This window comes from uncultured Ruegeria sp., assembly GCF_947489545.1.
Classification (GTDB): domain Bacteria; phylum Pseudomonadota; class Alphaproteobacteria; order Rhodobacterales; family Rhodobacteraceae; genus Ruegeria.
Window position 1 is genome coordinate 1 of sequence record NZ_CANLDZ010000001.1, and the last position, 57011, is coordinate 57011.

Sequence of the window (57011 nt, forward strand, 5' to 3'; positions counted from 1 at the left end):
TAAAGTCCGCTTCCTGTGCATTGCCGCCGTCGCTGAGGCCCAGTGCTGCAAAGGCAGCGAAGGTCTGCTTTGTGGCCACTTTCCTGATCAAGACCCACACAGATGCTGAAAAAATGCCGGATTCATTGCTCACCCCTGAGGAAGCGGATTCACTGTTGAGTGCCCGCTCTTGAGCCGTTTTACAGCCATTGTACCCGACACAACCATCGCGCTAGTGTCCGCTCATGGGCATTTCATCAATCGACCAACTCAAAAGCATTTTCAGAGATGCGGGCGTGGACTGGGTTTACACCAAGGTTCTCGCGCGCAAACAAGACAACGATAAGAATCAGATCGTTCTCGCCAGCCAGCTTGAAGGTCTCGTCAACGCGTTTCCCGTCCGCGAAACCCGCCTGCGTGAGCCAAGCAGCAGTACTAGGAAACGCAACTCCGCTGCAGGCCGGCCGATCACCGAAGCGCGCCTTAACTTTTACTGGCTGGATGAGCACGGCAACCGGTTCCATGCCCCCGACACTAAGCTGATCGAGTATTTCCAGTACCCGGAAGCCCGGCTGTCGGGGTTCATAAAGGGATGCGAACGGGCGCCTGCCGCAATTCGCAGGACAAAGCAGGCTGACTTCGGAAAACGAGTCCTGGGCATCGGAGCCAATCGGGCGGGTGAAATCTTCGGATTACTTCTGACTGAACGCAATGACCCGGTTGTAGCGGATTTTCCCGAACTCGCACCCTCGGGCATTTCAGGTGTCCTTGGCATCCTGAATGTAACCGGTGATGCAACAGCGACACCCCAGGAACAGTTGACCCGCGAGCTTCGGGGGATTGTCGTTGCCGGGTGGCACCCGTCTGTCAGAAACAAAGGTGGCACCATCGTTCCCTTCAGAGGAAACCAGGGCGCCGGATACACGCTGGAGGCCCTGCTCGGTGTGGAGACCAACGCCCTAAAGGAACCCGATGCGTATGGCCATGAGATCAAATCCTTCAGAGGAGACAAAATCAGCCTGATGACACCAACAGCGGATATGGGCGCAGAAGGCGACCTTACCTTTCGCAATTTCATGATGACTTACGGCTGGGAGGGAAAAAAGGGCGACGGGTCTCGCCGATTCACAGGGGTACATCGCGCGGGAAAACGGAGCAACTCGACCGGATACCTTCTCGGAGTTTCAGGGTTTGATCCTGTGAGTGGTGAGTTTGACAACAACCCGGAAGAAATCTTCGTTGGAATTTCAGATCCGAACACCGCAAATCTGATAGGTGGGTGGTCTCTTGAAAAACTTGCTAATTCCTGGAACACGAAACACGCGCTGGCGGCTTATGTGCCTGCCGGGTTCCGGAAAGATCCTGATAGCGGGGGTGGGGGTGATCAATACCGCTTCAACGCGCCATGGTTCATGTGTGAAGGCACTGATGTATGGCGCTTGTTGCGCGCGATCGCATCTGGTCTGGTTTACTATGACCCCGCTCACACAATCTACGCAGACGGCAGCGCGAAGGTCCGGCCGCAATGGAGGATCGGGACATCACGCCTAGAAGCGGCGCTGCGGGAACTTTACGCGAGAGTATCGGTGGTTTCCTAACCCTGACCTTCGATCGAACAATCCACTGCATTCCCCTCGAGCCATTCGCTGAGGCGATCAAGGACATAGGCCGGCTGAAGGCGACGTTTTCCTTTCAGCGCGCATTCCCAAACATTGCCGACGCGCCAGCCTGCTGCTTTCAGTGCGGCCTGGTTCTTCTGATCACGCTCCACGTTCCCGCCGATTTTGTCCCGCCAGAATTCCATCCGGGTTTTTGGCCATTTGAACAGCGGGCAATCATGTCTGTGCCAGAAACAGCCGTTCACAAAGATCACGGCCCGATACCTGGGCAACACCAGGTCTGGCCGCCCGGGCAGTTTGCGATTGTGGAGGCGAAACCGAAACCCACGAGCATGGAGCCCCCGACGGATAATCAGTTCAGGTTTAGTGTCTGTGCCCCGGATCGCCGCCATGTTGCGGGAGCGGGTTTCCGGATCGTGGACGTCAGCCAACTTTGCGAGCCGGTTCGGCCTCCTGAGCCGTCACGATCGCCCGAATATGCGGTTCCATCACCTGTGCAACCTCAGCAAAGACCGGCACAGCCACCGAGTTCCCAAACTGCTTGTAGGCCTGGGTATCAGAGACCGGGATCCGGAAGTCTTCCGGGTATCCCATCAGACGGGCGCATTCCCGTGGTGTGAGCCTGCGGGGATTTTTGCCTTCGCCACGGCTCACAAGGATTTCCGATCCGTCTTTGTAGTACCGAGCGGACAGGGTTCTGGCGATGCAGTCGTCGTCTACAAGGCCAAAGCCAAACCCGTTGCCCTTAGCTTTGTGTTTGGCCGCGTAGTCCTGCAGGTATTTCCAAAGCTTGTCGGTCAGGGTGTATTTGTCACTGACAGTGGCATCATCGCCAAGTGTGAAATGCCCCTCAGGATCTTCCATGCCGTTCTCCGGGTGAAGTATATCCCGCATCCGGCGCTCCCGATGAGGTGGCAATACTACGTCATTAAAGCTGAACGGAACCTCTTCGCGAAAGCCAACTATGACAATCCGCTCCCGATGCTGGGGCACAAAGTGGGCCGCATCAATCACCCGGGGATCGGGTACGTAGTAGCCCAGTTCATCCCGCAATTTCCGTATGATGACTTCAAAGGTCCGGCCCTTGTCGTGACTGCGCAGATTTTTTACATTTTCCAGCATGAACGCAGCCGGACGGTGATGTTTCAGGATCCGCAGCACGTCGAAGAAAAGTGTGCCCTGGGTCTCGTCGTCAAAGCCGTGGGCACGGCCCAATGCATTCTTTTTTGACACCCCTGCAATCGAAAACGGCTGGCAGGGAAAGCCCGCAACCAGAACGTCATGCTCCGGAATGTCTTCGGCTTCGATTTTCGTGATGTCGCCTGCGATGGGGCGGTTGTCCGCGAAGTTGGCATCGTAGGTCTGCTGGGCGTATTTGTCCCATTCCGACGTAAACACGCAGTGCCCGCCCGCACTCTCCATTGCCATTCTCAGGCCGCCAATACCGGCAAACAAGTCAACGAACGAAAATGCGGCGCTGGAAGTATCCGGCTGACGCGCCTCGGCTTCCATCCTCAGGAGGTTTATGACCACTTCACGCGGGGTTTCCTCTCCGCGTTTCCAGCGATAGATCTGACTTTCTGAATAACCCAGAATTTCCGCGGCCTCAGAAACCGAATGACCGGTTTTCTGCAACAACAATTCAAATTCAGTCATTCTGCTTGCCCTCTTTTCCCACGTTTCAGATGTTCGCGGGGAATTTTTTTGTCACTATGGCGACCAGAATCCCCAGAGGCAAGAACATTCTGGAAACATAGAAGTGCATTTGGAGTTAACGCGGGGTAGAACCTGAACATAATGGGGTTGCTCAAAGCGTTTTTGCAAAGCTGACCGGTAGTCTGGAGGATGCAACGTCACTGGCGGTAAATGGCCAGAACCCTAAGTTAAGCTCTGAACTCACCCGATCCCTTCAGGCTTTGCTGATCCAAGCCGATGCCCGGCTACAAGTCCTGAAAGCGATTTCAAGCCATCACCGCTGACCCGGGAGCAGAAAAAGGAGAGAACACGCAAGCAGGCAAACGTATTGCATGGAGAGGATCCTGTCATTTTCACGCAATGCGTTGATCACCGATAAAAAGACCCGGCCCCATTATTCCAGGAATGTCACCCGGTATGTAAGGTCGGCGGCCAAAATTTGGCCGGGACCAGCCAAGCAGTTGCGTAAGTGCGTCAACCTGATCATCATGTTTCAGATTAGGAAAACCGAGGAGTTCGCGCTCAAACTCTGCAAGCCACGATGCCACTTCGGGCAACCACAATTCGCCAGCCTCGATGCGATGGCTCTGAGCAGAAAACCGGGTCTGCTTGTCTCCCTGAGGTTTGCGCGCAATCGGTCTCGGTAAACCCCGGGGAAGGTTTTCCCGAAGCACCTGAATAAGCTGCTGGCCGCTGGCGGCATCTTCGATCAGCAACGCGGTGATGTTCCAGCGCAATGCCAGCTCAATCACCTTGCGCCGAAGATCGGGAAACTTCAGTTTCTCACGATACACATCAAGTATGTACACATCCCGTTTACGCAACAAAGCTGTGACACAGACAGAATAATCACTGAACACCCCATCCTTGCTGGCCGTATCCCAGCTCTGAACAAACCGGTCTCCGGTCGTTTTTTCGGGCAATACGGAGTACCGTTTGATCCATGGCCTCTTGACATGCAGACCGTCTGCCGGCACCGGCAACTGCTGATACTGTGCAGAGAACCTTGCCGAACCCATTTCGTTTTTCTGCCTTTCCAGATCGGCAGTGCTTTCGCGCTCCGGATGTAGAGCTCCGCCCCGATGACGTTCGTGGCTACGGCCGTTGACTAAGGCAACCCTTTCGTCGTTTTCTGCAATAGCCTGAAGGCACAGATGCTCCCATTCTCCTGTTTCAAGGAGATAGCCTGCCAAATCTTCTTCATGCAGTCTTTGCATGACCAGCAGAATTGCCCCCTAGCCTTATCGTTCAGGCGAGAAATCAGTGTGTTTGCGTACCAGTTGAGGACGCGTTTTCGCGTGGCGTCCGACATTGCATCCTCAGGCTTGATGGGATCATCGATGATGATGATGTCGCCACCCCGACCCGTCAGCGTGCCGCCGACTGAAGTCGATAGCCGACCCCCGCCTTTCGTTGTTCGAAAGTCCATCTCTGAATTCCCACCCCGCTTTATGCGTGTGTTCGGAAAAACCCGCTGATACCACTCAGTTTGCATAATGGCGCGGCAGTCGCTGGCATGCTTTTGCGCAAGATCACCTGAGTAGCTGACACACACAAATTTGCAGGACGGATCCCGCCCCAGCATCCACGCAACCCAGGCCACCGATATGGCAATGGACTTGAGGTATCGCGGCGGCATTGTCACAATGAGCCGCTTGTTGTCTCCGTCGCTGACGCGGTTTAACTGGTTCCCTATTGCGTCAAGATGCCAGTTCTCCAAAAACTGATCACCACCGGAAGCCGTTGCGAAGGACTTTCTCATAAAGGACAGGAAGTCCTGTCGCAGCGCTGCATCGAGTGTTTTCTGTTGCTCACTCATGGTCGTCGCCCTTCGAATTTCGCCTGAGATAACTCTGAAGAATCGCGTCATCCTCTGTTGAAAGTGTGTTTACAGATTGTTGCGCTTCATCCTCCGGACCAAGCAAGGAGACCGCCAGATCGGCCAGCTTGCTGATTGCCCTCACATCGCCTTTGACCGCGCTTGCAGCCAGTTGCTTAACCAGGAGCCGCTGCTTGGTCAGAGTCCTCTGCCGACCATTTTCCGAGATCGTCACCCTTTCTGACAGCTCTGCTCTGAGATCCGTTTTAAATCCCCTCGCCCCCTTTAGACGTCCTTTGGGATTGCCGGATTTTCCCTTTTTGAACTGCGAGTGTTTGGGTGGTTTTCTATATCCAACCTCATAATCCGGATCGTCCGAAGCGCTCATGCGGTCGTACCCCGCGTCTCAGCGATTGTCTGAAAATCGTCGAAACTATCTGCGTGTACGACTGTCTCACCTGTTTCATCCTGCAAACGACGCACGATCAGATCGACATAGAGCGGGTCGAGTTCGATGCCCGCGCCGACCCGACCGCTTCTGGCCGCCGCAAGAAGTATTGTGCCGGATCCTGCAAACGCGTCAACGATCAAACCATCGCGTTTGGAACAGTCCATGATCGCATCCTTAACCATATCCATCGGTTTGACGGTTGGATGGGCTGCCAGATCTTCCATCCGGCCCTCCCGAAACGTATTTGCGCCAGCATAGCTCCAGAGGTTGGATAGATGTCTTCCGGTTTCACCCAGACGAAAGTTGTTGATATGAGCGCCAGTTCCGTTTCGAAACACAAAAACGAGTTCATGCTGGGAGCGGTAGAAAGAGCCCATACCGGCATTTGTCTTTGCCCAGACACAGAGATTTTTCATCTCCTGATAGACTCCATCCGCGGCCTCAAGCACTTCGCGCATATGCCGCCAGTCCATGCAGATGTAATGGATTGAACCGTCTTCGCTGTGATCCACCAGATTGCTAAATACAGTATTCAGAAACTTTGTGAATCCTGCCCGGGACATCTCCCCGGACGCCATCTCAAACTCACGATGCCTGACCCGCCCGAGCCCGGAGACGTGGCCATCGATTGGCACGTTGTACGGCGGATCGGTGAACACCATCTGTACCTTCTCCCGGCCGAGCAGGGTGTGCCAGGTCTCTGACTTGAGCGCGTCGCCGCAAATGACGCGGTGCTCTCCGATCAGCCACAGATCTCCCATCCGGGAAACTGGTTCGCGCGCCGGGTCCGGCAACGGTACCGGGTTCGCCGACTATCCCCGCTCGCTAATACAGGTTTCTCGGTAAAGAGTTTGACGAAGCATCAAATCTTGTGGGCGATCAGACTGAACTACCTCAATCCATTCAGGTGCTTTGCTCACGCAAGTCATGAATACTTCCCGATTAAGAATTTCCTTTCGCGGATCAAATGCGCAAACGAGGTGTGGGTACGCGCAACGAACCGAACCCTAGTTTGTCGATCTTGTTGTGATAGCCAAAATCTAGCGCTCTCATCGTCAACGATCTCAACCAAAACGCATCCCTATTGAAAAACCTCGACAGTCGATAGTTCGTTTACACTTGCTGCCTCATCCCACAAAAGGCGCAGCATTAATTTCAGGCTTTTGGCCTGCATTATCTTTGTAGATAGCTCCGTGTGAACCACAAGCACAAACACCGGGTGCTTGGAAAAGTGGTAGCGTTCATGTAGGCGGCCCATACCGGCTACTCGATAGCAATTTGGGTGCTGCAGTGCAGAGTCTCCAAACCGGCCGCTCACGCACGCTGATACAAAACCTGATTCTCGAATCCAGTCTGCGCTGTTGAAACTGATCTCAGAGTTCAAAAAATTTCGGTAGTGCTGGACCGGCATTGGTGATCTAGGTTACTTCGGAAATACAATGGTTTGGTGGGAGAGATCGTGGCACTCGATCACTACGTATCTCAGGTTCATCTCAAGCAATTCTTGCGACAAACTGACAAGAAGCTCTTAAACGCCGCGAGGAAATCCGACTTGTCGGTTTTTACGCCGAGGCCACGGGACGTGTGTAGAGTTGAAGATGGTAGCACCAACAAATACCTTACTGAAAATCGAGCAGTTGAAGACTATCTGAAGGAGATTGAGCCCGCCTACGAACCTTGTCTCGCACGCGTCTTTGCGGGTGAGCTCGACTGGAACTCACGACAAGTGTTCAGCGGGTTTTTGGCCTATATTCAGACGTACACACCAGCTGCCTTGCGCATGTTTGACCCAATGACCCGCGCAATGCTCGAGCGCACGGTAAGACTACTTGAGGAATCGGGCGAATTGGAACCGATTGACCTCCCACAACTTCCAGATTGGCACGGCAAAACTATGTCGCAGTTGACCAACGAGGGAAAGGTAAAGCTGAATATCGATCTAAGAATGCCGCAGGCAATGGCGACTACTCAGCTTCTGAAAGTTAGGCAATCTCTGGCATCAAGCGACGTTACCATTCTGAAACCAGCCGGGAGCAGCCGATTTCTAACTAGCGATTTCCCGTCAGTAATCTTGGCTCATCATCAGAACAAGTTTGCTCAGCGGTTCCTACCACTATCCCCGAAACTAGGGATTGTTTTCCACACCCATACGTCAATCGAAAATCGAGAGGAAGTTAACCACCGTTTTATCGAAATAGGCGCACGGAGAACACAAAACATCAACGACGAGATAATAAAAGCGGCGGAAGACCTAGTATTTAGCACTCACAAATACCCCTGGCTCTGTGACAAGGTGAAACTGTTCAGAAAGATCCGGGTTGAATCTGTAACTGAAACCGTTGGACCTCTGATCGTCAGCCAACAACGGTCTGTGGAAGCAACTTAGATAATGGGTGCGGCTCAAATGTATGTACCGGCTGCTGTTCGTAAGTGATTTCTGGCGAGTTCTCGGAAGTCGCTCATATGTATCCGGCCTGCTGATCGACACGCGGGTCGTGGCCCTGTTGGGGTTACGCTCGCATCGTGATCTCATTAGCGGACAGGTCGCTGATGACCTTTTGGGCCGTCAGATTCTGGGGGCGTAGTCTTTCCGTTCCATGCTTTCGATCTTTCGCGAACGCCTTTGGGTCGATCCGGCTTAGGCCATACCATTTCTGTGGTAGCAAGCCGAGTTTCTAAAATTCGCTTCGAGCGGAATGTAGGGCACCTTCGGTGTCAATTAACAATGTCAAAACAAGGTCATTCTTAGCGAAATGCATCGAATTGGGGTGTCGTTGCGCAAAGTTAGCGAATAGGTTGCAGCTATGATTTCAGATGCTAAGAATTCGGCAAAATTTCAGCCTATCGATGATCTTTTCGAACTTGACCGAGGTCAAACATTTGACGGTCTAATTCACCCTTTGCAACGGTGGGAGGCCATCTCGAAGACAGACGGCGAAACCTATCAACTTTGCCTATTCAAAAAAACTGCGTCGCAACTCGATAGCGATCTGCGTCGGTTGCTGCATGAACTCGTTCGACGAATCCGTGGTGTCCTGATCGACCGAACCGCGAGAGATGTGCTAGTTGAGCTACTGGATGTTGTAGAGGATGATGACGAAATCGGGCTCCGTTTCTTCGGTTCTCCGTGTCCTAGTTCCTAATGTGGTGCCGGTACCCAGTGCAAACGAATTGATTGAACAGATGGCGGACGACTTGAAGAGTTCGCCTCCTTTGATGTGGCGACCACCAAATAACCGAGCCATCCTTTTGTTCACAAACGGAGCCACTTATGAACTCAAGCCGGAAAGCGGAGATGATAGACTCGCCCGAGTGGTAAGTTGTCGCCCGCGGAAGGCCAAGGACCCGACACTCAACGCAGAAGAAATCGGAAGCGAGTTTCGGGTTTGCAAGAATCCTGCAGAGGCCAAGGACCGAATTCGTCGCTCGGGGGGAGGAGCACAGTCTTGGTCGACTTTGAACGCTGAAGATACTGAAGCGGTCACAGAAGAGAAGTTGCCTCAATGGTACGCGTTGAACCTAATTGAAATCTACTCACTGATGGCTAATCGCCTGCGTCACTATCCAGTTGAAATTCTGGAGACTTCTGCAGGAGGGACAGTCCAATTGGCCGCTCGTTTGGACGCCGATAGAGATGAGTGGCGTGCAAAGTTGGGGCGTCCATCTGCAGCCGACAGTTTGAGCCGAGAATTAGCCAATGACGACGGAAATACAGACTGGACGCTTGCGGCATCCGATGCTCTTTCAATTGGCGCGGCCTCATGGGATGCGTCGCTCCATCATTAGCGCGAATTTTGGTTAAGTCGAACCCGCCCTCGGCCAAGTTAAGTCCATCCACCCGCACCGAAAGTCCGAAATGATGGGCCGCGTCGCTGCAATTGCAGGCCAAGTGCAAGGTCGACTAACAAAATCACCATGCCGCATTGAATAGGTTCGGTAGCACTTCCCTGTTAGTTCCATCGAATTCACTGATATCGGAACGGAATTTCCCTGTTAACGAACTTAGGGAAATTGCGCCTAAGCCAATGTTTTCTCTATCACAATCAAGGCGATAGGCTCAAATACTGGCAAAACCGCAGTTTTTCCCTGTAAATTCCCTGATAATAGGGAATTGTGCTCGAGACTGCCCGCACAGCCATGATTTTCCCTTTTTGTGTCGTCCGGTATGAATCGGAACTTGTCCGACTTGAAACGCAAGTTTTGTTGGGTAAGAGCGCAACTTTTACCAAAACTGGCGGTTTTGCAGTTGGTTCTCAGCCCAGTTAGCTGGTTGCCTAGTTTCCAAGAACTGCCACGGACATGAGATCTGGAGGCTCTGGAATCAGCACCCAAGGGCGGTTTGGGCTGAAGCAATGGGTTGCGATATCGCATTCAAACTGGGAGGTAACGCCATAGCCGCCCCAGCAACAAAACCGCATAACAGCAAAACAACCAACCTCGTTGTTCTCATCCTGAACTTCGCCTGATCGCCGCCAATGGGATACATGGCTGCCCCGCTATGGCCGTGTCGCTTCGAGACAAGATCATCATCGCTAGTGAGGTAAGCTCATAAGCGCAGCAATGGAGCCTTCGAATGCCGACAGCAAAACGACCAAATGTGATACTGATCTTGGCCGATGATCTGGGCTTTGCTGATTTAGGTGCAACCGGATCTGAAATCCTAACTCCGAACATTGATGCTCTTGCGCGCGACGGCGTGCTGCTTTCGGCAATGTATAACTGCGCCCGTTGTTGTCCTACACGAGCATCTCTTTTGACCGGGTTGTACCCGCACAACGCTGGCGTGGGTCACATGGGAGCCAACCTGGGAACGCCTGCATACCAAGGTTTTTTGCGTAATGACAGCGCCACGATTGCAGAGCATCTGAGGGCAAATGGCTATAGGACCCTGATGTCCGGCAAATGGCATGTCGCGGGAGACTTCATGGCGCGCGAAGTTGACAGCTGGCGGGTTGGAGATGTTGAGCATCCTACGCCGCGACAGCGTGGTTTTGATCGCTTTTACGGCATTGTCGACGGCGTCACACACTTCTTCTCGCCGCATTACATGCTCGAAGACGACAGCCGTGTGATGACATTCCCGGATGATTTCTATTTCACAGATTCAATCACGGACAAAGCGATTGGAATGATCGAGGAAACCCCTGACGATCAGCCCTTTTTCCTCTATCTCGCTCATACTGCGCCGCATTGGCCCCTGCATGCCCATCCCGAGGACATCGCGCGCTATGACGGGGTATATACATCAGGCTGGGACGCCATCCGTACTGCGCGGCATGAGACCATGAATGGCATAAACCTATTCCAGACAAACTGGGATATTTCACCGCGAGATGCCGATGTTCAACCCTGGGAATCAGAGAAGAACACAGATTGGGAAGCGCGCAAGATGGCCACGTACGCTGCGATGGTGGACCGGATGGATCAATCGATTGGCAGGCTTATCTCTGAACTGAAGCGCATGGGACAGTTTGAAAACACGCTGATCATGTTTCTTTCTGACAATGGCGGATGCGCTGAATTCATGGCCGAAGACGGCTGGGCAAAGTTCTTTCCCGATACCACGAATGATGGTCGTCATATCAAAATGGGAAACTGCCCCGACGTGATGCCGGGCGATGCGCAGACTTATCAAAGCTACGACAAACCATGGGCAAATGTCTCAAACGCACCGTTTCGTTTGTTCAAACACTACGTCCATGAGGGTGGCATCTCGACACCGCTCATAGCGCATTGGCCCAATGGGTTTGCACCGGGCGCAAATGCGCACGTGGCTTGCCACGTCGTCGATATTCTACCGACTATTTTGGAGGCGACGGGAAGCCAGTACCAAGGCGAGGTTGGCGGGCACGAAATTCAACCTTTGCAAGGGCAGTCATTAATGGAGCTATTCCGTGGTAAAGTCTGGGCGCGAGAAAGACCTATCTTTTTCGAACATGAAGGAAACTCGGCAGTACGGCTGGGTCAATTCAAACTTGTCAGGCAGCATGGGCAAGATTGGGAACTCTATGACATCGAAGCAGATCGCACCGAATTGACTGATTTGAGAGGCCGCAACTTTAAATTGGAGGCAGACCTGATTGGTCAATACGATAACTGGGCAAGAGCAACTGGCGTCATGGATTGGGATGTGGCTCTTCCCAGGCTATTTGAGGCGTGGAAAATCGAAACCGCAGAGGGATAGCTAGCATTCCCCCCGGGGCTCAGAACCATCCATATCAGCACCCCAAGTAAATGACTGATCGCAGCCCGAAGCAGCCGTTGGCTTCGGGCTGGGCTAGAGCCGGTCAGCAAGACGTAACTGCCACCCAACTGGAATAGGTAAATGCCGGGTATCGCGCAATCACGGACATTGCCCTTGGCTCTTTAGGGAGGTCCTGCGGTTAGCGCGGAAGTGTGGTGGCCAGTCTCGGTCCGGCGGCCGGATCGGCATTCATGTGCGGGGGGCGCAGGTTGAGCCAGCGCTGGTCGTTTGACCGGTGGGCCACCAGGCTTTTCAATCCACAGATCAACCCTTCCTCCTGTGCTGCTTTGCGATGGGTTTCCAGTCCCGGTTGCAGCGTGTCTGCTCCGCTCTGGTCACCATCCCGCACAGCTTCATACATGGCCCTGATCGCAGTGATGTTCGAATTGCAGCTTGCCGAAATGCAGCCGCCTGCGCCGAGCGCCATTGCTCTGGCCAGCAGTGTTTCAGAAGCAGGAAAGACGGATAGGCCCGGCGCCGCCCGGATGACGGAGGCGGTATTGTCCCAGTCACCCGAGCTGTCCTTGTAGGCCACCACATGGTCGGGAAAGGCCTCGTTTAACCGGGCGGATAGGGCCGGCGATATCGGCACCCCCGTGTTCTGCGGGATGTTATAGAGGATGATCCGCGGGGCCTTGTCCCCCAGGGTTTCGATCAACTGGCCGTAGTAACGATACAGCCCCTCGTCGTCGGGCGGGTAGAAAAACGGCGGCAGGACCATCGCCGCAGCACAGCCCAGATCAGCCGCATGACGGGTAAGCGTGACGGTATCTTCGAGATTGCATAGCCCGGTGCCCGGCATAAGCTGTTCGGGCGGCACTGTGCCTGATGCAACAAGCTGTTCGAGCACGCCCATGCGTTCACTCATGGTGTTCGAGCTAGCCTCGCCGGTGGTCCCGAAAGGCGAGAGGTAATGTGCACCGCCCTCCAGACAAAACGCGGCATGGTCCAGATAAAGGCCCTCTGCGATGGAAAGGTCATCCTCATAGGGGGTGAGCAGCGGGGTCACGACCCCTGTCAAGCGGGCTTTCAAAGCGTTTCCTTCAATACCCACGGGCCGGGTCCACGATATTGACCAGCCCCTCGCCGCGCATCCAGCGGCCGAGGTTTTGTAGGAATAGTTCGAACGAGGCTTCTTCCCATTCGGCAAAGACTGACGAACAATGCGGTGAGATGATCACATTTTCCAGCGCCCATAGCGGGCTTATCTCGGGCAGGGGTTCGGTCTCGAACACGTCGAGTGCCGCCGCCGCCACATGCCCGACGCTCAGTGCATCGTAGAGGGCGGTCTGATCCACCACGCCGCCACGCGAGACATCGGCGAAGATTACGCCGGGTTTCATCGCCGCGATCTCCTGCGCGCCGATCAACCCGCGCGTTGCGGGGATAAGCGGGGTCGAGACCGCGATGAAATCCGCGTGCGGCAAAAGGTCGTGCAGATCATCCGCCGCGTGCACCTCATCGACATGTTCCATCGGCTCTGGCCGGGCGCGGGTCCCCAGAACCTTCATACCGAAAGCCCTGGCGCGCGCCGCCACCGCCTGACCGGTATGACCCAGCCCGATAATCAGGAGCGTCTTGCCCGCCAGCGGCCTGACTGTGCGGGCATTCCAGACCCGCGCGTCCTTGTCCTGTTGCAGGCCCGAGATATCCAGCGTGAAATGCAAAAATCCGCCGAAGATGTATTCCGCCATCATCCCGGCCGCCACGCCCGCAGCATTTGTAACGGTGGTCTTCTGAGGGTCCCATTGGCCGAAATGGTCAGTACCCGCCCCGCCATTGGCGACCCAGCGCGGGCCACCCGCGCCAAACAGCGCGTCGCGCGGAAAGCCCGGAGTGCCTGCGAAGCGAACCGAGTAAACAATTTCGGGCCGGTAGCTGTCGATCAGGGCGGGAAGCGTTTCGTAACTGTTGCACTCACGATATTCCGCCTGCGGGAACGCGGCGCGCAACCATCGGGCAAGCGGCGCCGTATTGCTGTTATGCAGAACAATACGCGGCGTGTCAGACATGGTTTTCCTCCATAGACGCACGAACAAGTGCTGTCAGTTCACTGAATTTGGCTTCCGGCTGCATCAGCCGCTCGCGCATCTCCCAGAGCGCCGTGACGCGGGGCTCTGGGTGTGCGGCGGTCATCATGCGGAATTTTGCCTCGACCTCGCTCATGTCCATGGGCGCTTCGGGTCCGCCACGCGCGTGCACGTCGCCTGAGGCAAGCCTGCTGCCGTCCTTCAGCGTCACAATGACATCGGACCACCGCCCGGCGGGAAAGCGTTTGCTGTGCCGATCTTCCTCACGCACTGCAATCAGCGCCAGCATTTCGGCCACCTTCGGGTCGCTCAGGGCTGTACCGGTAATGTGCCCCGGCCCGATCCGGCCATGCACCAGCATCACGGCCAGCGCGAAGGGAAGGGAATACTGGGCCTGCGATGTGGTTGCGGGCATGCCGGGGAACAGCGCCGCGGCCTCGGAAAATGTGTTCACCTCGATCCGGGTCACGTCGCCTGCGGAGAAACCGTGATCCCGCATCAGACCGGACAAAGCATCAAGCGCCGCATGCGCCCAGCGGCAGATCGGATAGGGCTTGATGTAGTTGTGCTCGATGGTCCAGACCTTGCCCAGATCAGACCAGCAATCTTCCACCTCATCAGCCTCGACAGTGATAGCAGGCGCACCGGTAAAACCGTCCATCGCCAGCAACGCCGCCATCGCCCCCACCAGCGCGCCCATACCTGACCCATCGTGCAACATCGTCGGATTGGCGATCTCGCGCATCATCTGGCTGCGCGGGCCGTGGTACTCGGCAATCCCGAGCGCCTGGCGCAGCTGGCCGGGATTTGCGCCCAGCAGACGGCACCCCAGCGCCGCCACGCCCAGCGCGTTCCATGCCCCGGATGTGTGATAGTCGCTAACTGTTGCATGCAAGGCAAAGGCTGCTCGGGAAGCGACCTCATAGGACATGACGAGCGCAGATAGTGCATCGCGCGCGGAAAGCTCTGGTCGGGCTTCGGCGAAGGCAAACAGTGCGGGCACCACAGCGCAGCCGATATGACCCTTGGTTGGATTGAGGCCATCGTGGGCGTCGAGGTTGTCGATCTGGGTCGCAGCGGCAAAGACGGCACCGGGGATTGAGGCGCGGCGGCCATCGAACATCAAATGGGCCGCGTGTTCCGGGGCACCTGCGCCGTGAAAGGCAAAGGCGTGATCGCGCGCAATCCGTCCCGCCTCCATATGCGCAGCCCCTGCCGCCACGCCGAATGTGTCGATCAGCAGCGTCGCGGCCACGTTAAGCGCGCTTTGCGGCATGTCTTGGCCCGCAAGCACGAATTCGGCGATCCGGTCAAAGTTCATAGCCGTTCCCTTTCCAGTAACTGGCCATATCCCGGCAGGGCTTCGCTGATACCGGCAAGCTGCATGGCCTGAAACATCATCGCCTGGTTCGAGCTGATCACCGGCTTGCGCACTTCAGCCTCCAGACGGCCAATGCTCTCGACACTCCGCATGTCGGTGCAGGACAGCACAATTGCTTCGGCCTCTGGATGGTCGGTGGCAAGGCCCAGGTCGAACACCGCCTGCGGGTCCAGATTGCCCTGTCCGTAGTTGTCCAACGCATCGCTGACCTCGGACCGGGCCACGGTTTCAAAACCGGTCTCGGCCAGAAATCCGACGGCCAAGTCGTTGATCGCAGATACGTAAGGCGAGGCAAAACCGATGCGGTTCACGCCCAGAGTTTGCAGCGCATGCACCAGTGCCCCGGCTGCCGTTACGGTCTCGGCCCCACTATCGGCCTTGATCCGTTCGGCAAGCGCACGGTCGAAGGCCGGGCCATGGGTCAGCGTGGCCGAGGTACAGCCATAGAGGATCACATCCGGGCGCACACCCTGCAACAGGTGCAGCGGTTCATCCAGATCAGCCGCGCCCAGCCCGTGCATCTGGTCCGCATCCGGGATCTCGTCCTGATCATAGCCCCCCATACGGGCAAAATGCATGGACACGCCGTCAGGGCGTAAAAGCGCCATGTCAGGTTCGAGATTTGTATTGGTGAAGGGCACCAGAATGCCGAACCGGGCACGTCCGCGCGATTGTGTCATGTCTTTTCCCCCTCTGCCCTGCGTTCCAGAATCCCGGCGGCGATGTCGATATCTACCGCGACACCGATGGTCGCGCGTAGGCAATCTGCAAGCCCAGCCCCGCCTTGCGGACGCAGAAACACACCCTCCGCACGAAGGGCTTCGTCAGCGCGGTGCGCCTTCTCCGGGCTTGCAAATCGGATCAGGATGAAATTGGTGAAACTCTCTGGCACGTCCAACCCGGCCTGCATCAGCCGTTGGCGCAACCCATCGCGCAGTCTCACCGTTTTCTGACAGGTCGCACGCATATAGCCCTGATCCAAGAGTGCGGCTTTTGCGGCCGCCTGACCGGCAAGCGAGATGTTGTTGGGGTTCATCACCTTGCGGATCTCGCCAGCAATCTCCGCCGGGAACAGCCCCCAACCCACCCGCATACCGGCCAGCCCATATGCCTTGGAGAAGGTGCGCAGTACCACCGTATCGCCATGTTCGACCAGATCGAACATGGGCTCACCCAGATGATCGGCAAATTCGCCGTAGGCTTCGTCGATCACCAGCAGGGTATCGCCCGACAAGCCCTCGCGCAGACGAACAAGGTCTGCGCGTGAGATACGGGTGCCGGTGGGGTTGCCGGGATTGGCAACGAATACGATGCGGGTGTCGGGCCGTACAGCAGCCAGCAGAGCATCGACCGAAACGCGCCCGTCGCATTCAGGGGCCACATCAAAGCGCGCCTGCACCAGCTGCGCGGCTGTTCGGAAGAAGGGATAGGCGTGCTGCGGGGCCAGCACCGCGTTTTGCTCATCGGCAAAAGCCTGCACGAGGCAGGCGATCAGCTCCATCGAACCGTTGCCGCACAGGATACCTTCTGCGGGGATGCCGTGCAGACCAGACAGCGCCAAACGCAATTCGCCCCAGTCCGGATCGGGATAGAGATGCCCTGCCTTCAGCGCTTGCGCACCGGCCTCGATGGCAAGCGGGCTGGGTGGGCGTGGGCTTTCGTTCTGAGACAGCGAGATCAGGCGCTTTACCTCGGGCGCGTTCAGTTGAGCCAGGGCATAGGGCGACATGGAGGCTATATGGGCAACGGGGCTGATCATGGCTTCATCCCATAGACTTCGCGCGCCACCTTCCGGCTTATCAAACCTTCCTCAAGGTCACGCTGAACATCTTCGCGCGGGCGATCCTGCGGATTACCAAAACCGCCACCGCCCGGGGTTTCGAAGATCAGAGTTTCACCTGCCTTCACCCGGACCTCGCCCTTGCCGGGCAGGTCAGGCCCTTCCTGGCCAATGCGGATGCGTCCCGGCGCACCGTTTGCTGCGCCAAACCGCCCGCGTGCGGGGTTCAGAACCCGTTCGACCGAAAGAAACAGCATGAAATCCTCATCTACCGCAGATCGCATCTCGATATGCTGACCCAGCCCGCCGCGTGTCCGCCCGGGCCCACCACTGTCGGGCTTGAGCTCGCGCCGGGTGATCAGAACCGGCGCGACCGCCTCGGTGGTTTCCACCTGCGAGCCCCAGACGCCCGAGGGAAAAGCGGTGGCCGACAGCCCGTCCAGACCAGGCCGTGCGCCAGTTCCGCCGCTGAACACCAATTCCAGCGCGAATTGTGTGCCGCCCTGCGAAACCGCCTCGGGAGTGTGGCGCAGCGGCAGGTTATACATGCAGGATGCGCCCTCGGCAGGCACCTGATCCGGCAGAACCTGTGACAGGCAGCCATAGACCAGATCGGGTGTCATCTGGCCCAGCGTGTGGCGCATGGCCACCGGCGCAGGCGGCTGTGCGTTCAGGATGCAGTTTTTTGGCCCGATGACACGGAAGGGTGCGAGCGAGCCCGCGTTGTTGGGAATATCCGGCCCGATGATGCAGCGAAGGGCAAACACTGAATATGCAGTGGCATAGTTGAGCGGCACGTTGATGCCCTTGTTCGACAGGCCCGATGTGCCGGAGAAATCCAGTGCAACGCGATCCTCGGCAATGGTCAGGGCAGCATGCAGATCAATCTCTTGCTCATATCCGTCCACTTTCAGAACATTGTGCCATGTCCCATTGGGCAATTCCGCGATGGCCTCAATCGTACCGCGATATGAGGTGTCGATGATGTAGTCGGCCAGTTCATCCAGATGGTCGATGCCGAACTCATCCATCATGCCCGCAAGCCGCTCCGCGCCGGCCTCGCAACAGGCGATCAGCGCATAGATGTCGCCCTCGTTGGCGACGGGTTCGCGCGAATTGGCTTTGACGATCTCCATCAGGAGGGAGTTCAACATACCCTCGTCCATCAGTTTGCAGGGCGGGATGAGCAGCCCCTCGTCATAGATATCCGTGCCCTCTGGCCCCATGCCAAGCCCGCCCAGATCGACCAGATGCGAGGTGCAGGAGGTAAAGCCGACCACGCAATCTTTATAAAACACCGGCATCATCAGCAGGAAATCGTTCAGATGCCCCGAGGCAATCCAGGGATCATTAGTCAGATAAATGTCGCCGGGCTTCATATCCTGAAGCTGAAACCGGCTGCGCAGGGTCTTTACCGCCTCGGCCATGGTATTGATATGACCTGGCGTGCCAGTCACGGCCTGGGCGAGCATCCGGCCTTGCAGATCAAAGATGCCGGCGGAAATATCGCCGCATTCGCGCACGATGGGGGAAAAGGCGGCGCGGATCAGCGCCTGACCCTGTTCCTCGACCACGGCCAGAAGCCGGTTCCACATGACCTGCAGGCGGGTGTCGGTGGTGCTCATTGGTCGCCCTCCCGGTTGCGTGTGAGCCAGATATTGCTGCCGCCATCCACGTGCGCCGCGAAATCGGCACTGACGAATGTGGTAGTCTGCGGCTCGATGATCAGGGCGGGGCCATCAAGATGGTCGCCGGGTCTGAGCACCCCGCGCTCATGGATTTCCGCCTCGCGCCATTCACCGGTGACATCGCACAGGACGCGCCGCTGCCCGGACGGTTGCGCGGGCTGTTTCACGAGGATTTCGGGGTAATGCTCCAGCGCTGGCGGTTCGGAAGCAACCTCAAGCGCCCAGTTCAGGATCTCGATCTTCATGCCCGGCACAGCGCGGCTGAACTGGCGGCTGTATTCCTCCTCGAAGGCGCGGCGAAGTGCAGGAATATCCGTCTCTTCCAAAGCCCGGTCAGGCAGCGGGATTTCAATCTCGTGCCCCTGCCCGTGATAACGCATGAAAGCCTGCCGCCGCCGGGTCAGCAGGCCCTCTGGCGCACCTGCCCTCACCACGGCCTCGGCCTCGACGATCATTGCGCCAAAAAAGGCGTTGAGCCCATCCAGATCAAGCGTCTCAAGTGTGCTATAGCGCGAGCGGATGATCTCGAAAGAGACCGGCGCGAACAGGAACCCCACTGCCGAGCCGACCCCGGGATCGCGCGGGATCAAAATGCGGTCAACCTGCGCACGCCGCGCCACCCGGGTGGCATGCAGGGGGCCATTGCCGCCAAAGGCGATCATCAGCCACGCGTTCAGATCCTTGCCCGACTCCACCGCGTGCATTCGCCCTGCGGCGGCCATGTTCTCATCCACGATCTCGCTGACCCCATAGGCGGCCTGTACGGCCTCAAGCTCCAGCGTCTGCCCGACGCCCAAGGCAAGCGCCCTTTCCGCCGCCTCCATGTCGATCCTGAGCCGCCCTTCGGCAAAGCGTCCGGGTTCGATCAGCCCCTGCATCACGTCGGCATCGGTCACCGTCGGCTCGGTTCCGCCCTTGGCAAAGGCGGCGGGTCCGGGCTCGGACCCCGCGCTCTCTGGTCCGACCTGCAGGCGGCCCAACCGATCCACATGGGCGATCGAGCCGCCGCCCGCGCCGATCTCGATCATTTCGATCACCGGGATGCGCACCGGCATGCCCGAGCCCTTGATGAACCTCGCCGCGCGCGCGATTTCGAACTTGCGCGCGGTCTGCGGACGGTATCGGTCGATCAGACACAGCTTGGCCGTCGTGCCCCCCATATCGAAACTCAGCACCTCGCGCTCGCCGGTCTCGGCAGCGATGCGCGCGGCCAGAATGGCCCCTCCAGCAGGGCCGGATTCCACCAGCCGGATCGGCAGACGCGCGGCGGTTTCCATCGTCGTCATGCCACCGCCCGCGGTCATCATCAGGATCGGGCAAGTCAGCCCCTCATTACTGAAACGTGCCTGGAAATCGGTCAGGTAGCTGGCCATCTGAGGCTGGATATAGGCGTTGGCGATGGTGGTTGAGAGCCTGTCGAATTCACGCGCCTCGGGGCTGACCTCATGCGATAGCGAGATCACCAGATTGGGCATTGCCGCCAGCAGAAGATCGCGCAGCCTCAGTTCATGTGCCGGGTTGGCGTAGGCATGCATCAGACAGATCGCTACGGCTTCGGTGCCACAGGCCGCTAGTTCCCCAGCCAGTCGGGCAACGCCCTCCTCATCGAGCGGTTGCAACACCTGCCCACGCGCATCCATCCGCCCTCCGATGGTAAAGGCACGCGAACGCGGCACGATCAGATCAGGTTTGACCAGGTTAATATCATACTGGCTGTAGCGGCGTTCATAGGCGATCTCGAGAATATCGCGGAACCCCTCACTCGTCACCGTGGCCACAACCGACCCGCGCCGCTCGATCAGAGCATTGGTGGCCAGTGTCGTGCCATGGATGAAGCCGCCGATTTGCGACCAGTCTGCCCCTGTCGCGGCCAACACATGTTCGGCACCCGCAAGCGCCCCAAGGGTCGGGTTTTCAGGGGTGGTCGGTGTTTTGGTGGTGGCAAGGATATGCCCCTGCCCATCAACCAGGACTGTGTCAGTGAAAGTGCCACCAATATCGACGGCAAGGCGTAACCCGTTCGTGTTGTGCATGTAGAGAAACCAAAAAAGCGGGAAAGTCAGAAGAGGTGTGGATACCCGGTTCAGCAACTGCTGAATCGGCCAATAGGCAGCTTCACGTCATACCACGAGATCACAGCCGATTGCCCGACGTCCCTGGTTTACCATCATGCATTGCGCCATATTTGGCCGCTCTCGCTCTTTCCAACTTCAGAAAGGCTGCCCGAGCACAGGACGGGCTGTCAACAGAAATGTGAACCTGTCCAGCAGGCACTCGCGATCGCAGTGTTACTTGCAGATGGCAGCAACCAACTCACATATCAGTGTTCGTTCTCAGGAAATTTTCCCATGACTAATGTCCGGTTTCACCAGTATTTCACACCTTCGGGCAAGCTGCAGCATTTGTTATTTTGGGCTCGATCCGGACCTTCGCCCCAAGAAGCCCGGATAGTCGCATCGCGGACAAAAGCGTACCTTTACGGAAAGTTCCTTAAGGTCTGCTTCTGTTAACAGAAGGGGCAACACGACGGCCGCCCCCTTGACTTAAAATGTGATTGCCAGACTTACAGGGCTCCCACAGCTGTGCTGCGGATGTCTTGCCACTGGTTTTCGGCTTTTGAGATCGTGCCCGCGCGGTCTTTGTTGAATTCATCAAAGATTGCTCGATTCAGGAACACGTAGAGCTTGTCGTCGATGACGGCGTGGAACTCGGGGTCACCGTCGAACTTTTTACCTACGGAAACACCGAAGGTACAGTAGCCACCGTTCTGGGGCAGGTACGCCGCAGGATTTGCTTCAAAGGCTTTCATGTTGGCTTCTGAGGTGAAGTAGTAAGCCACGTCATCATGGACGGCGGTGAATGCAGCGGAGCCCTCAACCGGGTTCGCAGTTGCGATGAACTCAACCGGATCCACCCCATGCAGGCCCAAAGGCGCACCGGCTGCGGTAATTCCACGCGATACGTTGTATTCGTCAGCTGCCATGGCAGCTGTGCCGCTGAAAGCGAGACCGGTCAAAAGAGCGGAGGCTATTGCAAGTTTCTTAATCATTTGGAATTCCTTTTTTTGACTGCGAGGCTCGACCGCCGAGCACTCGCCTTGTGCTGAAAGGATTATCCTCTAAGAACTATCAATCAACTATACAGCCCAATATATGAACAGATAGTATCGTATTTCGAACGATCTGACTATTTTGTGGCGGGGCGGATTATTCGATTATTGAAACGGAACTGCGGGTTGGGACGAGTAGCCATGTCATGAAACGCAAAAGGGGCCGCATCAAATGAGCAACCCCTAGCAACGTCACTGTGCCTCAAGCGCTCAACGCCGCGTCTTCTGGTTGATGTAGTCCAACAACCAAGAGGACCGTCCCGCCGAGCAGTGCATAATACCAGAAATCAAGACCCGTAAAGCCGAGCAGGAACGGTGCGGCAACAAAGGTCACACCGACAAGGGAGTCGACCGTGAGGTGCAAGCTGTACGGCAGCACCCGAATAACACCGAGGTGATGATCCGTCAGGACCGTTAGCCCGAAGGCGGCGACCCCGGTGGCAACCGAGAGCCAAAGCGCCAGTGGGTTTTCCGCTCCCAGCCCGAAAACAAATGGCATGACAATGAGGCCAATGGCGACAGGATAGTCGAGATATGCGTGGATGGTTTTGGTGACAAAGCGTAGAGACATGGTGGTTTTCCTCTTGTTTTAAACTGCGGCGCAGCATTGATGAGGCCAAGTTAGGCCTTCGACAGAGGTCAAACCATGTCCGAAAGTTTGGAATACTGCACAGATCGTTCAGACTTACGAACGAACGAGGTTTCGTGATTTTCGGAACTCTGCCGGCGTCATCCCGGTCTCTTTTTTGAAAACTCGTGTGAACGACGAGTCCGAGGCATATCCGGCATTTTCAGCGGCTTCTGTGAGAGAGGCGCCAGGCTCTTGCAGAACTTTCTTGGCAAGTTCCATACGCCATCTCGTGACGTATTCCATGGGCGTCATGCTCATCGTTTTCTGAAACTGCACGGCAAAGCTGGTACGCGACATCCCTGCGGCCTGGGCAAGTGTTTCCACGGTCCAGCTATCGGCCGGAGATTTGTGAAACGCATCAAGAGCACGGCTTAGATTCTTGTCCGAAAACGCACCCAAACCCCACTCCGTGGCCTCGTCACCATCAATGAAGCTGCGGATGGCCTGCGCCAGTATCGCTTCTGACATTTTCAGCGCGATCAGGTCTCCACCCAGTTTTGTCCCACCGGCCTCTTCACCAATCATACGAAGCGTGGCTTCCATCCAGCGACCGGCGCTTTCACCGTAGTTTTTGAGGTGGATATACGGTGGCAGGCGGTCGAGCAGAATGTGCTTTGAGCTTGGGTCAAATGAGAAATGCCCGCAAACAAGTTGCGTTTCGCTCTGCGGCTCGTCACCACCAAAAACCAGTACGCCTGACCCATCGTAGCCCGACTTTTCCAAAACGGCGTCAAGCGGCAGGACCGTCTTCTCTGGCTCATGACCGCAATAGAGCGAATGCGACGCCCCATGCGGAATGATAACAAGATCGCCCTGCGCCAGATCTATAACCGTATCGGTACCTTCGACGCGCACAAGGCAGCTACCGCGATGGGCAAAGTGAAATCGGGCCACGTTCTCATAACCCGGTACGGCGACGCCCCAGGGCTTGGTGAACGATGTACGGAAGTACAGCGTCCCGCGCATGGACAGGCTGGTCAGTATGTGGCTTAGAAGATCAAGCATTCCTTCTGTCTAAGCAGCTAGTTGCGAATGTACAGGGCTGTGAACGATCTGCACAGCTTTTGGAACGTTTGGCTATACCGTAGTACGGTGGGTTCCTTGTATTGTGATGGGCCACGCGATCAGGACAGAAATTGAAGCCGATGATCGAGATAAAGCGAATTTGTGAACCTCCATCAGCTGATGACGCACACCGGGTGCTCGTTGATCGAGTTTGGCCGCGCGTGGCCTCTAAAGAAGTCGCAAAACTGGATGACTGGATGAAAGATGTCACTCCAAGCCCCGAGTTACGTATATGGTTCGACCATGATCCAAAGCGGCCGCTGGAGTTTAAATTACAGTATCTCTTTGAACTGAAAGGGGCCGTACGGAACGCCTGTGTCAGTGAGTTGAAGGAGAGGGGTTTGACCGGCACTCTCACTCTTCTCTTCGCCGCGAAAGATGATCGTCACAACCACGCGCTCATCCTCCTGGAAATTCTTCGGCGCGAACAGAACTGATCAAGTTCCACCAAAGCCGGCATAAGCTGTGATACAGCAATATGGCCATTTGGGCTCGCAGCGGCCGTTCTCTGCGGCAAGCATAGAGGGTAGGATGAGCCAATTGCGGCTGTTGGACACGCTAAGGTCCATTGCATGTGCGGCAAGGCGCAAACCGCACATTCCGGACGTTCAGAACCAGGTGGCAATTAGCAGGTGAGCGTGCCAAATGCCGTTGGTTAGATTCAGTCCGTTTCGCCAAAATAAACGAAGCTCATCTTGTTGCCATCAAGATCACGGACATAAGCTCCGTAAAAATCAGGCCCATATTGCGGGCGCGGCCCCGGCTCCCCCTCATTGGTGCCACCAGCAGAGAGTGCCGCTGTATGGGCCGCTTTAACTTCAGCCTCATTTTCGCATAGCAAACCTACCATATTACCATTTCCTGGCGTTGCTACTTCCTTATTAAACGGTGGCGTTACCCAAATCCGGCCACCGCCGCGCAGGCCATAGCAAAAACCATGGGGCATGAATTCCATTACCACCTTGCCGCCAACTAGGGGTAAGACGGCATCAAAATAGGCCCTTGCCATTGTTACATCGTTGGAACCGATCATCACATAATTTAGGGACATTGTACGCCTCATCTAAAAGTGGAACATATAAGGAACATTTGACATCCCATCGGCTATTCCACAACCCCCGACGTACTCAATTTCGATGGGGACTTGCGCCCAAAAACTCTGCTTTCCCTCAGGGCATTTGGCAGGATGACTCTAATCGCATTGGGAATCTTTTGCTGGTCTCGGGACGGACTAACACAAAGATGGCGAGAAAACCGTTTCTCGAAAAGGTGGGCTATATCGGGGAAACGTGTGCAAGCTCATGGATTTGGGCACAAGATACGCTCAATGAACAAGACTGGAACCTTGAACTGGTTCAAGCATGTGAGCAGAGGATGTTAGTAAGTTTAAGAGCCGCTTCAGACTTTCGCAGTGAATATACCGCCCTTTGGCGCGAAATCTCCAACGATGGTTCAAAGCCCAAAACGGACATTCATTGTGTCAAATACTAGAGCTCTAGCACCAGCTTGGACGACTTTGAACGCGACACGCACAAGCAAATTTGCTGGTTTGCCCGACGCTGCTTTGGAGAGAGAAAACTATCACGGTGATCGGGTTCACCTTCAAGCGCTCTCGTCACGCAAGTCCCGCAAACGCCTTGTTCACAGGAAAACGCGGCGTCAATTCCGTGCGCTTGAAGTACATCCAGGATCGTTTCTTTCGCACCAACTTCTAGGGTCGTTTCACTTTGGGCAAGCTCAATTTGGAAGGGTGCAGTCGGACCAATATTTGTAGCTGGATTAGCTGCAAAACGCTCCAGCTTGATGTCAGCAGCAGGGATCGTTTTCAGCGCTGTACTTTCTGCTGAGGCCATAAATAAACCCGGGCCACAAATGTAAACCTGCGTTCTAGGCGGAGGACTTGCAAAAACAGCCTTCAGTCTCGCCTTCGTCGCAGCCACATCCAATCCTTCGTGAAGCGAAACTCTGGTCGCAAAGCTGCCCCTAAGCAGTCGGTTCTGAAAGGCAGTATGTTCCGGGCCGCGCGAGAAGTAGTGGAGCTCGAACGAACGACCCAGAGCGTTGAGACGATCCGCCATGGCAATGATTGGTGTAATGCCAATGCCGCCAGCCAGCAACACGGCGTGCGGGGCGGATTCATACAATGAAAAGTTGTTGCGCGGGCTTCCTATTTCCAAGCGATCCCCTTCCTGTACCGACAGGTGCATCAGATCGGATCCGCCTCGCGAAAGCTCCACTTGTTTGACAGCAATCATGTAGTGATGCCGATCATTCTGATCGCCGCATAACGAATACTGGCGGATGATCCCTTCTCCGCAGTGCACGTCTATGTGAGCGCCCGGTTCATAAGCAGGTAACTTGAAAAAGCCTGTTTTCCTAAGCAGAAACGAACGAATACCTTCACCTTCACTTGCTATCTTGACGACTTTGACGTTGATAAGCGACATAGCCCAGACTCCTCATTGATGGATCGGCTGCATTCTTTCCAGACCGTCCTTCAGTTTTTCCAGTTCGGCCCCGGGCATGGAAACTGTGGTTGCATCATCAGGATAGGACCCATCTAAAACTGCCGCTCGATATCGAGAAAGTGCTTTCAGGCGCTCAGCGGCCAATTGCTTGCGGATGGCGCGGACATCTCCATAGGCTTTTGCATGACGTGGTGGATTTTCGGTGTCCCCGCAAAGATCCGACATGTAAGACAAAACAATATCGCCAGACGACCCCGCACCAATTGTGACAGTAATCAGCTTCGAGCGCTTCTGAATTTCGACAAGCGCTTCGTGCGCGACACATTCCACTTCGCAGCAATACACACCTGCCTCTTCAAGCCTGCGAAAGTCCTGCATGAGGCTCATTGCTTCTTCTGCGGTCTTTCCAACCGTACGCAACCCACCAAATTGAGTGGCACGTGCAGGGAAGAGTCCTGTATGCCCCTGAACACTGATACCTTCACGCGCGATCCTTTCTATCGTCCGCAATCCTCGCGGGGAATAAATCGCGTCTGCTCCACTGGCCATGGCGTCAATCGCTCCCCCAAGTGCCTCATCTTCTGTCACGTACTGGCTCATGTATTGCGCGGCAGTTATGAAGATATGAGGGGCGGCAGTTCGGATGCCTGCGGTGTTGTCGCAACTTATTGTCACGCTATCGATCTCTTGAGCTGCGGCGGCTTTGGCCTCTTCAGCATCAGAGGCGGTGACTTGCGTCATCTTTTTGCAGGCTGCCTTGTTAGTGAACATGCACTCGACCGTTAGGTGACGCTGAGCAGGTTGGCCGCCGTAAGTGTAGATATTTTTCATCGGGTGTTCGTCCTGTGCGGGCTAGTCATTTCGGCGCAAAAATCAGTTTTTTTCGCGCTCGAATGCGTTTCGTGGCCTCAGGTGTGCCGTCGTGAAAACTGCCAAACCAGCGGTCGAGCGGGATCTCTTCGGATCCGTAGTTGCACTCAAAATACCGATGATGCAGTTGATGGTGGAAGGACCCTGCTTTTATCGCCTGTTTGTCTTTGACGAACAGTTTGTCAAAGCCTGCATGGGAAAACAGCGCCCCCAAGCTAAGTGAATACATGTGGAAAATCACATGAAGTGGGTCCGATGGCAGTACGAAATGTATGAGGATGCTTGAAAAGTAACAGAAGCTCTCGACAGGGTGCATTGCCAGCCCCGACCAGGGCCCGACATTGACGTTTCGATGATGCAAGTGATGCACATTCTTGAACAGCCAAGGGATATGGATCAGCCGATGAACCCAATAGAAGTGAAATGACTGCCAAAAACGGAGCACAAAGAAGAACAAGATGAACCAAACAGGTGACGCGCTAAAGCCGTTCAACGTTGGCACCCAGCCGTTGGAGGCAAGAAAGAAATAGAGAATGGACCAGCCAGACAAGCAGACGACCGCCGATACAAGTGTCCAGAAAACATTGTCCCAAACCTGATCACCGAAGGTAAACCGCGAGCTTTTTTCCATAGGTCGCACGTCGAATTTCTGGCGCGTCTTTTGGCCTGCAAACACATATAGATATAGGTGCAAGATAGTCCCCAGAAGGATCACGGCTCCAAAGTAGATCGCGGCAATCTGGATCATCCAATCTATGGACACGCCCTGCATATCGCTGAACGCTGGTAGAAAAAATGTGACCGTTATCAGAGCAAACAGCAAATGGCTCACCGGCGGCGTTAGCTTGAGCCAAGTCCCTATCAGCCAGTCAAAAGCAGCCCTCGGTTTTGGCGGTATGTCGAATACCGGAGACATCGCAATGGGCAGTTCCGGGTGAAAATTCCACTCACGCGATTTGCCTGCTGGGATTTTGACTACAGTCTTTTCATCATGTGCCGACATCACCTTGCTTTCCATGAACATTCTTCAATTGCATTGGCCAAGCAGACCTGGAAACGCCTACAGGGCGCCCAGCATTTCATTCACCGCGATCATGCCCGGGTCATCCATGCCGACGGTTTGGTCACCGAAAATCCGAGCGCGCCCGATTTTGCATTGCTTGTCTCTGAATTCGGCTAGCGCCGCGGCGCTGGCATCCCGGGCTGACTGTAGCAGCGCCTCTGGCGTATCAAGATCGGCACACGCAGTTCGGATAGCCTCGAGTGAATCCAATACCGTCTTGTCGCCCAGTGACGCGCCACCTCTGCTTATCATCGCTTCAAGCGCTGCTTTCGCCAGGTCCGACATATGCGACCAGCCCACACTCGTCTCACCCTTTGTCTGCTTGGCGACCGCCATCAGCGCGATGCCCATAAGTGTTCCAAAAGATGAGCCGGAAACCTTGGTCATCGCCTTAGCGGCTTGCATGCAGGCCTGTCCAACATCAGTAGGCAGCTCGTCAGCGATGGCGCGCATATTATTAAAGCCATTGATCATGGTGACGCCCAGATCGCCATCGCCGAGCTTTCCATCAAGCTCATTCAATAACTCCCCGGTTACATCAATGTCCTCGGAAATAGCGATGATGGCATGACGCAAGCTATTGGTGGTCAGGCCCATGTTTCAATTCCTCCAGAACGGGTTATTTGCAGGGGCGGAAAGCAGGTTTTCCAACTCATCATCCAGTTTCATCACGGTGATCGATGCGCCTGCCATTTCCATTGAAGTGGCATAGTTGCCAACCAGCGGCTGGATGAGGTTGATATCCTTTTGTTTGAGAATGGCCTTTGCCGCCCGAAACAGAATGTACAGTTCCTCGTTGGGGGTCGCTCCTAGCCCGTTGACCAGCATTGAGACCTTGTCGCCTGCCGTAAGCGTCAGCTCCGGCAGTACGAAGTCCATCAGTTCGGCAACCAGTGCGTCCGCAGTCTTGAGTTTGCCGCGAGACACTCCCGGTTCGCCATGAATCCCCATGCCGATTTCCATTTCGTCATCAGCAATTTCAAAGGTTGGCTTTCCGGCTTGTGGTACAGTGCAAGACCCCAAGGCCACTCCTATTGAGCGACAGTTGGAGGCTGCCCGTTTGGTTACGCCAACGACGCCATCTAACGAGATGCCGGAGGCGGCAGCGGCACCAGCGATTTTCATAACGTAAACTAACCCGGCCACACCGCGCCGCTTTTCAGCCTCTTCCGGCGGCGCACTTGCCACATCATCACAAACGATGACCTGTTGTGCGGTAATATCTTCCATCTCGGCCATTTCACAGGCCATTGCGAAGTTCATTTTATCACCGCCGTAGTTGCCGATGACGCAAACAACACCGTGACCCCTATCAGCATGTTGAATAGCTTCCAGCATCGGGGTCATATCGGGAGATGCGAAGACATCGCCAACCGCGCATGCATCGAGCAGGCCATCGCCGACGTAGCCCGCGAAAATTGGCAGATGTCCAAACCCTCCACCCGAAACAACGCCGACCTTGTTCTCACCCGACTTGGTTTTGCGCAGCATTCGCCCGGTCGAACCGTCAACAGTGAATGTTGCCGGGTGAGCCAAGCTTAAGCCATCCAGAACTTCGTCAACGTAGTTCACCGGGTCATTCATCAACTTCTTCATCTGGCTCTCTAGTTTTGCAATATGAAACAAAAGTATTATATTACGAACTTGAGGTGAAGATCAAGCATCTTAATAGTGAACGCAGAACCCTTGTTCCGAATTGCAAAACAAATTATGAGGAAGACATGCAAAGCTCTATCGTCGCCAAATTGTTGAAACTGCTGACAATAATCAGCGAGTCACAGAAACCGATGACATTTTCGGAATTAGTCAATTTCAGCGGAATGAACAAAAGCACAATTCACCGATTGCTGGGCATCTGCTCTGAGGAACAGTTGGTCCAGTATGACAAGTCTCGAAAAGCCTATCTGTTAGGTCCCAAGGTGTTCGACCTGGTTCGTAACGCTTATAGTGGCTATGATATTCAAGCCGTGGCGTTGGATGAGATGTTGCGACTTCACAGCCTCTTTGACGGGAATGTCACCATAGGCATACCGAGTGGGCTGGAAGTTGTTTATCTGCGCATTATCGAAGCAAAATCCGCTACCAGCCCAACACAGAAACCCGGTATGCGAGAGCCAATCCACTGCTCTGCGTCCGGGAAAGCCCTGTTTGCGTTTATGCCAAACAAAATCATTGATGCAAAATTGGCCGAGTATGGCTTTGAACGGTATACCGAACGGACAATCACCGACGCTGAAACCTTCAAATCAGAACTGGAAACCGTGCGCGAGGCGGGCTTTGCCCAGAATGATCGTGAAGAGTATGACTATTTCGGCGGCATATCCGCTCCGATCTTCAATTACCTTGGCGAACCGATTGCGGTTTTGAATATCTGGTGCGTCCAGGCCCAGCACCCCATGTCAGAAATGGTGGGCTGGGCCGATGAACTCATGGCTTCAGCGAATCGAGTCACTAAGTTGGTAGGAGGAGTTCGACCCGATTTAGCGACATTGCGTTCAACTTGAGCTTTCAAACGTTACATATAAAGAAGTGCTTCTTGATGTAGTCGCCGACAACCCACTCGGTCTCCAGCCCTTCTTCTAGGACAAACCCGTCGCCTCCCTTCACCATTACCGATTGTCCATCGCTGGTTGTTATTACCGCCCCGCCTTCAAGGATGTGGCAGAACTCAACTATTCCGTGATAGTTGGCTCGGAACACGCCCTCTGAGCTTTCCCAGATCCCAGACTTCAAGGTGTCATTATTGCCTGAATACATGAGTTCAACAAACTGACGCGGCGCCCCCAAAACGATTTCCGCAGTGATGTCTTTTTCGACTTTCTCTGGAGATTGATCCCCGAATAGCACAATAGCCATAAACCTGATCCCTTCCTGGATTGCGTTGTTATTTGCGACCGAGAATGCCATCCAAGGAGTCGCGTATGGTCATGGCCGGAGCAGCAAGTGGCAGCATCTTGGTTGCCGCCCAATGAAATGGAATTCGCTTAATCGGCGTCACCGGAAATGGAAGGTCTTCTTCACTTCCACCCATAGTCTTATGCACCAGCCCCTTGGCCATGACAGAAGTCATCGCAATGCCGCGACCACTAAAACCGAGAGCCGCGAGCACGCCCTCGTCAGGTTCATGGAGGTGAGGCATCATTTCGGGCGTGACGGCTATACGTCCAGCCCAAACGGTTTCGATGGGAGTATTCTTGAGTTGTGGAAACACAGTGTCGAGCCCGCGTTGCAATCGTTTGATCCCGCCCAGTGTTTCCACACTGTCGTTGCTACCAACGCAACCAAAGATCAGCCGTTTATCTCGGTCGTAGCGCGCGTAGTAGATCGCACGCCGACTGTCGGAGATGGTCACACCTCCTGGCAATACCGATTGCTGTAAGCTATCGCTGAGCGGCGCTGTTGCGAGCGAAATACTAACCATTGGAAAGAACGTTTGTTGCAATCCAGGCCAAAGACCGTTGGTGTAAGCATTGGTGGTCAAAATCACCTGCCGGGCAGTAGCGCTGCCTGTTGAGGTCGCGACCTTCCACTTTCCGTTAACCCTCGACATGCTCCGAACAGAGGCGTTTTCGTAGAGTTGCGCGCCGTGTTTTTCGGCGGCTCGGGCGAAACCCCGTGTCAGAGAAAGAGGCTGTACATGACCGCCACGCTTGTGGAACAGCGCAAATCTGTAAGCTTCAGATCCGCTCACTTTCGCGACTTCTGGGCCTTCGAGAACACCAATTTCTCCGCCAACAGCATTCCATGCCTCTGCCAACTCAATCAGTGAAGCCGCTTCAGACTTGCAGTGCGCGGCCTGAACCCAGCCGTTTTGCTCTGCATCACAGTCGATGTCATATCGCCTGATGTCGGCGAACAGATCATCGGCAGATGTCAGGGTTGCTCGAACTAGTCGGTTAGCGCACGCGTCGCCCAAGCGACCCGCCAAATCCTGCGGCGTTGCTCGCCAAATAGGATTACACTGGCCCCCGCTACGTCCAGAAGCACCCCATCCAATCCTCTTGGCTTCCAGCAATGCAACTTTGGCACCACTTTCTGCCAAACCTAAAGCCGTACGTGTCCCGGATAGACCACCCCCCACAACTATGACGTCAGCGGTGATGTCGCCTTCCAGCAGCAACGCTTCGGGGGCGGGTGCAGCCGTCCGTGACCAATGGACCTCATCTATCGCGGCAGGGATTGGCATGTTTGAATCTCTCTTTGTTTTGTAATACAAAACTTTATTTCCATATAAGGAAACATAGTGGCCGCTTTTATGCGGGTCAATAGGACTTATGACTTAGGCTTGGATGCCTATTTGTTGGCATCGCGAAAACAGCTTCGGATTTGTTCATTTGGAAAAACGTTGACTGAGTCCCGATTCGCAACTTATTCTCATTATGCAAAATAAAAGTTTTGTATTGTGAAATTATCACATCGAACAACAAGGGAGAATAGAATGAAACTCAAAAGCTTTTTGCTTGGAGCGGCCGCAAGTTTGGCTTTGGTGACAAGCGGATCTGTTGCGCTGGCCCAAGAAGATGGTGAGCTTACCGTCGCCTATTTCCTTGAATGGCCAATGCCAATCCTGGCCGCCAAGGCTTCAGGTGCGTTCGAGGAAGAGCTTGGGATGAAAGTAAACTGGGTGTCTTTCGAAACCGGGACCGCAATGTCGGCGGCGATGGCTTCGGGAGATGTGCAAATTGCCGTGTCCCAGGGTGTTCCTCCCTTTGTTGTCGCCGCGTCCGGTGGCCAGGACTTGCAGGTCGTGGATGTCGCGGTCAGCTATTCTGAAAATGACAATTGTGTTGTGCATTCAGATCTGGAAATCGACAAGGATTCTGCAAGCGAACTGGCTGGTAAGAAAGTAGCTGTGCCGCTTGGTACAGCCGCGCACTATGGCTTCTTACGTCAGATGGACCACTTCGGGGTACCACTTGATAGCCTTAAGATCGTTGACATGCCTCCACCTGAAGGAGCCAACGCCCTGGGTCAAAAGGCCGTGGACTTCGCCTGCGGTTATGGTGGCGGTCTTACCAGCATGAAGGAATACGGAAACGTATTGCTGACGGGTGCTGAGAAGGAAGACTTGGGTATCCTCGTTTTTGATGTGATTTCAGCCCCTGCGTCTTTCATCGCTGAAAATGGTGACATCGTAGCCAGGTTTCTGGCTGTAACCGCCAAAGAAAACGAGCGTTGGAATTCTGGGGCTGGTGGCGACGAAATGATGGCCGTGCTTGCGGAACAATCCGGAATGGACCTGGATGCTGCCACTAGCGCCCTTTCGACCATGAAAATGCTCTCGATTGACGAAGCTCTGTCCGACAAGTGGTTAGGCGGAAACGCTGCGACATTCATGAAAGGTGTGGCTGACGTCTTCGTCAACGCAGGTTCAATCGATTCTGCGCTCGACAGCTATGAAGACTCTGTAAATACAGGACCGTTGCAAGCTGCCAAAGATATGTAGGACCGTTTCGGCTGGCGTGATCAACGTTCCACGCCAGCCGCACCGCAGACAAATGAGGCGGGGAAAACTTCGCCCAATCTGCCGGAACTCCGGCACAACGTGGAGGAACCATGACCGGACTTTCAATTGAAAATCTCTCAATGCGCTTTGAGTTACCCAATGGTAGCGCGATCCAGGCTCTAGAGAACGTTTCGCTTCACCTCAAAGAAGGCGAATTGATGAGTGTCTTGGGGCCTTCCGGCTGCGGCAAGACAACACTTCTGAACATCGTTGCGGGCTTTCTGGCACCAACCGGCGGTGAACTGACAATGAATGGGCATAGGATTACCGGGCCCGATGCTGAACGCGGAATGGTTTTCCAGAAAGGCGCACTTTTCGAGTGGATGTCCGTACGCGAAAACGTGGGATTCGGCCCATCGATGAAGGGAACACCAAAGGCTGAAAAAGACAAAACCGTTGATCACCTGCTCGACGTCGTTGGACTTCAGGATTTCAAGGAAAAGGCAGTTTATGAACTATCTGGCGGCATGCAGCAACGCGTTGCGCTTGCACGCTGTCTTGCGAATGATCCCGATGTGATCCTGATGGACGAACCTTTGGGGGCATTGGATGCTCTGACACGTGAAAAAATGCAGAGCTTGGTTCTGAAGCTTTGGAAAGAGACCGGCAAGACAATCATTTTGATCACTCACTCGGTCGAAGAGGCCCTGCTCCTTGGAGAGCGTCTGATTGTCATGGCTCCACGGCCAGGCAGGATCCACAAGGAATACCGACTGCCCTTTGCTGAACTGGGTGTGGGTGCCGATCTACGAGAGGTGAAAAAACATCCGGATTTCGGACCCAAACGCGAAGAGATCCTTTCGATGATCTGGGACATGGAAGAAGAAATCATGGGCCGGACGGAGGACGCAGCATGACCGGGATCTTCGTTCTCTTCATCTATGTCGGCATTTTCGTTGGCTCTTACTTCATTGTCACCAAGGTCGTTCATCACGCGACTGTCCGGGACTTTACCTCACTAAAAACCGTGACGTTTGGAGATGAAAGTGCGGTGCGGCCCAATCGAACCGCAGGGATCATCTCAATCATCACCATCTTTTTCATCTGGGCTATGTTCACCGGTTCCAGCTTGCTTCCAAAATTCCTACATGCACCGGCACCGTTTCAGGGCACTGCCGAGTTCACCTATACGGTCGAGGCAGATGGCAAACGGGATGACGCAACAGTAACAGTTGTAGTCTACCCACGTGAGGAAGAAACCGAAGCACCCGAAGTTGCTCCTGGCGATGGCTTCGCCAAGAACGATTCCTCCGCGCTGGCGCAGTGGCGAACAAGTTTGATCCGGGTCGATTCCAACGACGAAGTCACTAAGAAAGAGGGCGCCGAAGTCGTCGCGATTAACGGCCAGCCCATCAAACGTGGTGAAACTGTTAGAATTGAAAGCGGGACCGTAACTCTCTCTGACAAGGGCACGCCGAATTATGCGCCCAGTCGCGGTTGGCAAATGGAGCCTCTATATTTGCCGCCACCAGAAGAAGTCTGGAGTCGGACGACCAAAATAATCGGTGAAGGCTTTCGGAACTACACACTTGCGGAGCACTTGGGGTATTCACTGTTCCGCGTTATTGCGGGCTTCATTTTGGGCGCCCTTGTGGGTATTCCTTTGGGATATGCCATGGGCCTCAGCGATTGGTTCAGAGGTTGGTTCGATCCGATTGTGGAGTTCATGCGCCCGGTTCCGCCGCTCGCATTGATCCCACTGGTTATCATTTGGTTCGGCATCGGAGAAACGGGCAAAATCATTCTGCTGTTCCTGGCGGCACTTTGGATCATGGCGATAGCGGCGCGATCAGGTGTTTCAGGAGTAAACATTTCTAAAGTTCATGCGGCCTACTCGCTTGGCGCCAACAAATGGCAAATCATGCGCTACGTGATTGTCCCCAATTCACTCCCGGAAATTTTTACCGGCGCCCGTGTCGCGATGGGTGTCTGCTGGGGGACCGTTGTTGCTGCCGAACTTGTTGCCGCTGAGCAAGGCGCAGGGATGATGATAATGGTCGCCTCAAGGTTTCAGAACACTGACATCGTCATCCTGGGCATCACACTGATTGGCGTGATTGGGTTCGGCATCGACATGCTAATGCGGTGGGCCGAACGGTGGCTTGTTCCTTGGAAAGGAAAAGGCTGATCCCGAACCTCCCTGAGGGACCCCTTGAGCAGTTCTCCATGACTGTTCGCACTACCGGGCAATTCATTGCCCGGTCTTTTTCATTTGTACTTTCTTTCATTCCGCTCCTGACCAAACTGCAGGAATGGGCATTCCGCCTAACTTGCGCAGTCTGATGTTTGCGTATTTCAGCAGTATCGCAGCTTTTGCCTGAACCACTGCCAACTAGTCTCGGCAGGATCGGTTATTTGGTTTTCGTTGTGTGGTATGCGGATGTCTTCGGTACTGGCACTTTTGCTGGTTAAGAAATGTTGGCTTCCCAGAAACTTACGATCCCAATAGCCCCGCTCAGCGCAGGAAGTTCCGTAGCAATTTGTGAGACGAACGGCCCTTCTTCCTGCGCACCACATCGGAGATGGCGATTTGCCGCGGAACCGATACAAATATGTACGTTTGGTCACTCGAAAGTATCCCGCGCAAGATATCGAATAACCCGTTCATAAGAGTAAGTGCCTTAACACTAGCTTCCCAAAATATAGGTCCGCAAAGAGCAGATGGTCGATCCGGGAAACGGGATTTCAGGTTGTCATGTTCTGTTCCTTTGTGTCTTTGAGGCGCCGCGTTGCCTTTTTACGAACAACATCGCGACGCACCTCTCATGCTTCAGTTGCCTGATCACGTGTCATGATGATCTCGCGGGTGATCTGCCACCTGCCATCTTCAAGCACGAAGTCGATGCTGAGCGAGATGAGCTGATAGCGCCCGGTCGCGTTGTTCTTGCGACTGACCACAATATGCCCGTGTGTGTCGTCGGCCTCGACCAAGTGATACTTGACCCAAGGGTTTTCGTCCTTCAGCGCGCACATGTTGTCCTTGATGAACGCCATGAACCCGTTTTTATCGTTACGCATCAGGGTGCCGTCATTGAGCAGAACATAGGTCTGCATGTCGCGGTGATAGAGCTTGTCCAGCACCTCAAAAGAGTGTCCTGAAACGCCATGGATCAAACCATCCAGTGTCTCTTTGACGGCGGATGCACTGGGGTGATTTTCAGTCATTGCCATTGTAATTTTCCTGTTGGAAGCGGTTGTTTGGAAGTGGTGAGAGCGAGGATCACTCAGTGGCGTAGTTGCTGAACATATCCAGCACGATATGCCACGGTGCCTCTTCGTTCTCACGCTCAAGGACGTAGATGTACGTCCCTTCAAGCTGGAATCCCTGGCTGTCGACCGAAGCCTGTGTCACACCTTTCATGACGGCCTGTGTGCCATCATCAGAGATGAACAAGTCTTCAATCGTGTGAGACAGCTGGCCCTTGTTCTCGCTCATGAAGGTGATTGTCTGGCGTGGAACGCCATCACGCCCTTGGGCCGGGCGGGTTGCTGGGGCAATCCAGAATGTATCTTCGTCATAAAGGGCGATGAGACCAGCTGCGTCATGTGTAGCAGCGAGTTCGTTGAAGTGGTCGTTTAAGGCGATCAGGCTCTCACGCGCTGCGCTCTGTGCAGTGGTTTCAGCAAAAGCGGGCAATGCCAGAGAGGCGACGACGGCAACAGTGGAGAGTAAGGATTTCAAGCGCATGAGCTTGTCCTTTCAGGTTAGATTATTGATTTCAGAGAGTTGTGGGGGGAGGCGTGCGCCTTATGCGGCGCGGGTTCCCCGAATAGGATAGTTGTTTTCGGGATTGCGAATGAAGCGAAGGCCGCCCAGCAGGGTCTTCAAATCAGGGCGCGCAAATGGTGCATTCGAGATGTCAGTCACCTGAACTTGTCCGTCTGCATTCACGATAAAGATGCCAGGCTCTGCAAAGGGGCGATCATGCTCTTCAGCTGACCGCGGGTCAGAGACATAAAGACCAAGTTCGTGCATTTGATCGAGGCTCAGGTCAAACCCCACCGGGAAGCTTGGCTGTACCAGAGCGATCTGATCGCTAGCTTTGCCTTCAGGATCAGCGGAAACAGCCACAACATCAACCCCAAGCGCATAAAACTCTGGCAGAAGTGTTTCCAGCTTTTTCAGATAGGTGGTGCACATCGGGCAGTGTTTGCCGCGATACACGACGACCAGTTGCCAGTCACGACCTCCTTGCGGCACACCAAGAGTCAGGTTTCCGCCGCCAAGTTTGGCGACGCTGATTTCCGGAAATTGGGCTCCTGCAGGAGTTTTTTGGGATAACATTTTCCAGTCCTTGCGTTTTGTGATGATCATTATAAAATACACTCAAACCCAGACGTCAAGGATTTTTGTAATGAACGTCACAAAAAAAGTCGGCCGCCCTAAAACGTTTGACCGCGACGAAGCCCTCAACAAAGCTATCGGGGTGTTCTGGAATAAAGGTTACGAAGGGGCGTCGATGAAGCTGCTGACTGATTCGATGGGGATCAACAGCCCAAGCCTCTATGCCGAGTTCGGCGATAAGCACGGCCTGTATCTTGAAGCGATCAACAGCTATGCAACGAATGATGCCTGTACGCCTTTGGTTGCGTTGGAAACTGTGCCGGATATTCGCGAAGCAGTCAGAGCGTTCTTCGAAGCAGTTATTGACTACTCAACGCACCATGTGAGCGGGGCGAAGGGTTGTTTCCTCGTCTCCTGCGTTGCGACAAGTGCGGGACACGTTGAAGGAACTGCAGAGTTGTTGCGCGATGCAATCGCAACAACGGATAAACGCATAAAAGTGCGCTTTGACCAGGAGGTCGCCAAACGGTCACTTCCTCAGGGCTTTCCGAGTGCAGATCGTGCCAAGCTGATGTTTGATCTACGGCAAGGTATGGTGTTTCGAGCGCGCGCTGGCTTTAGCGACGCGGATCTCGAAAGCGACATTGAAAAATATGTCAGATCCGTTCTCGCCGAGCCTGAAAGTTGACCTTTATGCATCCGCAAGTTGAGGCACTTTAGGCTCAGTATTGACCTTCCTTGCGGGTCGCATGATTGGTTGGTCGCAGGCGCGAGCGGCATCTCAAACGATCCCGGCGAAGGTTAGAAAAGTCCACGATCTGTGAGTTCGTAGTCATATTAAGTTTGCGGCAACAGCGAGGGTCCGCAAAGCGAGCTGCGGTTGCAGCATTGTGGTGGGTTACCAGATGTCTCCCTTGGGCCGCTAGCTAGACTTTGCAAAGCCCGCTTTCAGCGCATTGCCGCCGTCGCTGAGGCTTAGTGCCGTACTAGCAGCGAACGGCTGCTCCGTAGCCCGCCTTCGGGCCAGACTTGTCCCGATTGTCGTGCCCATGTGTCGCAAAGGTGGTATCTGGCTAGACCTGAAGCGGCAATTCCCATCCTGTCGTGTATCCACATCACGAAGTCTCCATGATTGGAGAGCAACGCGATGCCATCGGTTTCGACAAGTCTCCCGAGAGGTGTTTAGGCTAGTGTGAAAGGGCGATTGTTTCAACGATCTGAGCACGCCGGAACATTTGGGCACATACATTCGCAACTTAACGGGTGGAATAGACGGGGGTCTGCAGTTTTCTCATCCCGAACTTTTACTTATAATCTGCTGCTTGTTAAAATTAGTGGTGCCCGGGGGCGGAATCGAACCACCGACACGAGGATTTTCAATCCACTGCTCTACCCCTGAGCTACCCGGGCACGGGAACGGCATTGGCCGCTGGGTGGAGGCGTTCTATGACTTGCACCATCCAGTGTCCAGAGGCTTTTTGACATTTTTTCAGTGGGGTCGTGGAACGGTGTCTTCCGCATCCGAAATGCTGATTTCCCCAGCCTCTTCCCGCTGCGACGGGACCGCGTATGACCCGTTCAGCCATTTGGCCAAATCGATATCTGCGCAGCGCTTTGAACAAAATGGGCGGAACTGCGTCACCGTGTCTTCACTGCAGATGGGGCAGCTCATTTCAACACCTCGGCCAAAGGAATGCGCCCACGTTTTCGTTGCAACTCGTAGTGCCCCAAAGGGGTCCAGCCAGCTAGTGTTGTTTCTACGGAATCCGCCTTGAGCGCTGCGCGAAGAACCTGTTCAAACCCTCGGCGGTCTTTCTTGGGCATTGGGGCAAGGTCCAACGTGATCTGTCCGCCAAGCCCTCGCACGCGCAATGCACGTGCAAGCTGTTTCGCGCAGGCAAAATTGGCTTTGGTGCCCGCTGCCAGAGAGCTATCCTTACCTGTGTTCACATCAACCGCCACCAAAGCGCGGGTGGCTTCGATGAACAAATGTCCTCCGCCAGGCAGAGGCTCAGCAATACCGCGTGCTGTATCCAGCGCGTCCAAGACACCTTGCGCTTCGAACCCACCGGGTTCGGTGATGACTTCTGCAGGATCGGTCCAGTCTCTCCAGGCTAGAATATGAGGACCATCGCCTTCGCACAGGGTTTCGGGTTCGGTGCCTGAATCGTTTAGAATCTGCTCAGCCAGAGCCCGCATGGCACTAATGTCTTCTTCAATGTCCACGATATCTGCACCGGAGCAGCATGAACGCAAAATCAGACCATAGGAGCTGTCTTCCATTTGCTCATGTGCGATCTCCAGCAAGCGATCGCGCTCATCCTCGTCGCGGATGCTTCGCGAGATGTTTAGACCCGGTGCATCCGGTGTCACGATTGCATAGCGGCTTTTGAACAGTATCCGATCGGTGATCGGTAAGGCCTTTCCGGGTTCTGCGAAGCCCGTCACTTGTACCAGCAATTGAGCACCAGGGGCCAACCCCTTAACCTGCCGTAAAAACGCCGGGCCATCCGGCGTTGTGACGAACATACCGCCCTGCCCTTTGACAGGCCGGTCCGCGCGCGCGCGGTAAATGGTTCCCGGCCTTGGTCTGTCACCGTCGATCAGAAAATCGTCCAACTTACCGTCAACCATCAAGGCCGCGGCTTGGCTCCCTTCGATCTGGTCGAGAATGATGGTACGGCCTTTCATAGCGCCTCACTGTATAACGGATAACCGATGCCTTGAAGCAACGCTGCGGTCTCGGAGAGTGGCAACCCAACTATGCCAGTGAACGATCCTGAAATCCAAGGGATGAAGGCACCAGCGGGTCCCTGAATTGCATAGGCTCCGGCCTTGCCTTGCCAATCGTCCGTGGCCAGATAGGCATTTACTTCGACATCCGATAAGCGCTTGACTTTGACTTGGGAAACCACGTCGCATTGCAATAGGCGATCCCCGCGCCGGACGGCGACCGAGGTCACAACCCTATGCCGACGCCCGGATAAAGCGTGAAGGAACTCGGCGGCTTGCCCGGCGTTTTCAGGTTTTCCCAGAATGCGTCGCCCCAATGCCACAGTCGTGTCCGCGCACAAGACGACATCTTCGTCATCCGCCTGAACAGCCTGAACTTTTTCACGCGCAATGCGGTTGCAATAGGGAACCGGCAGCTCACCCTTCACAGGCGCTTCGTCGATGTCCGGGGGGCGAATGGCATCGGGCTGCACGCCAAGCTGGGCCAGCAGGTCCAGCCGCCTTGGGCTGCCCGATCCAAGAATAAACGCCATTGAACAGTGCGTTACTTAAAGCGGTAGTTGATCCGACCCTTTGTCAGATCATACGGGGTCATTTCGACCTGAACTTTGTCGCCAGCCAGAACACGGATGCGGTTTTTGCGCATCTTGCCTGCCGTATGTGCGATGATCTCATGGCCGTTTTCCAGCTCGACCCGAAACGTCGCATTAGGCAGGAGTTCCTTCACGACACCGGGAAATTCGAGCGTATCTTCCTTGGCCATGTTGTCTCCATACTTAGGTTGCACCCGCAGAATCTGCGGGGATGTGCGCCTAAATGAGCCTATTTCCGCCTTATTTCAAGGGCGGATTCGCCTAAAGGGAACATAATGTGACTGAATCGACTCGGGGATTTTGTTCCGCCCAATGGGCTCGGTTCAACACGTTACCATCGGCGCGGACATCGGCAATCTCGGTGAGATTTACCTGAGCATAGGTCCAGCCGGGTTGGTTCAGAATACCCTCGGACAAAACACCCGTTTGCGGAAAGCCCTTATCTGGTGGTCCAAAGATGCCACCTGTGCCGGTATTCATGTCTACGGCTTCGGACCAATTATTCGCCCCGACCAGCGACGCCATCACTGTAACACATTGATTTTCCAGGGCTCTGGCCATAGCGCCGATACGTACCCGCCAATAACCCGACAAGGCCTCGGTGCAGGACGGAGCCAGGATCAAGTCAGCTTCGCTCAACGCCCGACCGAGCAAAGGGAACTCGCTGTCATAGCAGATCAGCACGCCGATTTTACCCAGCGCAGTGTCGAATATTTTAAGCGGCCCGCCGGGGGCGATGTCCCAAATCTCGCGCTCGAACCGGGTCATGATCTGCTTGTCCTGATGATCGAACGCACCGGTCGGAGCGTAAAGCACCGCGCGGTTCACCGGACGCCCCGCCCCGGCCAAAACCGGGGCGGAAGCGCCTAAAATGTATGTGTTGTAAGTCTTTGCGAGGCGGGCATGTATGTGTTGTACATCTTCCATACGTTCGGAAACCGCCCGGATCGAGCGCTCCAGATCTGACGCCGCAACGACCCCGTCCAACGTCGACAATTCCATCGCGCCGTATTCGGGAAAGACCAATAGCTCGGCCCCCTTCCCTGCCGCCCCAGACACCCAAGCCTCGAGCTTGTCCTCATACTGTGCCCAGCTATCGAGCCAGTCGAGGTTGTACGCAGCGGTCGCGACTTTCATCAGAGCATTCCTTGGGACGGTTTGCCGAGACACTAAAAGGCAGCGTCGTCGCGTGTACAGAGCAATCAAACAATCGCTAAGGATTAAACGTCGAGTTCTGCTTTGAGCCCTCACTGGAACTCTCGACTTTATGCTGCGTGCGCTCGCGGTGTCGATTTTTCTGGCAATTCGTGCATGGCGCAGAGATTCTGGATCCCGGTTTCACAGTTTGCGGACAAAACCTACTTTATTGCCGATGAAACCAATGTCCGTGTAGCGTACATTGCGACAGCGAAATGTTGGAAGAGTAAGGTTCTTCTTCTCATATACGTTGCTAAAAAGACAACGTCGTGCATGATCAGGAAAACTTATCGTGTGAGCAAAAATGATTAAAAGTCAGATCACATTCAAGCAGCTCGAAGCCTTTTCGTTTGTGGTTGATACCGGAACTTTTAGAGCCGCCGCCATCGCACTTGGAACAACTCAGCCGAATATCTCATCTCGTATTTCAGCCCTGGAAGCTGCTTTGGATGTCACGCTTCTATATCGCGATGCTGGCTCGGTGCGTTTGACAACAAAAGGTTCGGAACTCCTTGAACGCACGCGGGACATCCTTCGTGCGGGCGAAGCGTTGCTGGAAGCGGCGGGTCGTCAGGAGCTTATCGTAGAACGGCTGCGATTGGGCGTGACAGAACTCGTCGCTTGTACTTGGCTACAACAATTCTTGCGTCTTTTGCGGCGAGACTATCCCAACCTTAGGGTTGAGCTTGAGGTTGATTTGTCTCGCAAAATTGAAGAGCGTCTGCGGGAAGGACAGCTTGATCTCGCATTGCAAAACGGCCCCTTCGCTTATCAAGCAACAGGCGAGCGAATGCTATCCAGCGAAACGTATATCTGGGTTTCGAATGAAGAACTAGCGAAGGGTCTTGTCGGAGGAAACTCTGTAGCACGCTTTTTTGAAAGGGCTGTTTTGACCCACGCCCGCCATACCGCCGCTGGACGGGCCTTGCATGACTTGGCGACTGAACGCGGCTACGATGTTGGGAAGATTGTTCATTCCAGCGCTTTATCCGCGTGTCTTCCCATGGTCAGTGAAGGGATGGGCGCGGCGCTCCTGCCAAGGTCTCTTGTCAAAGACGAACTCGATAAGGGGCACTTGAGAACACTGGATGCCGATTGGACTGCACCACCTCTGGAGTTTTTTGCGCGCTTCAACGCTGATCAGTCACCACGCTATGTTGAAAAAGCGAGCGAAATAGCAGCAAGCATTCGGCCAGCTGCTACCAACGATAACTAAAATCTATCGGGTGTAGAAAATCAATTGATTTGATTTCTGGTGCACTGTGGTCCCATTTGAACGAGCGAAATGCTTGTGGCTGTGGAGATACACATGAAGGCTGGATCTATTCGATTGGGCGTCGATATCGGTGGCACCTTCACGGATGTTGTGCTTGAGAAGAATGGAGAGCAGCACTCTGTCAAGGTGCTGACGACTTATGCTGCCCCCGAAAATGCAATCATCGATGGGATGCACCAGGTATGTGCCAAAGCAGGCGTTGCCCCCTTTGAGATCGAGCAAATCATTCACGGCACCACGCTGGCCACTAATGCATTGATTGAGCGGCGTGGCGCCAAGACTGCATTAATCACAACCGAAGGGTTCCGCGATGTGATCGAGATGCGCACCGAAAGTCGGTTTGAGCAATACGACCTCAACCTCAATTTGCCTGACCCCCTTTTGCCGCGGCAGATGCGGTTCACGGTGCCAGGTCGCGTGAACGCCAAGGGCGAAATTCTGGTCGAACTTGAACGCTCTGATGTCGAAGCCTTGGTCGATCGCATCGCAGAAGCCGGCTTTGAAAGTGTCGCGGTTGGTCTGATCCATTCGTACCTCAATCCAAAGCACGAACTTTTGGTGCGCGAGGTTTTGGCCGAACGGCTACCGGATGTTTCGATTTCGATCTCTTCCGAGGTCTCGCCTCAGATGCGCGAGTACGAGCGGTTTAATACAGTCGTTGCCAACGCCTACATCAAACCGCTGATGGCGTCTTACCTAGGACGGCTTGAGGACCGGTTGCACGGCGAAGGTGTTCAGTGCCGCATCTTTCTGATGCACTCAGGTGGCGGGATCATCTCGATCCAGAATGCCGCTGATTTTCCTGTGCGACTCGTGGAAAGTGGACCGGCTGGCGGCGCGGTTTTCGCGGCGCACATCGCTGCGCGCTATGGCCTCGACAAGGTGCTGAGTTTTGACATGGGCGGGACCACTGCCAAGATTTGTCTCATCAAGAACCAGACGCCTAAAACTAGTCGCGTGTTCGAAGTTGCGCGGACCTATCGGTTCAAAAAGGGCTCTGGGATGCCCATCTCGATCCCCGTGATCGACATGGTTGAAATTGGCGCGGGCGGCGGCAGCCTCGCCCATGTGGACGGAATGCGGCAGATCCGCGTCGGCCCTGAAAGCGCGGGGTCCGAACCGGGACCTGCGTGCTACGACCGCGGCGGCGAGCGGCCGGGAGTGACGGACGCCGATCTGGTGCTGGGCAAACTGGACCCGGATAACTTCGCTGGTGGGTCGATCACCCTACATCCGGACAACTCTAAAACGGCACTCACAGTTCATGTGGGCAATACGCTAGAAATGGGCGCGGTTGAGGCTGCTTTCGGTGTGGCCGAAGTGGTGGATGAGAACATGGCGAACGCCGCGCGTGTCCATGCGGTCGAGAACGGCGAAGATCTTAGCGAATACACGATGATCGCCTTTGGTGGTGCTGCCCCGCTGCATGCCGGTCGTCTTTGCGAGAAATTGGGGGTGGAGCGCCTTCTGGTTCCACCTGGGGCTGGTGTTGGTTCGGCCATCGGATTTCTGCGCGCACCCTTCAGCTTTGAGGCCAATCGATCTGTTTATATGAAACTGAGCGATTTTGATGCAGATAAAATCAAGCACCTTCTATCCGATCTGAAGGCAGAGGCCACCGGTTTCGTGCGCACCTGCGATGAGGTCAGCCCGATCCTGTCTGAGTTCAAGGTTTACATGCGATATACAGGTCAGGGCTGGGAAATCCCGATCGATTTGACCGAGAGCCAGGCGATGAACCCCGATGCCGCCACGTTCGAAGCGCGGTTCGAAGAAGATTACGCAAAGCTCTTTGGTCGCCCGGTTGCTGGCATTGATATCGAGATCACCGTTTGGTCGGTGAACGCCACTACACCACCTGAGCAAGTGACGCAGATTGCAGAAACCGATGGCAGCGCACCGGTCGCCTTGAACGGGACGCGGAAACTCTTTGATGCCAGCATAGGCAGCTATCTCGACGCGCACGTGATTGATCGGGCAACGATGAAAACAGGGCAACGGGCTTCAGGCCCGGCAGCGTTGACCGAGGCTGAGACTACCATCATCGTGCCTGCCAGCCGTGATGCCATCCGACAGCCGGATGGGTGTATTGATTTGGTGAAGAAGGGAGCAGCCCAATGACGCAGGAGCATTCCAAAGTCGCCTATCAGGTTATGTGGAACCGCCTGATTTCGGTCGTGGAAGAACAGGCGCAAGCGCTTGTGCGTACGGCGTTTTCAACATCTGTCCGCGAGGCCGGAGACCTGTCAGCGGGCGTATACGACACCCATGGCAACATGCTGGCTCAAGCCGTGACCGGTACGCCTGGGCATGTGAACGCGATGGCTGACGCTGTGGCGCATTTCATCCGTCGGATTGGCCGTGACAACATGTTTGAAGGTGACGTCTACATCACGAACGATCCGTGGGAAGGTACGGGCCATCTGCATGATATCACCATGGTTACCCCGTCCTTTCACAAAGGTGTTCTGGTCGGCTATTTCGCCTGCACAGCGCATATCGTGGATATCGGTGGTCGTGGCTTTGGCGCGGATGCGCAAAGCGTCTATGAGGAAGGACTCTATATCCCAATCATGAAATTTGCGGATCGCGGTGAGGTAGACGAGACCCTTGTGCGGATCATCCGCGGAAACGTTCGAGAACCTGACCAACTCATCGGTGACATCTACGCGCTTGCCACGTGCAACGAAATCGGCCACCGCCGCCTGATCGAAATGATGGAGGAATTCACACTCGACCAATTGAACAGCGTTGCTGACTTTATCCTGGAGAACTCTCGTCGTGCCACGATCGAGGCCATTGCGGCCCTGCCGCAGACCTCTGCTGTTGGCGAAATGACGATGGACGGTTTTGACGTGCCGATCACGTTAAAGGTCAAGATCAGTGTCGAGGGGAATCGGATCGTCACCGACTTCACCGGCACCTCCGGCTTGGACAAAAAGGGAATCAACTGCCCACTTGTCTATACCAAAGCCTATGCCTGCTACGCGCTCAAGGTCGCGATTGCACCGGAAATCCCGAACAACGCGGCCTCACTCGCACCGTTCGAGATCACTGCGCCGAAAAACTCCATCGTGAATGCACTTCATCCCGCACCTGTGGCCTTGCGCCATATCGTGGGGCATTTTGTGCCGGACGCGGTCTATGACGCCTTTGACAAGATTGTGCCGGGTCTGGCGCCCGCCGAAGGTGCCGGATGTCTATGTAATTTCCAAGTCAGCTTGCGTCCTCGAAGCGATGCGCCCGCGCCAGCAGATGCACGACGGTCCGAAGTTTTGACTTTCAACTCAGGAGGCTCCGGCGCGCGGCCTGAGCATGATGGTTTGAACGCCACCGCCTTCCCGTCGGGGGTCATGACCATGCCCATAGAAGCGACTGAACACGCAGGTCCCGTCATCATCTGGCGCAAGGAATTGCGCCCCGACAGCGGCGGTGCGGGCAAGACGCGTGGCGGTTTGGGACAGTACATGGTGGTCGGCGCACAAGAGGGGCATGAGTTCGACATTCAGGCCATGTTCGACCGCAGCCAGCACCCCGCACGGGGCCGCAGAGGTGGACAAACCGGAGCGCCCACGACGATTGCGCAAGACGACGGGTCGGTCATGCAGGTGAAAGGCAAGCAGTTCGTACCGCATGGTCGCAAAGTAGTCATGGCGTTCCCCGGTGGCGCTGGTTACGGAGATCCTGCCGAGCGCCCAAAGGAGCTGGTCAAGCGTGATTTGGCGCGTGGGTATATCTCGACGGATACAGCACAGCGGGACTATGGCCTGTCTGATCAAGAAATAACGGCGATCCAGTCAGCAGTCGCAAGGGGAGAACAGATATGAGCAACCAAAGCCCAAACCAGCAGAGCTATGACGTGGTCATCGTCGGAGGCGCCATTATGGGGGCCTCTACCGCGTGGTTTCTGTCTGACAACAAGGATTTCAATGGTTCGGTCCTGGTCATTGAGCGGGACATGACCCTTACAGCCTGTTCCACAGCGCATACCAACTCTTGTATGCGGCAACAGTTTTCGACGGAGTTGAACGTTCGGATTAGCCAGTTTGCCGCCGACTTCGTGAAGAACATTCGCAGCTATATGGGGGGCGATGAACGTGTGCCTGAGCTTGGTATCCGCTCCTTTGGTTACATGTACTTCGCCGACAACGACAGATTTGCTGATGTATTGCGCGAAAGCCAGCAGGTTCAGTTGGCGGCAGGCGCGGCGACACAGTTGATGACGCCGAAGCAAATCAAAAAGGCTTACCCATTCTACAACGTCGATGACATTGTGCTGGGGTCAATCAACCTTGTCGACGAAGGTTATTGGGACGGCGCGGCTGTAAATGACTGGTGGCGTCGCCAAAGCCGTGAGCGCGGAGTGGAATGGGTCCAAAACGAGGTTGTTGCCATGACCCGCAACGCCGCAAGGACCAAAGTGGAAAGCGTGACCCTTGCGTCGGGCGAAGTGATCGCCTGCGGTCAGGTTGTCAATGCCTCTGGCCCTCGCGCAGCGCGAACTGCGAAAATGGCCGGCATCGACGTCCCAGTTGAACCACGCAAGCGTTACTCATGGATCTTCAAGGCCGAGCAACCGCTCGATCGGGATCTGCCGCTCACAATTGACCCGTCTGGCGTCCACGTGCGCGAAAACGGCGGAGGGACGTATCAGTGTGGCGGGCATTCCGACGTTGACCCAGCCGTGGATTACGACGATTTCGCGATGGATCACTCCATATGGGAGAACCACATTTGGCCGATCCTCGCGACCAGAATTCCGCAATTCGAGGCAATAAAAGTTCAAAGTGAATGGGGCGGCCATTATGCGATGAACACATTTGATCACAACGCGATCATGGGACCGCATACAGAGCTGTCGAACTTCATCTTTCTCAACGGGTTCTCCGGCCATGGGTTGCAACAGTCACCTGCCATGGGGCGCGGCACAGCTGAATGGCTGACGCATGGCGAATACCGAGTGCTCGATATGACGCCTTTCAACTATGAACGTATCGCTGCAGACCGACCAATCATTGAGAAAGCCATCATTTAATGGAGCTCCCAGAAAATCGATTCACCAGCGCGATCACTGCTGGTGAAAAGCAAGTCGGCCTCTGGATCAGCCTGTGCAGCAACTTCGCGGCCGAGGTGGTATCGACGGCGGGCTATGACTGGGCACTAATCGACATGGAGCACAGTGCCAACGACTACTTCAGTGTGCTGGGCCAATTGCAGGTTTTTGCGGCGTCTCCGACCACAGCCTTGGTTCGCGTGGAATGGAATGACGCGATAGCAGTCAAGCGGCTGTTGGATCTTGGCGCGCCGGGCCTTTTGTTTCCGATGATCCAATCGGTGGAAGAGGCCGAGCAGGCCGTTGCCGCGACCCGCTATCCGCCGCGTGGCATTCGCGGTGTCTCTGGCTCAACAAGAGCGACCGCATTTGGCCGCATTCCGGACTACGTGGCACGTGTCGAGGATGAAACCACGGTGCTTTTACAGCTCGAAACTTGTGCCGCCGTGGAACAGGCCGAGGCCATTGGCGCGGTCGAAGGTGTCAGCGGTATCTTCTTTGGGCCCGCCGACATCGCCGCCGATATCGGCAAAGTTGGCAAACCGATGGACCCTGATGTGTGGGCCTTGATCAAACCCGCAGCACAAAAGCTAATTTCCAAGGGCATGCCTGTCGGCACTTTGGTCACAGACCCCACCTTCGCGGCCGATCTGCTTAACGAAGGCTTCACGTTTGCGGCAATTGCCACTGATACCGGACTTCTGGCGCGTGCCGCTGACGCTGCATTGGCGCAGGCAAAGGGTGCGCTGGCATGAGTTTTGCCTCATCGCGTCTCGCATTGGTCAAGCCGTCGGCATCCGCCTGGGTCAGCCAAACTGCAAAAGCGGCCAAAGCGCGAGGCGAAGATGTGATCGACCTCGGGCTGGGTGAGCCGGATTTTGATACGCCCAATCATATCAAAGAAGCAGCGCATCAAGCCGCGCTAAGGGGCGAGACTAAATACCCACCCACAAACGGCACCCTGGAGATGCGGCAAGCAGTCCTAGACAAGCTGAAACGCGAAAACAATCTCGACTATGCGCTGGACGAAGTGATCGTCTCAAACGGCGCCAAACAAGTGCTCTTCAGTGCCCTCATGGCAACGCTGGAGCCAGGCGACGAAGTGTTGCTCTGCGCTCCCTATTTCGGACAATACAAAGACATCGTGTTGATCCTGGGCGGTGTGCCTGTGCCTCTGGAATGCCCGGCGGGCGCGGGCTTTCGCCTGAAGCCAGAACAGCTTTCCGAAGCGATCACGCCCAAGACCCGTTGGCTGCTCTTGAACCAGCCATCGAACCCTTCCGGTGCGGTGTACTCAGACGCCGAAATCGTATCGCTTGGATCTGTGCTGGCAGATCATGAACGTGTTTTGGTTCTGTCGGACGAGATTTACGAGCATATCCTATTTGATGGACGTATCTTCCGTTCGTTTGCGGCGCTCTGTCCGCATCTGAAAGACCGAACGCTGACGGTAAACGGCGTCTCAAAATCCTATGCTATGACGGGTTGGCGTATCGGCTATGGAGCAGGACCAATGGGCTTGATTGCCGCCATGACCAAGGTCCAGAGCCAGATTTCATCCGGAGCCTGTTCCATCGCCCAGGCTGCCGCAGCTGCTGCTCTGAACGGTCCACAGAATGAGGTGCGTCGTTTCCGCGCTGCCTTTGAGCGTCGCAGGGACCTTGTTGTGGCACGGGTTGCAGATATTCCAGGCCTGACACTTGATCCGCCCGGCGGTGCATTTTACGGGCTCATTGGCTGTGAAGCGCTGATCGGCAGCACGACGCATGATGGTGATACCCTTGCCTCTGACGCGGATGTCACGACTTATCTTCTGAAAGCCGCAGGCGTTGCTGCTGTGCCTGGCAGCGCCTATGATCTCTCGCCTTTCTTCCGCATCTCGACAGCCGCGTCCGAAGAGACGCTGATCAAAGCGCTTGACGGCATTGCAAAGGCCGTCGCCGACCTGAAAGGACTTCGCCCATGAAAAAAATCATACTCACCGGCGCTGCCGGTCGCCTTGGCTCGTATCTGCGCGAACCTCTATCCAAACTTTGCGAGGAATTTGTCTCCTCGGACATTGCTGACACTGTATCAAACCTCGCACCGAATGAGACATATGTGAAGGCGGACATCTCCGATCTCAACGCCATGGTCGCGCTATTGAAGGGCGCAGATATGGTAGTGCATTTCGGGGCCGTGGGCGATGAAGCCCCTTTGGAGGTACTTTGGGGACCGAACTTCTACGGTGCCTATACCGTGTGGGAGGCCGCCCACCGCAACAAACTGCGCCGCGTCATCTATGCGTCGTCTATCCACGCCGTGGGGATGCACAAGAAGACCGACTTCATCGGCATCGATGCGCCACACAAGCCGGACACGTTTTATGGGCTGGCCAAATGTTTTGCCGAGGATCTCGCCTCGCTTTACTGGGACAAGCGCGGGCTCGAGTCGGTCTGCATGCGTATTCTGTCCTGCGCGCAGCCGACCAATTCACGCGCCGTGGGCACCTGGCTCAGCTACGACGATCTAATCCACATGGTTGAACGCGCGATCAGCACGCCGATCACAGGGTTCAGCGTGGTCTATGGCGTATCCAACAACGACCGCGCGCCAGTCGACAATGCCAAGGCACAGCACTTGGGCTATCGTCCGAAAGACAATGCCGAACAATTCGCCGAACAGATTTACACCAATGATGGCCCGCTGGACCCCCACGATCCAGCCAACAACCATCACGGCGGCCCCTTCGCGGCCGTAGAGCTCGGACACAGCGGCATGGCGCATTTGAACCTCGACGCCGACGACACGGCAAAAGATTGATCGCACCGACGTTACGTTGATAACTGCCGATGGCTCCGGTATGGGTGCAAAGAGCGCAGGCGCCTTGGCTGCAGACGGCTTCAATTCCGGATTCTTTCGTCCTCTTGTAAAGGCAAAGCCCTTGCGAAAGATCACGGCAGCGTCGGCATTCCAGGCACCAACAACTCCGAAGAAGACTAAGAAGTTAGTCGACGGGTAATGGACCATTGGGGTCGCATTAACATGTTGGTGAACTCTGCTGGTCACTGATCCCGCGCACCGGTGTTGAAACCGAATGACGAAGATTGGAACGACGGCATAGAAGTAAGGGCCAATATCACCGGGCAGAACTTCGGGTTAGTGAGGAAACACAATGTCGGTCTTGTGGACGAACGGAGCTCCAACGATTTTTGTCGAAACTGTAAAGTTTTTGAAGGAGACACTCCTGCGTCAGCTCTGAGCGGATTTGTGGAATTTGTGCATGGTTAAGCATCTGGCAGTCGGGCTCAGAGTCACAAAGGTCGACAGCACCGTGCGATACCTTGACGTCGAACTTGAAGATGCGCCGAGAATCGACATTTGAACCATGATGGAGGGCGGCACCTACCGGTCGCCCGTCCGGGCTGGACCCACCTCCGCGGCGCAGCGGTGGTTCGGATCGAGCCCAATTTCCCGGCACTCTGTCCCGCAGCGAATGTCCGTTTTTGGGAAGCGGGAGGGCAGTGCCCAGAAATCACGACCTTTAGTGGACATTTGTTGATGCCTACTTGCGATGAGGAGAGCTGCCACCTGTGCACGATTTAGCCATCTGAAACTACTTTAAGCTGGATCGTACAAGTAACCGATGCCACGCACTGTTCTGATGATTTCCGGCTTTCCAGGATTGGCTTCAAGTTTCCGGCGCAATCGGGAGATTCTGATATCGATACTACGGTCGAATGGGTCCCAAGAGCGGTCGTGCGCCTGCTCTAAGAGTTGGTCCCTGTTCAGGACGCGCCCCTTGTTTTCTGAAAAAACCTTAAGCAGGCTGTATTCCATGGCTGTCAATTGGACTTCGGATCCATCAGCCGCAAATAGCTTTGCTGCGTCTTTGTCCAAAACGAAGTCGCCAAACAAAGCGCGGTTCGTAGTATTTTTTTCTACCTTCGTCGAACCGCTGATTGCTTCGCGCCGAAGAATTGCCTTTATCCTAGCTTCGAGCTCTCGCAAGTCGACAGGTTTGCCAAGATAGTCATCGGCCCCCATTTCAAGGCCAATGATCCGATCAACGACGTCACCGGCAGCGGTGAGCATTATGACAGGTGTCGTGTCTTCCGGACGAAGGGACCGTAGAATTGAAAGACCGTCTTCCTTTGGCATATTGATGTCCATAATGATGACATCGACGCTATGGGCTGTCAGAATTTCGCGAAGTTCGTTGCCGCTAGAAGCGCCCGATACCTTGTATCCTCGTTTGCCCAGATACTCCTGCAGCATCTCGCGGAGGTCGGCTTCATCATCGCACACCAAGATGTGAGCATTCTGACTATCCATCTGATCGTTCCTTCTGGTCGGCGAGCAGCTTGCCTACAAGATCTCTGAGTTCTGCTGGTGAAACCGGTTTTTCGAGATAAGGAAGGCCAGACTCGCTGAGCAACCCCAGAGAGCTTTGTCCCATCGTGTCACCAGTAATATAGGCAGTCCTGCGCAACATCTTTGGGAAGTGAGTCACCAAAGCGTCGTATATTTGGCGCCCATCGACACCCGGCATGTTAAGATCGCTGAGAAAAACATCGTAGTTGATTGAGCCGAGACGGCTGATAGCTTCTTCCCCTGAGGTGACGAAATCAACTTCAAAGCCTTCTTTTCTAAGAATTTCTGCGTTCAATTCGCCGACCTCTACCTCATCATCCACAATCAACGCTCTGTGGCTTTCAGGCGTACTGACCGGTTGAGTGGGCTCGTCCTGTTCTGATCGCTGACCAAGAGCACTGGGTAGCGTGATGCGAAAACATGTGCCGGAACCATCAGTCTGATCGAGGCGGATCTGTCCGCCATGCGAAAGAATGATCCGGTGGCAGAATGCGAGACCAATCCCGGTGCCTTCACCTACTTCCTTGGTCGTGAAGAACGGTTCAAAAATGCGGGGGCGAATGGCGGCGGGAATACCAGGACCGTTGTCTTGGATGGTGATTTCAACCATCCCTGCGTCAGGCTGTGATCTGGCCGACACTTTGATATGGTCGCCACAACCAGACGACGTTAGCGCCTGCTCGGCATTGATGATCAAATTGATGATGACCTGCGTGATTTGATCTGCGTCAGCGGCAATGAGCGGCATATTGTCAGGAATATCCTGCATGATGCTGATGTCACCTGACTTACTGCCATAGCCCACAACATCTGCCGCCGTTTCAATTACGCTGGCAACATCGACCTGTTCAATCTTACTGGGTTGTTGCCGTGCCATCGCTAAGAATGTCTTGACGATCTTGGCACATCGCTCTGCAGCGGCGCTAATCTTGTCAATCCGAACCATCACGTCAGGATCTGCGATCTCTTCTTTCAGCATCAGCGAATGACCGACAACAACAGAGAGCGGGTTGTTGAGTTCATGGGCTACACCAGCAAGCAGTTCCCCAAGTGCTGACATTTTTTCATTCTGAAACAGCAGTTCCTTTTGTTTGGCCAACTCCTCAGAGAGCGCCAATTCCTCAGTCAAATCGCGGGTGTTGGAAACAATGACTTCTTCACCATTAAATTCGATAAGGCGTGACGAATCCGCCCCCCAGAATTTCCGTCCCTTCGCATCAACAAATTCAATGCGTCGATCTTTGAGAGCCCCGGCTTGTCGAAGGTCCGCCAAATAGCGTTCGCGATCCGCCGGGTTCGCGTAGTACGATCCAGAATTTTTTGCAGGGCCAAACAGCGCCTCAAGGTCTGGCGTTGCAAAAAGAACCTCCCCGGTGTCTGCTTTGGTCATATTAATAGCCGCCGGGTACGCTTCCATGACCTGTCTAATCAGGGCGTCAGCTTCCTTTTGGACGGTCAGGTCAATTATACTGGTGACGATGACCTCCTCGCCCTTAAAATCGATCAGTTGCGAAGAGATGGATGCTGGAAAGACTTTCGCGTCGGCATTGAGAAGATCGACTTTGAAATCATCTACGCGCCCATCGGCCAAAAGCTGCGTGATGAAATCCGCACGCTGTTCTGGATTGACATAATGCTCTCGCGCAGATTTTGCGGGTCCAAACATCTGAAGTGCCGCAGGGGTTCGGTAGAGTATTTGGCCATCCCCAATCCGGGCCATAGTCACAATGGCGGCACTGGCATCCAGCACCTTTCTAATCAGAAGGTCTCCGTCGCGTTCCTCGACCTCCGCTTGTTTCTTGGCTGTGATGTCTTCTCGGGTAACGACAAAGCCACCCAATCGTGTGGGATGAACAGAAATCAAGTAGGTGTGGCCGTCTGTTTCGGTCAGTTCAAAATCCTGAATGAACTCGATGCCTCCAGCCAACCTGTCAGACACCCACTTTTCTTCGTTACCCACAGCGTCGGCATATAGGCCCTTGCGCGCGGTTTCGCGCATTAGGATTTCCCAATCCAGACCGGGTTTCAGAAGATGGGCAACGCTTTTGTTCATTTCAGCGTATTTTTGATTGAACATTACAAGGCAGCGGTTGTCATCGTATAGGGCGAATCCTTCTTTGAGAGATTCAATTGCATCACGCAGGAGGTCCTGCGCTCGTTTGATTTCTTCACGATTGTTGGCCATGTCCATCGTCATCCCGATTGTCTAAGGCAGCATTGTTTCAATGCCATTTCAAAATCGCCTTCTTGTGTTTCAATTGTTTCACAGGCGCATACCTCAAGCCAGACACGACTGAAAATTGTCATGTTTGGAAGGCAGTTAGCAGAACCGAGGCGGAAACACGCTGCGCAACAACTGAAACACTGTGCACCCGAATCCGACATCCCGCTGAAACATTGAAGGGCCAGTTATTGTTCATCGCCAACGCACTTTGGATTAGCACATGACTTTTTCATCTCGACCAATAGAACACAGCAATGCACCGATTGTCGCCTTGCACTCCTCTGTATCAAACAGTGGCCAATGGAGCCAATTGAAAGCGGACTTTGATGGTCGATTTGATGTCTACGCATTTGATCTGCCGGGCTGTGGCCGCGCACCTTTGACCGGTGACGCCTCTCTGAACGGTGCTGCGTGTTCCGCAGCCCCAGTGATCCGGGAGATCGAAAAGTTCGGGCGCGCTGTTCATCTCGTGGGCCACTCAAACGGCGGTGGAGTTGCTATAAAGGTCGCACTGACGCGCCCTGACCTTGTCAAAAGCCTGGCACTCTACGAACCCGCGACGTTCCATTTTCTGGAGAACGGGGACAGCACGGATAAATCTCTGTTTCAACAGATCCAGAAGGTTGCAGCGCTGGTGACAGCGGCCGCAGAGGACGATGATACATCTGCAGGCCTGGAGCGCTTCCTGGACTTCTGGAATGGTGCAGGGTTTTGGGATCGTCTCTTACTTGCCTCCAAACAGACGTTTGCCGGTGCGATCTCTGCAATCCGGGCTGACTTTGCCAACGGATTCGCGGAAACTTGGGAGTTGGCTGATCTCTCTATATTGAAGATGCCTGCACTGGTGATGACAGGTCTGGAATCCCCGGAACTGACCCAGCACGTAGCTGTCGCTATAGCAAAAGCACTCCCTGCGGCGCGTATCGCACTGCTGCCTGAGCTCGGTCATATGGCGCCGATCTTCCAGCCAGAGTGGGTCAACTCACGCATTTTCGAGCATGTGGCCAGCGCTGAGCGGCCAACCGCAACCTGTAGCTGGCCAAGTCTGGTGGCTGCATGACACGACCGCATTCTTTGAATGCAACACTCTATGAAACCGCTGGTGATGGACCAGCAAGACACCCAAAGGAGAAATATCATGGGCGCGCATACAACAATCAATCCGGTAACCGACTACACAGCGATCAAGGCAAAACAGAACGTCGCCTGGGGGTCCGGGGACTACAGCAAAGTGGGAGTAACCCTGCAAATTACGGGCGAAGAGCTTGCCGAAGCCATGGATATGCCTGCTGACGCGACAATCCTTGATGTGGCAGCCGGAAACGGCAACGCGACGCTGGCTTTTGCACGGCGCTTTAGCAACGTGACATCGACGGACTATGTCGCCGAATTGCTTGAAGCCAGTGGCAATCGGGCCAAAGCAGAAGGTCTGTTTGTGAACTACAAGGTCGCTGACGCAGAGAACCTGCCGTTCGAAGATCAGTCGTTTGACGCGGTCGTGTCCACTTTCGGGGTTATGTTCACACCAAACCAACAGCAATCGGCTGCGGAACTGCAACGCGTGGTAAAGCCTGGTGGCAAGATCGGCATGGCCAACTGGACACCAGAAAGCTTCATCGGCCAGCTTTTTAAAACTATCGCAAGGCATGTGCCACCGCCTGCCGGGGTCAGCTCTCCAGCATTGTGGGGCAGCCGGGAGTGGGTGGATGAGACATTTGGCACCATGGGCGATGTCGCATCGTTCCAGCCCAAGAACTTTCTGTTCCGCTACCGGTCTGCTGAACACTTCTTGGACTACTTCCGCACCTTCTATGGCCCGATGCAAAAGGCTTTTGATGCTTTGGATGAAGTCGGACAAGCCGCACTGCGCAGCGACATCTTGGCGCTTGTTGAAAAATT

At 55.0% G+C, this 57011-nt stretch carries 53 protein-coding genes, 1 tRNA gene and 1 pseudogene (1 of these 55 running past the window's edge); 20 read left to right on the plus strand and 35 right to left on the minus strand.

What is annotated here, in order from left to right:
• The first annotated feature begins 224 nt into the window (after window positions 1–224).
• Window positions 225–1577, plus strand: a complete 1353-nt coding sequence (locus Q1B13_RS00005) for an MvaI/BcnI family restriction endonuclease (protein WP_299076667.1) — start codon at window positions 225–227, stop codon at window positions 1575–1577.
• Here the strand turns inward: Q1B13_RS00005 and Q1B13_RS00010 are convergent.
• The 5 genes from Q1B13_RS00010 to Q1B13_RS00030 all read right to left on the minus strand — a co-directional run bounded on the left by Q1B13_RS00010 (window position 1574) and on the right by Q1B13_RS00030 (window position 6324).
• Window positions 1574–2029, minus strand: a complete 456-nt coding sequence (locus tag Q1B13_RS00010) for a very short patch repair endonuclease (RefSeq protein WP_299076670.1) — start codon at window positions 2027–2029, stop codon at window positions 1574–1576. The genes Q1B13_RS00005 and Q1B13_RS00010 overlap by 4 nt on opposite strands.
• Window positions 2022–3254 (minus strand): DNA (cytosine-5-)-methyltransferase, encoded by a 1233-nt coding sequence (dcm, locus tag Q1B13_RS00015; protein ID WP_299076672.1) that lies wholly within the window; start codon window positions 3252–3254, stop codon window positions 2022–2024. The genes Q1B13_RS00010 and dcm overlap by 8 nt, the downstream gene beginning before the upstream one ends.
• A gap of 392 nt (window positions 3255–3646) precedes the next feature.
• Window positions 3647–4510: a phage terminase large subunit gene (terL, locus tag Q1B13_RS00020; RefSeq protein ID WP_299799530.1), complete on the minus strand. Its 864-nt coding sequence runs from the start codon at window positions 4508–4510 to the stop codon at window positions 3647–3649.
• A gap of 594 nt (window positions 4511–5104) precedes the next feature.
• Window positions 5105–5500, minus strand: coding sequence for a DUF5681 domain-containing protein (locus tag Q1B13_RS00025; RefSeq protein WP_299076680.1), 396 nt, complete (start codon window positions 5498–5500; stop codon window positions 5105–5107).
• A complete protein-coding gene (locus Q1B13_RS00030) occupies window positions 5497–6324 on the minus strand; it encodes a site-specific DNA-methyltransferase (protein WP_299076683.1) in 828 nt (275 codons plus the stop codon). Before Q1B13_RS00030 ends, Q1B13_RS00025 begins: the two co-directional genes overlap by 4 nt.
• A 698-nt stretch (window positions 6325–7022) precedes the next feature.
• Here Q1B13_RS00030 and Q1B13_RS00035 point away from each other — a divergent pair.
• From Q1B13_RS00035 to Q1B13_RS00045, 3 genes are all read left to right on the plus strand, one after another.
• On the plus strand, window positions 7023–7949 hold the full coding sequence (locus tag Q1B13_RS00035) for a DUF4238 domain-containing protein (protein WP_299076686.1): 927 nt from the start codon (window positions 7023–7025) through the stop codon (window positions 7947–7949).
• A 704-nt stretch (window positions 7950–8653) separates the two neighbouring features.
• Window positions 8654–9349 (plus strand): hypothetical protein, encoded by a 696-nt coding sequence (locus Q1B13_RS00040; protein ID WP_299076689.1) that lies wholly within the window; start codon window positions 8654–8656, stop codon window positions 9347–9349.
• 787 nt (window positions 9350–10136) lie between these two features.
• Window positions 10137–11747: an arylsulfatase gene (locus Q1B13_RS00045; protein WP_299076692.1), complete on the plus strand. Its 1611-nt coding sequence runs from the start codon at window positions 10137–10139 to the stop codon at window positions 11745–11747.
• Window positions 11748–11946: 199 nt separating this feature from the next.
• On the opposite strand, the gene Q1B13_RS00050 is transcribed toward Q1B13_RS00045, so the two are convergent.
• The 10 genes from Q1B13_RS00050 to Q1B13_RS00095 all read right to left on the minus strand — a co-directional run bounded on the left by Q1B13_RS00050 (window position 11947) and on the right by Q1B13_RS00095 (window position 23431).
• Window positions 11947–12816, minus strand: coding sequence for a dihydrodipicolinate synthase family protein (locus tag Q1B13_RS00050; RefSeq protein ID WP_299799533.1), 870 nt, complete (start codon window positions 12814–12816; stop codon window positions 11947–11949).
• Window positions 12817–12850: 34 nt separating this feature from the next.
• Window positions 12851–13819: a D-2-hydroxyacid dehydrogenase gene (locus tag Q1B13_RS00055; protein WP_281995180.1), complete on the minus strand. Its 969-nt coding sequence runs from the start codon at window positions 13817–13819 to the stop codon at window positions 12851–12853.
• Window positions 13812–15158: an MmgE/PrpD family protein gene (locus tag Q1B13_RS00060; protein WP_281995179.1), complete on the minus strand. Its 1347-nt coding sequence runs from the start codon at window positions 15156–15158 to the stop codon at window positions 13812–13814. Before Q1B13_RS00060 ends, Q1B13_RS00055 begins: the two co-directional genes overlap by 8 nt.
• On the minus strand, window positions 15155–15898 hold the full coding sequence (locus tag Q1B13_RS00065) for an Asp/Glu racemase (protein WP_299076704.1): 744 nt from the start codon (window positions 15896–15898) through the stop codon (window positions 15155–15157). The genes Q1B13_RS00060 and Q1B13_RS00065 overlap by 4 nt, the downstream gene beginning before the upstream one ends.
• Window positions 15895–16977 carry a histidinol-phosphate transaminase gene (locus tag Q1B13_RS00070; protein ID WP_281995177.1) on the minus strand — a complete coding sequence of 361 codons (1083 nt, stop codon included), beginning with the start codon at window positions 16975–16977 and terminating at the stop codon, window positions 15895–15897. The genes Q1B13_RS00065 and Q1B13_RS00070 overlap by 4 nt, the downstream gene beginning before the upstream one ends.
• Window positions 16974–18623, minus strand: coding sequence for a hydantoinase B/oxoprolinase family protein (locus tag Q1B13_RS00075; RefSeq protein WP_281995176.1), 1650 nt, complete (start codon window positions 18621–18623; stop codon window positions 16974–16976). The genes Q1B13_RS00070 and Q1B13_RS00075 overlap by 4 nt, the downstream gene beginning before the upstream one ends.
• Window positions 18620–20719, minus strand: coding sequence for a hydantoinase/oxoprolinase family protein (locus Q1B13_RS00080; protein WP_299076707.1), 2100 nt, complete (start codon window positions 20717–20719; stop codon window positions 18620–18622). Before Q1B13_RS00080 ends, Q1B13_RS00075 begins: the two co-directional genes overlap by 4 nt.
• Window positions 20720–21249: 530 nt before the next feature.
• A complete protein-coding gene (locus Q1B13_RS00085) occupies window positions 21250–21735 on the minus strand; it encodes a YHS domain-containing (seleno)protein (protein WP_298936838.1) in 486 nt (161 codons plus the stop codon).
• A gap of 262 nt (window positions 21736–21997) precedes the next feature.
• Window positions 21998–22366 (minus strand): hypothetical protein, encoded by a 369-nt coding sequence (locus tag Q1B13_RS00090; protein WP_299076710.1) that lies wholly within the window; start codon window positions 22364–22366, stop codon window positions 21998–22000.
• A gap of 114 nt (window positions 22367–22480) precedes the next feature.
• Window positions 22481–23431 carry an AraC family transcriptional regulator gene (locus Q1B13_RS00095; protein ID WP_299076712.1) on the minus strand — a complete coding sequence of 317 codons (951 nt, stop codon included), beginning with the start codon at window positions 23429–23431 and terminating at the stop codon, window positions 22481–22483.
• Window positions 23432–23571: 140 nt separating this feature from the next.
• Between Q1B13_RS00095 and Q1B13_RS00100 the strand changes: the two genes are divergently transcribed.
• The gene (locus Q1B13_RS00100) at window positions 23572–23928 is read left to right on the plus strand and encodes a DUF488 domain-containing protein (protein WP_299077883.1); all 357 of its coding nucleotides are present in this window, start codon (window positions 23572–23574) and stop codon (window positions 23926–23928) included.
• A 224-nt stretch (window positions 23929–24152) separates the two neighbouring features.
• Here Q1B13_RS00100 and Q1B13_RS00105 read toward each other — a convergent pair whose 3' ends face one another.
• Window positions 24153–24542, minus strand: a complete 390-nt coding sequence (locus Q1B13_RS00105; protein WP_299076715.1) for a VOC family protein — start codon at window positions 24540–24542, stop codon at window positions 24153–24155.
• A gap of 38 nt (window positions 24543–24580) precedes the next feature.
• On the opposite strand from Q1B13_RS00105, the gene Q1B13_RS26990 reads away from it, so the two are divergent.
• Window positions 24581–24982, plus strand: coding sequence for a DUF1524 domain-containing protein (locus Q1B13_RS26990; RefSeq protein WP_366870771.1), 402 nt, complete (start codon window positions 24581–24583; stop codon window positions 24980–24982).
• On the opposite strand, the gene Q1B13_RS00110 is transcribed toward Q1B13_RS26990, so the two are convergent.
• The 5 genes from Q1B13_RS00110 to Q1B13_RS00130 are packed head-to-tail and all read right to left on the minus strand — an operon-like array spanning window position 24979 to window position 29488.
• On the minus strand, window positions 24979–25938 hold the full coding sequence (locus tag Q1B13_RS00110; RefSeq protein WP_299076719.1) for a PDR/VanB family oxidoreductase: 960 nt from the start codon (window positions 25936–25938) through the stop codon (window positions 24979–24981). The two genes, Q1B13_RS26990 and Q1B13_RS00110, sit on opposite strands and share 4 nt — an antisense overlap.
• 12 nt (window positions 25939–25950) lie before the next feature.
• Window positions 25951–26790, minus strand: a complete 840-nt coding sequence (locus Q1B13_RS00115) for a 3-methyl-2-oxobutanoate hydroxymethyltransferase (RefSeq protein WP_299076722.1) — start codon at window positions 26788–26790, stop codon at window positions 25951–25953.
• Window positions 26791–26815: 25 nt separating this feature from the next.
• The gene (locus tag Q1B13_RS00120) at window positions 26816–27853 is read right to left on the minus strand and encodes a sterol desaturase family protein (RefSeq protein WP_299799538.1); all 1038 of its coding nucleotides are present in this window, start codon (window positions 27851–27853) and stop codon (window positions 26816–26818) included.
• A 36-nt stretch (window positions 27854–27889) separates the two neighbouring features.
• Window positions 27890–28489, minus strand: a complete 600-nt coding sequence (locus Q1B13_RS00125) for a dihydroxyacetone kinase subunit L (protein ID WP_299076727.1) — start codon at window positions 28487–28489, stop codon at window positions 27890–27892.
• Window positions 28490–28492: 3 nt separating this feature from the next.
• Entirely contained in the window at window positions 28493–29488 is a 996-nt protein-coding gene (locus tag Q1B13_RS00130; protein ID WP_299076730.1) for a dihydroxyacetone kinase subunit DhaK, read from the minus strand.
• A gap of 125 nt (window positions 29489–29613) precedes the next feature.
• Here Q1B13_RS00130 and Q1B13_RS00135 point away from each other — a divergent pair, with 125 nt between their 5' ends.
• Window positions 29614–30396 (plus strand): IclR family transcriptional regulator, encoded by a 783-nt coding sequence (locus Q1B13_RS00135; RefSeq protein ID WP_299076733.1) that lies wholly within the window; start codon window positions 29614–29616, stop codon window positions 30394–30396.
• Between the two features lie 4 nt (window positions 30397–30400).
• Here Q1B13_RS00135 and Q1B13_RS00140 read toward each other — a convergent pair whose 3' ends face one another.
• Both Q1B13_RS00140 and Q1B13_RS00145 read right to left on the minus strand, forming a co-directional pair.
• Window positions 30401–30799 carry a cupin domain-containing protein gene (locus Q1B13_RS00140; RefSeq protein WP_299799540.1) on the minus strand — a complete coding sequence of 133 codons (399 nt, stop codon included), beginning with the start codon at window positions 30797–30799 and terminating at the stop codon, window positions 30401–30403.
• Window positions 30777–32012: an FAD-binding oxidoreductase gene (locus tag Q1B13_RS00145; RefSeq protein WP_299799542.1), complete on the minus strand. Its 1236-nt coding sequence runs from the start codon at window positions 32010–32012 to the stop codon at window positions 30777–30779. Before Q1B13_RS00145 ends, Q1B13_RS00140 begins: the two co-directional genes overlap by 23 nt.
• Window positions 32013–32330: 318 nt before the next feature.
• On the opposite strand from Q1B13_RS00145, the gene Q1B13_RS00150 reads away from it, so the two are divergent.
• The 3 genes from Q1B13_RS00150 to Q1B13_RS00160 all read left to right on the plus strand — a co-directional run bounded on the left by Q1B13_RS00150 (window position 32331) and on the right by Q1B13_RS00160 (window position 35526).
• Window positions 32331–33338: an ABC transporter substrate-binding protein gene (locus tag Q1B13_RS00150; RefSeq protein WP_298936847.1), complete on the plus strand. Its 1008-nt coding sequence runs from the start codon at window positions 32331–32333 to the stop codon at window positions 33336–33338.
• Between the two features lie 110 nt (window positions 33339–33448).
• Window positions 33449–34255: a taurine ABC transporter ATP-binding protein gene (locus Q1B13_RS00155; RefSeq protein ID WP_298936848.1), complete on the plus strand. Its 807-nt coding sequence runs from the start codon at window positions 33449–33451 to the stop codon at window positions 34253–34255.
• A 5-nt stretch (window positions 34256–34260) separates the two neighbouring features.
• A complete protein-coding gene (locus Q1B13_RS00160; RefSeq protein WP_299077886.1) occupies window positions 34261–35526 on the plus strand; it encodes an ABC transporter permease in 1266 nt (421 codons plus the stop codon).
• A 635-nt stretch (window positions 35527–36161) separates the two neighbouring features.
• Here Q1B13_RS00160 and Q1B13_RS00165 read toward each other — a convergent pair.
• From Q1B13_RS00165 to Q1B13_RS00175, 3 genes are read right to left on the minus strand one after another with little or no spacing between them, the layout of a single operon-like run.
• Complete coding sequence (locus Q1B13_RS00165) at window positions 36162–36569, minus strand: hypothetical protein (RefSeq protein WP_299076743.1); 408 nt, start codon at window positions 36567–36569, stop codon at window positions 36162–36164.
• 49 nt (window positions 36570–36618) lie between these two features.
• Window positions 36619–37086: a nuclear transport factor 2 family protein gene (locus Q1B13_RS00170; protein ID WP_299076748.1), complete on the minus strand. Its 468-nt coding sequence runs from the start codon at window positions 37084–37086 to the stop codon at window positions 36619–36621.
• Between the two features lie 60 nt (window positions 37087–37146).
• Window positions 37147–37683, minus strand: a complete 537-nt coding sequence (locus Q1B13_RS00175; protein WP_299076751.1) for a redoxin domain-containing protein — start codon at window positions 37681–37683, stop codon at window positions 37147–37149.
• A gap of 22 nt (window positions 37684–37705) precedes the next feature.
• Between Q1B13_RS00175 and Q1B13_RS00180 the strand changes: the two genes are divergently transcribed.
• Window positions 37706–38371 carry a TetR/AcrR family transcriptional regulator gene (locus Q1B13_RS00180; protein WP_299076754.1) on the plus strand — a complete coding sequence of 222 codons (666 nt, stop codon included), beginning with the start codon at window positions 37706–37708 and terminating at the stop codon, window positions 38369–38371.
• Window positions 38372–39018: 647 nt separating this feature from the next.
• Here the strand turns inward: Q1B13_RS00180 and Q1B13_RS00185 are convergent.
• The 6 genes from Q1B13_RS00185 to Q1B13_RS00210 form a co-directional block, all read right to left on the minus strand.
• Window positions 39019–39093: transfer RNA gene (locus Q1B13_RS00185), tRNA-Phe, on the minus strand.
• A gap of 79 nt (window positions 39094–39172) precedes the next feature.
• Window positions 39173–39355, minus strand: a complete 183-nt coding sequence (locus Q1B13_RS00190) for a DNA gyrase inhibitor YacG (RefSeq protein ID WP_299076757.1) — start codon at window positions 39353–39355, stop codon at window positions 39173–39175.
• The gene (locus Q1B13_RS00195; RefSeq protein ID WP_299076760.1) at window positions 39352–40374 is read right to left on the minus strand and encodes a ribonuclease E/G; all 1023 of its coding nucleotides are present in this window, start codon (window positions 40372–40374) and stop codon (window positions 39352–39354) included. The genes Q1B13_RS00190 and Q1B13_RS00195 overlap by 4 nt, the downstream gene beginning before the upstream one ends.
• Complete coding sequence (locus tag Q1B13_RS00200; protein WP_299076762.1) at window positions 40371–40949, minus strand: nucleoside triphosphate pyrophosphatase; 579 nt, start codon at window positions 40947–40949, stop codon at window positions 40371–40373. The genes Q1B13_RS00195 and Q1B13_RS00200 overlap by 4 nt, the downstream gene beginning before the upstream one ends.
• An 11-nt stretch (window positions 40950–40960) precedes the next feature.
• Window positions 40961–41179 carry a translation initiation factor IF-1 gene (gene infA / locus Q1B13_RS00205; protein WP_005978431.1) on the minus strand — a complete coding sequence of 73 codons (219 nt, stop codon included), beginning with the start codon at window positions 41177–41179 and terminating at the stop codon, window positions 40961–40963.
• Between the two features lie 91 nt (window positions 41180–41270).
• On the minus strand, window positions 41271–42146 hold the full coding sequence (locus tag Q1B13_RS00210) for a carbon-nitrogen hydrolase family protein (protein ID WP_299076765.1): 876 nt from the start codon (window positions 42144–42146) through the stop codon (window positions 41271–41273).
• Between the two features lie 364 nt (window positions 42147–42510).
• On the opposite strand from Q1B13_RS00210, the gene Q1B13_RS00215 reads away from it, so the two are divergent.
• From Q1B13_RS00215 to Q1B13_RS00245, 7 genes are all read left to right on the plus strand, one after another.
• Window positions 42511–43422, plus strand: a complete 912-nt coding sequence (locus Q1B13_RS00215; RefSeq protein WP_299076768.1) for a LysR family transcriptional regulator — start codon at window positions 42511–42513, stop codon at window positions 43420–43422.
• Window positions 43423–43515: 93 nt separating this feature from the next.
• On the plus strand, window positions 43516–45603 hold the full coding sequence (locus tag Q1B13_RS00220) for a hydantoinase/oxoprolinase family protein (RefSeq protein WP_299076771.1): 2088 nt from the start codon (window positions 43516–43518) through the stop codon (window positions 45601–45603).
• Window positions 45600–47309 (plus strand): hydantoinase B/oxoprolinase family protein, encoded by a 1710-nt coding sequence (locus Q1B13_RS00225; RefSeq protein WP_299076774.1) that lies wholly within the window; start codon window positions 45600–45602, stop codon window positions 47307–47309. Before Q1B13_RS00220 ends, Q1B13_RS00225 begins: the two co-directional genes overlap by 4 nt.
• Window positions 47306–48517 carry an FAD-binding oxidoreductase gene (locus tag Q1B13_RS00230; protein WP_299076777.1) on the plus strand — a complete coding sequence of 404 codons (1212 nt, stop codon included), beginning with the start codon at window positions 47306–47308 and terminating at the stop codon, window positions 48515–48517. The genes Q1B13_RS00225 and Q1B13_RS00230 overlap by 4 nt, the downstream gene beginning before the upstream one ends.
• Window positions 48517–49290, plus strand: a complete 774-nt coding sequence (locus Q1B13_RS00235; RefSeq protein ID WP_299076780.1) for an HpcH/HpaI aldolase/citrate lyase family protein — start codon at window positions 48517–48519, stop codon at window positions 49288–49290. The genes Q1B13_RS00230 and Q1B13_RS00235 overlap by 1 nt, the downstream gene beginning before the upstream one ends.
• Window positions 49287–50501: a pyridoxal phosphate-dependent aminotransferase gene (locus Q1B13_RS00240; protein ID WP_299076783.1), complete on the plus strand. Its 1215-nt coding sequence runs from the start codon at window positions 49287–49289 to the stop codon at window positions 50499–50501. Before Q1B13_RS00235 ends, Q1B13_RS00240 begins: the two co-directional genes overlap by 4 nt.
• Entirely contained in the window at window positions 50498–51337 is an 840-nt protein-coding gene (locus Q1B13_RS00245) for an NAD(P)-dependent oxidoreductase (protein WP_298936898.1), read from the plus strand. Before Q1B13_RS00240 ends, Q1B13_RS00245 begins: the two co-directional genes overlap by 4 nt.
• A gap of 798 nt (window positions 51338–52135) precedes the next feature.
• On the opposite strand, the gene Q1B13_RS00250 is transcribed toward Q1B13_RS00245, so the two are convergent.
• The 3 genes and pseudogenes from Q1B13_RS00250 to Q1B13_RS26995 all read right to left on the minus strand — a co-directional run.
• Complete coding sequence (locus Q1B13_RS00250; RefSeq protein WP_299076787.1) at window positions 52136–52849, minus strand: response regulator; 714 nt, start codon at window positions 52847–52849, stop codon at window positions 52136–52138.
• Window positions 52842–54554 carry an ATP-binding protein gene (locus Q1B13_RS00255; protein WP_366870881.1) on the minus strand — a complete coding sequence of 571 codons (1713 nt, stop codon included), beginning with the start codon at window positions 54552–54554 and terminating at the stop codon, window positions 52842–52844. The genes Q1B13_RS00250 and Q1B13_RS00255 overlap by 8 nt, the downstream gene beginning before the upstream one ends.
• Before the next feature lie 132 nt (window positions 54555–54686).
• Window positions 54687–55085, minus strand: a pseudogene (locus tag Q1B13_RS26995) (PAS-domain containing protein); the annotation flags it as partial.
• 247 nt (window positions 55086–55332) lie between these two features.
• Here Q1B13_RS26995 and Q1B13_RS00260 point away from each other — a divergent pair.
• Both Q1B13_RS00260 and Q1B13_RS00265 read left to right on the plus strand, forming a co-directional pair.
• Window positions 55333–56172 (plus strand): alpha/beta hydrolase, encoded by an 840-nt coding sequence (locus Q1B13_RS00260; protein ID WP_299076793.1) that lies wholly within the window; start codon window positions 55333–55335, stop codon window positions 56170–56172.
• 78 nt (window positions 56173–56250) lie between these two features.
• Window positions 56251–57011, plus strand: partial view of a class I SAM-dependent methyltransferase gene (locus tag Q1B13_RS00265; RefSeq protein WP_299076796.1) — the 5' portion only. The gene runs 70 nt beyond the window's last position; only the first 761 of its 831 coding nucleotides appear in the window; it begins with the start codon at window positions 56251–56253; its stop codon lies beyond the right edge, outside the window.

Coding starts and splice junctions, on each gene's coding strand:
- Q1B13_RS00005 (WP_299076667.1), top strand. CDS start 225: ATGGGCATTTCATCAATCGACCAACTCAAAAGCATTTTCAGAGATGCG.
- dcm (WP_299076672.1), bottom strand. CDS start 3,254: ATGACTGAATTTGAATTGTTGTTGCAGAAAACCGGTCATTCGGTTTCT.
- terL (WP_299799530.1), bottom strand. CDS start 4,510: ATGCAAAGACTGCATGAAGAAGATTTGGCAGGCTATCTCCTTGAAACA.
- Q1B13_RS00025 (WP_299076680.1), bottom strand. CDS start 5,500: ATGAGCGCTTCGGACGATCCGGATTATGAGGTTGGATATAGAAAACCA.
- Q1B13_RS00030 (WP_299076683.1), bottom strand. CDS start 6,324: ATGGGAGATCTGTGGCTGATCGGAGAGCACCGCGTCATTTGCGGCGAC.
- Q1B13_RS00040 (WP_299076689.1), top strand. CDS start 8,654: ATGATGACGAAATCGGGCTCCGTTTCTTCGGTTCTCCGTGTCCTAGTT.
- Q1B13_RS00045 (WP_299076692.1), top strand. CDS start 10,137: ATGCCGACAGCAAAACGACCAAATGTGATACTGATCTTGGCCGATGAT.
- Q1B13_RS00055 (WP_281995180.1), bottom strand. CDS start 13,819: ATGTCTGACACGCCGCGTATTGTTCTGCATAACAGCAATACGGCGCCG.
- Q1B13_RS00060 (WP_281995179.1), bottom strand. CDS start 15,158: ATGAACTTTGACCGGATCGCCGAATTCGTGCTTGCGGGCCAAGACATG.
- Q1B13_RS00065 (WP_299076704.1), bottom strand. CDS start 15,898: ATGACACAATCGCGCGGACGTGCCCGGTTCGGCATTCTGGTGCCCTTC.
- Q1B13_RS00070 (WP_281995177.1), bottom strand. CDS start 16,977: ATGATCAGCCCCGTTGCCCATATAGCCTCCATGTCGCCCTATGCCCTG.
- Q1B13_RS00075 (WP_281995176.1), bottom strand. CDS start 18,623: ATGAGCACCACCGACACCCGCCTGCAGGTCATGTGGAACCGGCTTCTG.
- Q1B13_RS00080 (WP_299076707.1), bottom strand. CDS start 20,719: ATGCACAACACGAACGGGTTACGCCTTGCCGTCGATATTGGTGGCACT.
- Q1B13_RS00085 (WP_298936838.1), bottom strand. CDS start 21,735: ATGATTAAGAAACTTGCAATAGCCTCCGCTCTTTTGACCGGTCTCGCT.
- Q1B13_RS00090 (WP_299076710.1), bottom strand. CDS start 22,366: ATGTCTCTACGCTTTGTCACCAAAACCATCCACGCATATCTCGACTAT.
- Q1B13_RS00095 (WP_299076712.1), bottom strand. CDS start 23,431: ATGCTTGATCTTCTAAGCCACATACTGACCAGCCTGTCCATGCGCGGG.
- Q1B13_RS00100 (WP_299077883.1), top strand. CDS start 23,572: ATGATCGAGATAAAGCGAATTTGTGAACCTCCATCAGCTGATGACGCA.
- Q1B13_RS00105 (WP_299076715.1), bottom strand. CDS start 24,542: ATGTCCCTAAATTATGTGATGATCGGTTCCAACGATGTAACAATGGCA.
- Q1B13_RS00110 (WP_299076719.1), bottom strand. CDS start 25,938: ATGTCGCTTATCAACGTCAAAGTCGTCAAGATAGCAAGTGAAGGTGAA.
- Q1B13_RS00115 (WP_299076722.1), bottom strand. CDS start 26,790: ATGAAAAATATCTACACTTACGGCGGCCAACCTGCTCAGCGTCACCTA.
- Q1B13_RS00120 (WP_299799538.1), bottom strand. CDS start 27,853: ATGTTCATGGAAAGCAAGGTGATGTCGGCACATGATGAAAAGACTGTA.
- Q1B13_RS00125 (WP_299076727.1), bottom strand. CDS start 28,489: ATGGGCCTGACCACCAATAGCTTGCGTCATGCCATCATCGCTATTTCC.
- Q1B13_RS00130 (WP_299076730.1), bottom strand. CDS start 29,488: ATGAAGAAGTTGATGAATGACCCGGTGAACTACGTTGACGAAGTTCTG.
- Q1B13_RS00135 (WP_299076733.1), top strand. CDS start 29,614: ATGCAAAGCTCTATCGTCGCCAAATTGTTGAAACTGCTGACAATAATC.
- Q1B13_RS00140 (WP_299799540.1), bottom strand. CDS start 30,799: ATGGCATTCTCGGTCGCAAATAACAACGCAATCCAGGAAGGGATCAGG.
- Q1B13_RS00150 (WP_298936847.1), top strand. CDS start 32,331: ATGAAACTCAAAAGCTTTTTGCTTGGAGCGGCCGCAAGTTTGGCTTTG.
- Q1B13_RS00155 (WP_298936848.1), top strand. CDS start 33,449: ATGACCGGACTTTCAATTGAAAATCTCTCAATGCGCTTTGAGTTACCC.
- Q1B13_RS00165 (WP_299076743.1), bottom strand. CDS start 36,569: ATGGCAATGACTGAAAATCACCCCAGTGCATCCGCCGTCAAAGAGACA.
- Q1B13_RS00170 (WP_299076748.1), bottom strand. CDS start 37,086: ATGCGCTTGAAATCCTTACTCTCCACTGTTGCCGTCGTCGCCTCTCTG.
- Q1B13_RS00175 (WP_299076751.1), bottom strand. CDS start 37,683: ATGTTATCCCAAAAAACTCCTGCAGGAGCCCAATTTCCGGAAATCAGC.
- Q1B13_RS00180 (WP_299076754.1), top strand. CDS start 37,706: ATGATCATTATAAAATACACTCAAACCCAGACGTCAAGGATTTTTGTA.
- Q1B13_RS00190 (WP_299076757.1), bottom strand. CDS start 39,355: ATGAGCTGCCCCATCTGCAGTGAAGACACGGTGACGCAGTTCCGCCCA.
- Q1B13_RS00195 (WP_299076760.1), bottom strand. CDS start 40,374: ATGAAAGGCCGTACCATCATTCTCGACCAGATCGAAGGGAGCCAAGCC.
- Q1B13_RS00200 (WP_299076762.1), bottom strand. CDS start 40,949: ATGGCGTTTATTCTTGGATCGGGCAGCCCAAGGCGGCTGGACCTGCTG.
- infA (WP_005978431.1), bottom strand. CDS start 41,179: ATGGCCAAGGAAGATACGCTCGAATTTCCCGGTGTCGTGAAGGAACTC.
- Q1B13_RS00210 (WP_299076765.1), bottom strand. CDS start 42,146: ATGAAAGTCGCGACCGCTGCGTACAACCTCGACTGGCTCGATAGCTGG.
- Q1B13_RS00215 (WP_299076768.1), top strand. CDS start 42,511: ATGATTAAAAGTCAGATCACATTCAAGCAGCTCGAAGCCTTTTCGTTT.
- Q1B13_RS00220 (WP_299076771.1), top strand. CDS start 43,516: ATGAAGGCTGGATCTATTCGATTGGGCGTCGATATCGGTGGCACCTTC.
- Q1B13_RS00225 (WP_299076774.1), top strand. CDS start 45,600: ATGACGCAGGAGCATTCCAAAGTCGCCTATCAGGTTATGTGGAACCGC.
- Q1B13_RS00230 (WP_299076777.1), top strand. CDS start 47,306: ATGAGCAACCAAAGCCCAAACCAGCAGAGCTATGACGTGGTCATCGTC.
- Q1B13_RS00235 (WP_299076780.1), top strand. CDS start 48,517: ATGGAGCTCCCAGAAAATCGATTCACCAGCGCGATCACTGCTGGTGAA.
- Q1B13_RS00240 (WP_299076783.1), top strand. CDS start 49,287: ATGAGTTTTGCCTCATCGCGTCTCGCATTGGTCAAGCCGTCGGCATCC.
- Q1B13_RS00245 (WP_298936898.1), top strand. CDS start 50,498: ATGAAAAAAATCATACTCACCGGCGCTGCCGGTCGCCTTGGCTCGTAT.
- Q1B13_RS00250 (WP_299076787.1), bottom strand. CDS start 52,849: ATGGATAGTCAGAATGCTCACATCTTGGTGTGCGATGATGAAGCCGAC.
- Q1B13_RS00255 (WP_366870881.1), bottom strand. CDS start 54,554: ATGTTTGGACCCGCAAAATCTGCGCGAGAGCATTATGTCAATCCAGAA.
- Q1B13_RS00260 (WP_299076793.1), top strand. CDS start 55,333: ATGACTTTTTCATCTCGACCAATAGAACACAGCAATGCACCGATTGTC.